This window comes from Streptomyces sp. NPDC104309 (assembly GCF_055584025.1).
In genome coordinates this window covers 9,806-52,494 of the sequence record NZ_JBVJMV010000049.1, presented here as the reverse complement: position 1 = coordinate 52,494, position 42,689 = coordinate 9,806, and the positions used below count along the sequence as shown (strand labels likewise).

Here is a 42,689-nt window from a genome sequence, read left to right as displayed (position 1 = left end):
AGGTCGTGCCCCAGCTCACCGACGAGGTCAAGTCCCGCAAGGGCTGACCCCTCCCCTCAGCGGTTCCCGACGGTCCGGGGCCGTGTGGTGTGTACACACCACACGGCCCCGGACCGCTTTCGATCACCGGAAAGCCTGTCGGCCTACGCAAAACGAACGGTGTCCGAAGGGGCTGGCCGCGCGGGCCGCCAAGGTGCCGGTGCTCGGCATGACGGTGATTCCCGAGGAGAGGCTGCCGGGTTCGGGTGCGGACGCCTGTCCGGAGACGTTCGCCGCTGTCACTGCTGCGGGCGCGGGGGCCCACCACGCTGATCCCGCTCCACGACCTGAGCGCGGCGCCTCGGTGTGCGACCGCCCGCATGTGCTGCACGACGGAGCGCTGGTCGCGTCCGGCACTCCCCTGGAAGTGCTCACTCCGGCTCTGTCGGCGGAGGTGTTCGGTGTGCGGGCGGCATTGGTCAAGCACCCGTTGACCGGTGGTCCACTGATCGCCTTCGCTCATCGGTCGGCGGCCTGACCGTGCCCGCCCCACCGTGAGACGTACCGGCGGCTTGGCCGGAACAGAGCTCTCGTCGGTATCCGATACAGCATCAGCCACTGTCGGGGGCGCGGCCCGTCCAGCGTTCCTCGACCTTCGCGATCCGCCAGTAGGCCAAGGCCGCCGCCCACACCGCCACGAAGAGTCCGACGATGATGTAGCCGACGTTGCCCAGGTCCACGCCGGAGATCCAGCCGGTGACCGAGTCCCGCAGACCAAGCTTGTCGTGGAGTATGGTGACCAGCTCGATCGTGCCGATGAGGAAGGCGACGGCGATCGACAGGCCGGTGATGGCGAGGTTGTAGAAGACCTTGCGCACCGGGTTGGAGAAGGCCCACTGGTAGGCGAAGTTCATGAACGTCCCGTCGAGCGTGTCGAAGAGACTCATCCCGGCGGCGAACAGCAGCGGCAGGCACAGGATCGCGTACCAGGGCAGACCGGCCGCGGCGCCACTGCCCGCCATGACCATCAGCGTGACCTCCGTGGCGGTGTCGAAGCCGAGGCCGAAGAGGAAGCCGAGCGGATACATCTGGCCCGGCCTGGTGATGGACCTGGTGAACCTGCCGAGGATCCGGTTCATGAACCCACGCGAGTCCAGATGCTGCTCCAGCTCGGTCTCGTCGAAACGGCCGGCCCGCATCGCCCGGAACACGCGCAGAATGCCGACGAGGGCGACCAGGTTCAACGCGGCGATGAGATAGAGGAAGGATCCGGAGACGGTCGTACCCACCACACCGAGCACCTGGTGCGTGCCCGAGTTCTCGTTGATCAGCACCCCCGCGAGCCGCGCTCCTCCGGCGACCAGCGCGGCCATGGCGATGACCACGCTGGAGTGTCCGAGCGCGAACCAGAAGCCGACCGACACGGGGCGCTTGCCATCGGCCATCAGTTTGCGGGTCGTGTTGTCGATGGCGGCGATGTGATCGGCGTCGAAGGCGTGCCGCATGCCGAGCGTGTACGCGGTGATCCCGAGCCCGATGCCGAACGCCTTGGAACCGACCTCGTAGTGCTGGGGCAGGACGAGCAGGAACAGCACGCCGAACGCCACCACGTGCAGGGCGGCTATCACCGCGAGCAGCCCCACGGTTCGAACGGTGTCCTCGCGCCGCCACTTGAACACGGCGGATTCGGGCAGGGTCATACGGTCACGCTCCAGCACCTCGTGGATGACTTCGTGAGATGCCGTGGCCGGTCTCCTGGCTGACGGGTTCGCTCGCGCTCGTACCCGCCCCTGCCTTCCCGGCCGCGCTCTGCGGCCCGTGGCGTCGTTGGGACGGATACTCCCCGATCACAGTGGCGAGGGCCGCTCCGGCCTGAGACTCCTCGGAGTCTGTCACCGGTCTTCCCGAACACCACGGCGCACACACTCTAGCGTTACGGCGAGCGGCGCCCCATAGCCGGGCGGGCGGGCCGATGGGTGGATGACGGCCCCGGCTCCGGCAAGGCGTCGGGCTGTGGTCCTCCTTGTTCTCCACGATGCCCGGCGAAATTCCCTCCGGTCAGAGGCTGCCGTCGGCTATGGTCTGTCCCGCAATCCGTGGTGGATCAGCGCGCGGCGTCGGATGCGGTGCATCGCAAGGCGGAGGGACGTCCGCATCCTGGATGTATGCGGACGTTCCGACAACGCGGCGAGGTGCCGTAGCTCGTCGCGCGCCCGCCAGGGATTGCGGGACAGACCTTAGGGTCTTCTGCTTGGTCAGCCCGGCCCGATCCGAACGAGAGGCGCCGGCCTTCGACTCCGAGAGACCCTTGAGGAGCTGGGATGCCCGGTCACCCGAGCGCGCGTTGACCCCGTAGGCCGTAACCGGCCTGTCATCGCGTGCCGCCCTCGATCTGCGGCACGGCGAACCTTCCCTCGCCCGAGTCGGCGCACCTGTTGTGCGCCGCGCGGCGGGCGCCGTTCTCAGCAGCTCAAGGGGGCCCTGTGCCATCCGATTCTCCTGCCGTGCCCGCACACCATCGCACCGTCCGGCGCACACTCGGTCCCGCTTCCGATGGGGCTTTCGATACGGCTCGGTCTTCGGGGCTCCGTGTGGCTCCTGCGCCGAGCAGGCCGGGCGGTCCGCGGGTACGGGGCCCGCGGTGAAGGCGGCCTCCGGTCGACCGGCCCTGCCGAGCCTGTGGCGGGACGGGGACTTCCGCAAGCTCTGGGCGGGACAGACCGCCTCTCAACTCGGGGCGCAGGCCGCTCAGGTGGTCCTGCCGCTCATCGCCGTGGTGACCCTGGACGCCGGCGCCGCCGAACTCGGAGTCATGCGTGCGGTGGAGCAGGCCCCCATCCTGCTGATCTCGCTCTTCGCCGGTGCGTGGGTGGACCGTCGGCGATCCCGCGACGTGATGGTGCTGGCGGACTTCGGCCGCGCTCTGGCACTGGCCGCGATCCCCGCCGCGTACCTGCTGGGCCTGCTCGGCGCTCCGGCGTTGCTCGGCGTCGCCTTCCTCGTCGGCGTTCTCAGTGTGTTCTTCGATGTGGCGTATCAGGCCTTTCTCGTACGGCTCGTGCGTCGTGAACAGTTGACGCAGGGCAACAGCCTGCTCCAGGGCAGCAGATCCGCGGCGCAGATCGGCGGCCCCGCTCTCGGCGGTGTGCTGGTCTCGCTGTTCTCGGCGCCGTTCTCGCTCGTGGCCGCCGCGTTCCTCTTCGTACTGTCCTTTCTGTCGATCCGACGCATCCGCGCGCCCGAGTCCGTTCCTGACCACACCGAACAGCCCCCTCGGATCGGGCGGCGGATCCACGAAGGTCTCCGCCTCGTCATCGCCGATCCCTCGTTGCGGGCGGTGGGACTCGCCTCAGCCGTCTTCCAGTTCGCCTTCGCGGCCCTGATGACCGTCTATCTGCTCTACCTCCCACGGGGGCTGCATCTGTCGGGGGCCGCCGTCGGCGTGACGCTCGCGGCCATGGGCCCTGGTGCGGTCGTGGGATCACTGCTGTCCGCCCGGCTGCCGAGAAGATTCGGCTACGGCATCGTGCTGGTGTCCTCAGCGGTGCTCGCCGACGGCGTGATGCTCTGCGTGCCCCTGCTGCGCGGCTCGACCGCCGCGACGATCCCCTTGCTCATGGCGGTCAACTTCCTTTTCGGCGCCTTCAGTCAGACGGTGGACGTCACCGTCATGACGGTCCGGCAGGCCATCACACCCGTCCGGATGCAGGGCCGAGTCGTCGCGACGATCAATTTCGTCGGCATGGGACTGACACCGCTCGGCTCACTGCTCGGCGGCTGCCTGGCCGATCAGTGGGGGTTGCGCACCGGTCTGCTGCTGACCGCGATCGGCCTGTCGCTGTCCCCGTTGTTCATGGCCCTTTCCCCACTGGCCCGCCTGAGGAAGGAGCTTCCGGAATGCTCAGCGGTCGCGCAGCACCAAGGCGGGGCCGCCTCGCCCCGCTCCAAAACCCCTGAATGAAAAGCGTGTTGGACCACCTCCCCGGACGAGTTCAGGCGGCCGGTGCCTTCTCCACGGCTGCGAGGGGCGTGCGCCCCGGGTGCTGATGTCTCTGTGCCCAGCGGACGGCGAGGGGCGCCGCCAGACCCGTCAGGGCGAAAAGGGCTCCTACGACGTACCACCCGGGGCGGCCCCAGGTGATGCAGAGCGAGATGAGCAGGCCCGGCCCCAGCGCTTCGGCCAGGCCGGCGCCCAGGCCGAACACGCCGAGGTACTGGCCGGTGGCGTGCTCCGGTGCAAGGGCGAATGAGACCTCGAAGCCTGCGCCGGAGTGCCAGAGTTCGCCGATCGTGTGGATCACCATCGCGCACATGAGCAGCGTTGCCGCGGCCCACGCCGGTATGCCCGCGGACAGGGAGATCAGGGAGCACGAGACGAGGAAGGCCACACCCGCTCGACGGTAGGCGACTCCGCCGGCCGCCGGGGAGTCGATGCTGCGGCTGGCGCGTACCTGAAAGGCGATGACGATGAGGGTGCTGGTGAGCATGGTGCCCGAGATGAGCCAGCGCGGGACGGTGGTGGCGGTGACCAGCCAGAGCGGAATGGCCACCGTGAGCACCTTGAACTGGATGGCCATGATCCCGTCGAGTGCGGTGACCAGAAGGTAGGGGCGGTCCCGTAGGGCGATCCAGCGAGGGCCGTCTGCGGTCGGGACGGGCTTGACCGGCGGCAGGAAGACCAGGACTGACGCGGAAGCCACGAAGGCGCTCGCGTTGCCGATGACGAGAAGCTGATAGGCCGTGAGGGTGCCCACCTGGACGACCCACCCTGCCAGCAGGGCACCGAGGGAGATGCCGACGTTGGTCACGGCACGGAGGTAGGCACGGAATTCCTGCGGCCGGCCCCCTCCGTAGTGCCTGATGAGCGGACTGCGTGCGGCAAGTCCGGCCGCCTTGGCCCCGGTGGCCGCGCATGCCGCGAGGACGAACGGCCAGAAGCTGTCCGCCAGCACGAAGCCGGCCGTAGCCAACGCCTGGACGACAAGGGTGGTCGCGTAGACGCCGCGAGCCCCGTATCGGTCCGCGAGATGGCCGACGGCGATGCCCACGGCCAGCGAGACGAAACCGGCGATGCCGAGCCCGAGCCCCACCTGGCTTGCCGGAAGGTGCACCCCCTCGGTGAAGTACAGGACCCCGGCGGTCAGATAGAGGCCGCTGCCGACGGTATAGACGAAGTTCGAGAGGGCGATGACGCGTTGCGGGGCGGAATCCGGCATCAGTGCGGGCATGACGGGGCTCCAGGTCCTGGGCAGGCAGTAAGGACCGATCCAGCTTGGTGAATATTACAGACCGGTGCAAGCCCATTGTGAATACCGCCTGTTGAGAACCGGCGCGGTCGCACCGCGCTGCGGCGCCGTGGCGCGGTACAAGGGCTGCCGCCTGGGCACCGCTACGCCACGGAACGCTCACGGGCCCTGATCCACCAGGGGTTCCGGAGCCGTCCCACCGACGTGGGTGCGCGGTTCAGAGACCGATGTCGCGGCCGTTGATGTCGGCGAGGGATTCGCGGCGGATCAGGAGCCGCGCGCTGCCGTCGTGGACGGCTACCACGGGCGGGCGGCCGACCACGTTGTAACTGGACGCCATGGAGAGGTGGTAGGCGCCGGCGACGGGGATGGCCACCAGGTCGCCCGGACGGATGTCGCCCGGCATGTCCGCATCGGTGGCGAGTACGTCGCCCGCCTCGCAGTGCCGGCCGACGACGGTCGCCGTGCGGGACTCGGCCGACGAGCGGCGGCCGACGAGCCGGGGTGCGTAACGGACCCCGTACAGCGCGGGCCGTGGGTTGTCGCTCATCCCGCCGTCCACCGCAACGAAGAGGCGGTCGCCGGTCTGCTTGACCGCGAGCACCCGGTAGAGCGCCACACCCGCGGGCCCGACCAGCGCGCGGCCGGGCTCGACGGCGAGCCGGGGTACGGGGATGCCGGCCGCGGCACAGCTCGTGGACAGTTCGCGGCGGATGCGGGCGCCGAGGGACGGGATGTCGAGCGCGGTCTCCCCCGGCCGGTAGGCGACCGCGTGACCGCCGCCCATGTCCAGCTCCGGCAGGACGATTCCGTACTGGTGGCGGATCTGGGCCAGGAGCCCGACCATCCGCCGCAGCGTGGTCAGGTAGGGCTTGACGGTGGTGATCTGCGAGCCGATGTGGCAGTGCAGTCCGACCAGTTCGAGCCGCGGCTGGTCGAGTATCCGGGCAATGGCGTGCTCGGCGCTCCCGTCGGTGAGGGAGAGCCCGAACTTCTGGTCGTCCGTGCCCGTGCGGATCGCCGTGTGGCTGCCGGCGCTCACACCCGGAACGACGCGCACCAGGACCTTCTGCCGGGCGCCGTCGGGGACGAGTGCGGACAGCCGGGCGATCTCCCACGCGCTGTCGATGACGATCCGTCCGACGCCGAGGCGCAGCGCGGCACTCAGGTCCTCGGGACTCTTGGCGTTGCCGTGCAGCACCATGCGCTCGGGCGGGAACCCGGTGGTGACGGCGAGCTCCAGCTCGCCCGCGGAACAGACGTCGAGGCCGAGGCCCTCCTCCCGCACCCAGTGCAGCAGGGCACGGCAGAGGAACGCCTTCGCCGCGTAGACGACTTCGGTGTCCGGGAAGGCTCGCAGGTAGGTGCGGCAGCGTTCTCGCACCTCGGCCTCGTCGAGGAGATAGACCGGGGTGCCGAACCGTGACGCCGCCTCGACGAGGGAGACGCCGCCCACCTCGACATCGCCACGGGGGGTGAGTCGTGCCGAGGCGGGCCAGACGGACAGGCCGACGGCGCGGTCCGGCGGCGCGGTCGCCACCGAGGACGGCACCGACGGTCCAGGAAGTGGTGTGGTCATGGAGTTACCCCAGTCGATGGAAGGTCGACGCAGGAGACGGGCTCGCGAGCCGGGTCCTCCTGGAGACGGACACAGCACCCCGGATCGCCGACGGACCGGGACGCACCAGTGACGCTATGCCCGCCCACTCGGGGGCGGGCCTCCCCGTTAGCGGCCTCTTGACCCCGCACGCCCGGCCTTTGATGCCGACTTGACGCCGACCACCCGCCCTCCGCTCCTCACCTGCCCAGCGGGCCTCGCGCGGCGGACTGCCCGTGGCCGCTCGCCACGCCCCTCACCGCTGCGGAACCGGTTCCCTCGCCCGGCCGGCCGGGATCGGACCGAGTCTCCCGGTCCGCGTCAAACCGGCGATCGCGGCGGCGCACATCAGGCCCACGCCGCACAACACCACCCAGGGCAGGCGCGGTTGTTCGGCGGAGGCATCCCACACGGCGCCGGTCGCGAGGTTCCCGACGGTGATCCCGACGCCCGAGATGGTGTTGTACAGGCCGTAGTGGGTGGCGACCAGCCGGTCGCCGGAGAGCGTGACGACCGTGTCCATCTCGAACGGGTACACCAGGGCCGTACCGAGGGCGAGCAGGGCGGCCGCGAGGAACAACGGCACCAGGGCCGCCGCCCGGATCAGCGCTCCCCCTCCCCCGGGCGGCGCCCCGGCCACGATGAGCGGTGCGAAGGCGCCGCCCATCAGCGCCAGGCCGTACACGACGGACCGACCGGGCGACCAACGCGCCCGCGCCCAGGCGGTGATGCGCAACTGCCCGGCCGCGGCGACACCGGCCGACACGGCGAAGAGCGCGGTGGTGACGCCGTCCCCGCTCCCCGGAGCCACCTGCTGCGCCTGCAACGGCAGCGCCAGATAGACCTGGAAGGACAGGACGTACGAGCCGATCATCGCCGCCGAGAAGAGCAGAAAGGGGCGGTTGGACGCCACGGTCCGCCACTCGGCGAGCACTCCCTGACGCCCCTCGCCCGCGTCCGACGGGCGTCCACGGTCGGGCAGGGCCTTGATCTGTACGAGAGTGAGCCCGAGGAAGAGGAGCGCCGCCACCGCGCACACCATCCGGAAGTTCAGCGCGATCAAGGAGAGGCCGATCAACGGACCGACGAACATGCCGACTTGGTAGAAGACGTTGAACAGCGCGAACGCCTCCACGCGTCGTTCCCCCGCCTCCCGTGCGAGGTAGGCCCGCACGGCCGGGTTGAACAGCGCGCCCGCGAAGCCGGTCAGCGCCGACGCGAGGATCAGGGCGGGCAGCGAGTCGACGAGGCCGAGCAGTCCGAAGCCGATGGTCCGCAGCACGCATCCGGCGATGATCATGCTCTTGCACCCGAGCCGGTCGGCGAGGGTTCCGCCGATGAGGAACATGCCCTGCTGGCTGAAGTTTCTTACGCCGAGCACCAGTCCGACCGCCCAGGCGGCCATGCCCAGGCCGCCCGAGAGGTGGATCGCAAGGTACGGCATGAGCATGTAGAACGCCGTGTTGATGGTGAACTGCTGGACCATCAGCAGCCGGACGGCGCCGTCGAAGGAGCGGAACTGCCGGACGAGTCCCCTCATCGCGCGGCCACCTCGTCCGCGTGCGGCGCGGTGATGTTCACACAGCGCGTCCAGCGCTCCACGGCACGCTCGCCGGGACGGCCGATCTCATCGGGGTCGTCCGCGGGCGGGCGTGAGAGGAGGTCGTGCGTACGGCAGTAGTCGTCGCTGTAGACCGTGTCCCAGTAGCGATGGACTCCGTCGGGGAAGATCGCCGCGATACGGGTGCCCGGGGCATGGATGCGGGCGAGCCAGCCGGCCACCAGCGCGACGGCGCCGACGCTCCAGCCGCCGCTCGCGTAGTGGTGCCTGGCCAGCCGTCGGGCCGCCCAGACCGCCTCGTCCGGTGCGACCCAGTGGGCCTCGTCGAAGGCGGCGTGGTCGACGTTGCACGGATGGATGCTGCTGCCCAGGCCGCGCATCAGGCGGTCTCCGGCGGGCTGGCCGAAGATGGCGGAGCGCACCGAGTCGACACCGACCAGCCGCACGCCCGGTGAGATCGCGCGCAGGGCACGGGTGATGCCGGCGGAGTGTCCGCCCGTTCCGACGGCGGCCACCAGCACGTCCACCCGGCCGAGCTGCACGGCGAGTTCGAGGGCGAGGTTCGCGTACGCCGCCGGGTTGTCCGGGTTGTGGTACTGGTCGGGGCACCAGGAGCCGGGAGCCGCGTCGAGCAGGGAGCGGACGCGGTCCCTGCGCGCCTGCTGCCAGCCGCCGACCGGGCTCGGTTCCTCGACGATCTCCACCCGGGCGCCGAGGGCGCGGAGCTGATGAACCATGAGAGGTTCCATGCCGGGGTCGGTGACCAGCGTCACCGGATGGCCGTAGGTGATGCCCGCGAGCGCGAGGCCGAGTCCGAGTGTTCCGCTGGTGGACTCGATGACGGGCGCGCCGGGACGGAGCTCTCCGCGGGCTCGGGCCGCCGCGACCATGTGGAGGGCCGGGCGGTCCTTGATGCCGCCGGGATTGGCGCCCTCCAACTTGGCCCAGAAGCCTCGGCCGACGGGGCTGAAGGGGCTTCCGACCCAGAGGACCGGTGTGTTGCCCACCATTCCGGCGGGGGTACGGCGGGGGGCGCCCGCCGGTTCAGGGAGTTCGTGTGCTGCCACGAAGGCGTGCACATCGTCGGGGGAGATGCTGCGCAGAGCAGTGGTCATGCCGACCTGGTCCTTCCACGGCCACGACTGGTTCGCGGCCGTCGCGTGAGAGCGGTACGGGTGAGGGCGCGGCTCGTGCGGGCGATCGGCGGAGCGACCGGGCGCACGGAGCCGCGTCACGTACGGCTGACGCAGACCAGACGCAGCAGAGAGCATCCCGTGGGGGGCGATGCCCCGTCGGCCGCGAGACCGCGGGGGCGGTGCGCGAGACCCGAAGGGCCCGACTCCATGAGTCCCCACGCGGCCAGGGTGAGTAGCAGCGCCCCCAGGAGAGGCTGTACGGATCGCGTCGACACCTCACCCAGGAACACAGCCGAATCGCAGCACCCGCCGGGAGCCGCTGGGTGGTGCCCGGACTCGGACGCGTCGCAGCCCGCGGATTTCTCCGTGTCCCCCACGTGCTCCATGTCCCGTGCCTCGGGGGCGGTCGCGGACAGTGGACCGCTGATCGGCGTCACATGGTGCCCGTCCTGTGCCTGCACACCACACATCAGCACGTGAGCCACGGCGACGGTCGCCAGGCTCAGAAGAAGAGTGATGACGAGGCGGCGGACTCCCGGCCCCGGGGCAACAGCTGACAGCACGTCGCCGACCGTATCGCCAAATGTGGAGTGATACGCACTTATGAGGACGTACGGGTGAAATCCCTTGTCGGGACAGTGCGAGCTCGGCGTGTCTGCTACGGAACTCGGCCGGTGGGAGCAGCGAGGTACCCCCAACAGCCCTTACCCGCCGACGGAGTTCACCGGCGCACCGACAAACATGCCTGCCCCCGCCCCCACGGAGCGGAGGCGAGGTACACCGCCGAACGCGACCCGGCCGCGCAGGCGTGCGGCGACCCACGGAACCCCGTACGCCACCCGGCGCGCGCCCCGCACACGACCACGTCGGCAGTGAACAGCGGACTGCTCGGCATGCGACTGGCCATCGATACCCCTAGGGGGTATATTCCGATCCACAGATACCCCCCTCCCGTATAGGAGCACTGTGATGACCACTCCGACCGCCTCGGCCGATTCGCGCCGATGGACCGCGCTCGCCTTAATCGCCCTGGCCCAGTTCGTGGTCATCATGGACACGTCGATCATCGGCGTGGCCCTGCCCAAGATGCAGGCCGACCTGGGCTTCTCGCAGGAGAACCTGTCGTGGGTGTTCAACGCCTACGTCGTCGCCTTCGGCGGGCTCCTGCTGCTCGGCGGACGCCTGTCGGACCTGCTCGGCGCCAAGCGCCTCTTCAGTACCGGCTGGATCGTCCTGGCCGCGGGCTCCCTGACCGCCGGCCTCGCCGGTCAGGTCTGGGTGGAGCTGGCCGGAAGAGCCCTGCAAGGCATAGGTGCGGCGCTGATCGCCCCGTCCGCCCTCACCCTTCTCATGACGTTGTTCGGCTCACGGCCCCAGGAGCTGTCCAATGCCTTCGCGCTGTACGGTGCGGCGGCCCCGGCCGGCGGCACCGCCGGCGTCTTTCTCGGCGGGCTCATCACCCAATACGCCAGTTGGCCCTGGGTGTTCTACATCAACATCCCCATCGCCCTGATCGTCCTGGCCGCCGCACCTGCCGTCATGCCGTCGAACACGGGGCGCCGCGGCTCGATCGACCTCTCCGGCGCGGTCACCGTCACGGCAGGGCTTGCCGCCGCCGTCTACGCCATCGTCCGTGCCCCCGAGACCGGTTGGGGCTCCGCGGACACCTGGCTGGTCCTGCTGGCCGGTGCGGCACTGATCGCCGCATTCGTCGCGATCCAGTCCAAGCGGCGCGAACCGCTGATGCGCCTGGGGATCTGGAGGGCACCCAATCTGGCCGGCGCCAACATCGCACAGCTGCTCATGGCCGCCGCGTGGATCCCCATGTGGTTCTTCCTCAACCTGTACCTGCAGCAGGTCCTGGGGCTGGACGCCTTCGCCTCCGGGTCCGCTCTGCTGCCCATGACGGTCGCCATCATGATCATGATGATCGTCCTGGCGCCGCGCCTGATCAGCCGGTTCGGACCCAAACCCCTCATCGTCCTGGGGCTGTTCGCTCTCGCCGCGGGAATGTACTGGCTGTCCCTCGCCCGCCCGGACGGGACTTTCTGGGTCGACGTCCTGCCGGCTTCCCTGCTCTCGGCGGTGGGCATGTCGCTGGCGTTCATCCCGTCGCTCGGCACCGCACTGTCCAGTGCCCGCCCGGAAGAGGGCGGCCTCGCCTCGGGGATCGTCAACACCAGCTACCAGGTCGGCTCCGCCCTCGGCCTTGCCGCTATGACCGCACTCGCCGCCGCCCACGGTGCCCGCGAGCCCGGAGACCCGACGGCCCTCACCAACGGCTTCTCCGCCGCCTTCCTCGGCGCCGCGATTCTCGCCGCGGTCGGCGCTCTCGCCGCCCTGCTGACCCTGCGCACCCCACCCTCCACCGACGAAGCCGACAGCGGCGGACAGCCGGAAGAGGCAACAGTCTGAAAGGGACTGCTGCCTTCCGGTGCCGGTCACCGACCGCGTCATCGGCGGTCGGACAGCCGGCCGGGCACGGACGACACGTCCGCCGTCCGGCCGGCTGTCGGGGTTCGGCCTGGCACGTGGGCCGGGACGGTCACCGGCTGATCCGGTACGGGAGCATGCAGACGACGACGTCGGTGTGTGCCATGAGCGTGGCGGCCAGCAGGATGCCGCGCTGGTTCTGCAGGATCTGGTAGCGGCGGTGGAGCGGCTCGACCTCCGGGATGAGGACGGCGATCTGCCGTCCTTCCTCCGCCGCCCGCTGGACGTACTCGACGATCGGCTGCACCAGAGAGCGCTGCGGGCTGTCGATGATGTCCAGGCGTACACCAGGATTCCAGCGTTCCCACGTGTCGCTCAGTTCCTGAGCCTTGGCCGGGTCGGAGTGGACGGCGACCGCGACGACGTCGTGGCCGAGGGCGCCGGCGGCCGACAGGGCGTGCTGGGCGAGCTTGCTGACCTCTCCGACCGGGACGATGACCAGGGACTCGGCGGGCCGCAGCGCCGGGGGGATCTCTCCAAGGCCGAGTTCTTTTCCGACCGCCGTGTAGTAGCGCTCGACACGGGCGAACAGCAGCATCAGCAGGGGCACGGTGACGACCACCACCCAGGCGCCTTCGAGGAACTTGGTGGCCAACAGGACCAGTCCGGCCACGGCGGTCAGCGCCGCACCCGAGCCATTGAGCGCGGCGCGCCGCAGCCAGCCCGGCGGTCGCTGCCCCGCCCAGTGCCGTACCAGCCCGATCTGGCTGATGGTGAAGCCGATGAACACGCCGATCGCGAACAGCGGGATCATCCGGTGCGTGTCGCCGTTCACGGCGATCAGCAGCAGCGCCGCGAGCAGTGCCAGCGTCAGCACGCCCCAGCGGTAGACGGGACGTTCCCTGCGCAGCCCGAACAGGTGGGGCAGGCGGTGGTCACGGGCCAGCAGGCTCATCAGGACGGGCAGGCCGCCGAAGCTGGTGTTCGCCGCGAAGGCGAGGGCCAAGGTGACGATGAGGTTGGTCGCGTAGTAGGGCCATCCCGTTCCGTACGCGCCGGCGGTCAGTTGGGCGAGGACGGTCACGCCGCCGCGTGGGGCCACGTGGTCGCGGCGGATCAGCACCGCGAGGCCGATCAGCATCAGTCCGAGCAACGCGCCAAGCATCAGCTCGGTGCGCTGCGCCCGCTTGACACGGGGCTCGCGAAACACGGGCACTCCATTGGCGATCGCCTCCACTCCGGTCAGCGCGGAGCAACCGGACGAGAACGCCTTCAGGAGCAGCAGCAGGCCCAATGCCTCGGTGACGTGGACAGGTTGAGCGCTTCCGACGACGGCCGCGGGATGGCCGCGCAGCAGCCCCAGGGCGATGATGCCGAAGATGCTCACGATGAAGAGCACGGTGGGCAGCATCAGCACCCGGGCGCTGTCGGCCACGCCCCGCAGGTTCACCGCGGTGAGCAGGACGAGTCCGATGAGACAGACGGCGAGCACGTGCGAGCCGAGTGCGGGGAACGCGGAGGCGAGGCTGGCGGCGCCGGCGGCAAGGCTCACCGTCACGGTCAGCACGTAGTCGACGACCAGGCTGGCCGCTGCGAGCAGACTGATCCTCGGCCCGAGGTCCTTCTTCGCCACCGCGTAGGCGCCACCGCCGTCAGGGTGCACGGCGATCACCTGACCGTACGAGATCACCAGGACCGCCAGCAGCGCGGCGATGACCAGCGTCACCGGCAGCGTGGCGGTCAGCGCCCCGGTCCCGGCCGCGATCAGGACGAGCACGATCGCCTCAGGTCCGTACGCGACCGAACTCAGCGCGTCCAACGACAGCGCGGCAAGCCCCTCAAGGCTGGTCAAGTGGTACTTGCCACCCTCCCCGTGCCTGAGCGGAACTCTCGGCCGCAGTTCGCGGCGGGCCAGACCGTACGCCATGGTGACCTCGCGGTGCAGGGTGCGGGGGGGCTGTCCGAGGACAGTGTGACCGGACCACCGCGGTGTGGGGCTTCAAGGACGCGCCAGGCTTCGCCCAGGTGCCTCAGAGAACCGTCAGCACGTGGTCGGGCGGTTCGGCGCCCCCGCCCTTCGGTCACACCAGCCCGGCCAGATCGTGGTTGAGCTCCACGACGTTGACGCGTTCCTGGCCCAGGAAGCCCAGAACACGTCCCTGGACGTGCTGGGAGACCAGAGTGGTGACCTCGGCGGGGGCGAGGTGGCGGGCCTTCGCGACGCGGGCGACCTGTTCATAGGCGTACGCCGGGGAGATCTCCGGGTCGAGCCCGGAGCCACTGGCGGTGACGGCGTCCGCGGGGACGGACGCGGGCGGGACCCCGTCGAAGGCGGCGACGGCGGCACGACGGTCCTTGACGGTCTTGATCAGGTCGGTGTTGTTCGGGCCGAGGTTGGAGGCACCGGAGTTCGTGGGATCGTACCCACCGGTGGACGGGCGGGGCTGGAACCATCGGGGGTCGGGGCGCAGCGGCTCCTGGGCGTCATGGGGATTCTTCTTCGGCAGGGCGAAGTTCTGGCCGATCAGGCTGGAGGCCACCGGCCTGCCGTTCGTCGTCAGCAGGGAGCCGTTGGCCTGGTGGGAGAGACCTGCCTGGGCGATGCCGGTGACGAGCAGGGGGTACGCGATGCCGGTGATCACGGTGAACGCCAGCAACATCCGCAGGGCCACCAGATGGTGCTGGAGTACGGGGGGAAGGAGGGTGCGCACGGTGGGATCGCCGTCTTCTTTCGTCGGACCGTCTGTCAGCGCAGGCCGGGGATGAACTGGATGCAGAGGTCGAGCAGCTTGATGCCCAGGAAGGGCAGTACCAGCCCGCCGAGTCCGTACATCCAGATGTTGCGGCTGAGCAGTTTGGCCGCGGAGGACGGCCGGTAGCGCACGCCACGCAGCGCGATCGGGATCAGCGCGATGATGATCAGCGCGTTGAAGACGATCGCCGAGGAGATCGCCGAGGTCGGGCTGTGCAGGCGCATGATGTTCAGCTTGTCCAGGCCGGGGTAGACGCTCGCGAACATCGCGGGAATGATCGCGAAGTACTTCGCCACGTCGTTGGCGATCGAGAACGTCGTCAGCGCGCCGCGCGTGATGAGGAGTTGCTTGCCGATCTCGACGATCTCGATCAGCTTCGTCGGGTTGGAGTCGAGGTCCACCATGTTCCCGGCCTCCTTGGCGGCCGAGGTGCCGGTGTTCATGGCCACACCGACGTCCGCCTGCGCGAGGGCCGGGGCGTCGTTCGTACCGTCCCCCGTCATCGCGACCAGCTTGCCGCCCGCCTGCTCCCGCTTGATGAGCGCCATCTTGTCCTCGGGCGTGGCCTCCGCGAGGAAGTCGTCCACCCCCGCCTCCTGCGCGATGGCGCGCGCGGTCAGCGGGTTGTCGCCGGTGATCATGACGGTACGGATGCCCATCCGGCGCAGTTCGTCGAACCGCTCCTTCATGCCCGCCTTGACCACGTCCTTGAGGTGGATGACACCCAGGACCCGGGCAGTCCGCGTATCGCCGGTCCGGGACACCTCACCGACGACCAGCGGGGTGCCTCCGCTCGCCGAGATGCCGTCGACGATGCCGCCGACCTCCGCTGTGGGGTGACCGCCGTTGTCACGGACCCAGCGCATCACCGCCGTCGCCGCACCCTTGCGCAGGGACCGGTTCTCCTGAGGATCGTCGAGGTCGACACCGCTCATTCTGCTCTGCGCGGTGAAGGGTACGAACTGCGCCCGGTCCAGTTCTCCTTCGCCACGGCCGCGCAGCGCGTACTGCTGTTTGGCGAGGACGACGATCGAGCGGCCCTCGGGCGTCTCGTCGGCGATGGACGAAAGCTGGGAGGCGTCCGCGAGTTCCTCGATGCCCACCCCGTCCACCGGCAGGAATTCGGCGGCCTGGCGGTTTCCGAGGGTGATGGTGCCGGTCTTGTCGAGCAGCAGCGTGTTGACGTCACCCGCGGCCTCCACCGCGCGCCCGGACATCGCCAGCACGTTGCGCTGCACGAGCCGGTCCATACCCGCGATGCCGATCGCCGACAGCAGCGCGCCGATCGTCGTCGGGATCAAGGCCACGACGAGGGCGACCAGGATGACGATGGGCTGCTCGGCCCCGGCGAAGACGGCGAAGGGCTGCAGGGTCGCCACCGCGATCAGGAAGATGATCGTGAGCGATGCGAGCAGGATGTTGAGCGCGATCTCGTTCGGCGTCTTCTGCCGCGCGGCCCCCTCCACGAGGGCGATCATCCGGTCGATGAAGGTCTCCCCCGGCTTCGAGGTGATCTTCACGACGATCCGGTCCGAAAGCACCTTGGTGCCGCCCGTGACCGCCGACCGGTCGCCGCCCGACTCGCGGATCACCGGCGCCGACTCTCCCGTGATGGCCGATTCGTCGACGCTCGCGATCCCCTCGACCACATCGCCGTCGCCGGGGATGATCTGCCCGGCCTCGACGACGACATGATCGCCGAGACGGAGGCCGACGCCCGGGACCTCCTCCTCTTCGGCATCGCTCGCGCCCGGCCGCCAGCCGATGAGGCGGCGGGCCGTCGCCATGGTCTTGGCGCGGCGAAGAGTCTCCGCCTGGGCCTTGCCGCGCCCCTCGGCCACGGCTTCGGCGAGGTTGGCGAAGACGGACGTCAGCCAGAGCCACGCCGTGATCACCCAGGCGAAGACGCCGGGCGCCCTGATGGCCGACAGCGTGGTCAGGACCGCCCCGACCTCCACCACGAACATGACGGGGTTGTGGAACATCAGGCGCGGGTCCAGCTTGCGCAGGGCATCGGGGAAGGACGTCAGAAGCTGCTTGGGATCAAGCAGTCCCCCCGAGACGCGGTACCGCTGATTCCCGCCGCCGGGCGGAGTGGGAGCGGGGGTGGCGGTCGTGGACATCAGCGCAGACCCTCCGCAAGGGGTCCCAGCGCGAGCGCGGGGAAGTACGTCAGACCGACGACGATGAGGATCACCCCGGTCAGCAGTCCGACGAACTGCGGCCGGTGCGTCGGCAGGGTGCCCGCGGTGACCGGAACCGGCTGCTGCGCGGCGAGCGAGCCGGCGAGTGCCAGGACGAACACCATCGGCAGGAACCGGCTGACGAGCATGACCACGCCGAGCACGGTGTTGTACCAGACGGTATTCGCGCTCAGCCCGGCGAACGTCGAGCCGTTGTTGTTCGCAGCCGACGCGAAGGCGTAAAGGACCTCGGAGAATCCGTGCGGTCCGGAGTTGAGCATCGCGGCCCTCTCGCCCGGGAACGCCATCGCCAGCCCCGCACCGATCAGCACGACCGCGGGCGTGGTCAGGATGTAGAGGGAGGCGAACTTCATCTCCCGGCCCCGGAGTTTCTTGCCCAGGTATTCGGGTGTACGGCCGACCATCAGGCCGGCCACGAAGACCGCGACGACCGCCAGGACCAGGATCCCGTAGAGCCCTGAGCCGGTGCCGCCGGGCGCGATCTCCCCCAGCATCATGTTGAAGATCGTCATTCCGCCGCCGCCCGGCGTGTACGAGTCGTGGAAGGAGTCGACCGCTCCGCACGACGTGAGGGTGGTGGACACGGCGAACAGGGCCGAGGCCCAGATTCCGAACCGTGCCTCCTTGCCCTCCATCATTCCGCCGGCGGCGTGCCCGGCGGCGCTGCTGACGCTGTGCAGTTCGTTCGCGGTCACGATGGCGACCGACGCCCCCCAGATCAATGCCATCACGGCGACGATCGCGTAGCCCTGACGGTTGTCGCCGACCATCGTCCCGAAGGTCCGCGGCAGTGAGAACGGGATGACCAGCATCAGGTAGATCTCGATCAGGTTGGTGAAGGCGTTGGGGTTCTCGAAGGGATGCGCGGAGTTCGCGTTGTAGAAACCACCGCCATTGGTGCCCAGTTCCTTGATGGCCTCCTGGGAGGCGACCGCACCCCCGGTCAGGCGTTGATGCCCGCCCGCGATGGTGGTGATGTCGTGGATGCCGTGGAAGTTCTGAACGGTGCCGGAGGCCACCAGAACGATCGCGAAGACGAACGCGAGGGGCAGCAGAACGCGAAGCACGATCCGCGTCAGGTCCACCCAGAAGTTTCCGACGCGATCGGTCTTCTTCCTGGTGAAGCCGCGGATCAGTGCGGCAACCACGGCAACGCCCACGGCCGCGGAGACGAAGTTCTGCACGGCGAGGCCCGCCATCTGGACCAGATGGCCCATGGTCGACTCGCCGGAATAGGACTGCCAGTTGGTATTGGTGACGAAGGATGCCGCGGTGTTGAACGACTGGTCCGCGGTGACCGGCTTCATTCCCAGGGACAGCAGGAGGTGGTCCTGCAGGCGCAGGAACGCGTACAGGAAGAGCACCGACACCGCGGAGAAGGCGAGGATGCTGCGCAGATACACCGACCACTTCTGGTCGGCGTCGCCGTTCACTCCGCCTGCCCGGTAGATCAGGCGTTCCACCCGCCCGTGGTGACCGGTGGTCAGGACGCGCGCCATGTAGCCGCCCAGCGGGCGGAACGTGAGGCACAGCGCGATCACCAGCGCGAGTACCTGGAGCCAGCCCGCGAGGGTCTCGTTCATCCGGGCCCGCTCCTAGAACTTCTCGGGGAAGATCAGGCAGACGATGAGGTAGATCACGAGGCACACGGCGACGATCAGGCCGACGACGTTCTCCACGTTCACAGGCGTCCGACCCCCTTGGCGGCCAGGCCGATGAGGGCGAACACCACGACCGTGAGGCCGATGAACGAGACGTCCGACATGCGCGGGGCACCTCGCAGTGCATCGGAGGCGGGACTGTTCGCCTCGACCGGAACATGGTGTGATCATTCGCTTCTGACGCTATATCAGCTGAGTCCGGGATCGCCCCGAAGCTCCACGGGCCGATCGGGTGGTGAGGGGGCGCGGGGATTCACCGGGCGCGGCCGGACGCCGCACTGCCGCCGGGCGCGGCGCTCGGCAGGGTGAGCGTCGCCGAGAAGGCCGCCCCGGCCTCCTCAGCGGTCGTCTCCAGGACCCCGTCCATGGCTTCGGCCAGGTCGCGCGACAGCCGCAGAGCCAGGCTGCCGGCCCCGGCACCCGGTGCCCGGGAGACCGTTGTGCGCGGTTCCGGGCCCCGGTCGGGCATCCCGTCCTGCACGCGGATCTCCAGGCGGTCGCCCCGGACTTCGGCGGTGAAGACGGGGGGCCGGTCCGGCGGGCTGTGACGCAGCGCGTGGGCCCCGAGGGCGGTCAGGGCGCGGGTGAGGAGGGCTGCGTCGGCGATCACGTCGGGCAGCTGTTCCGGCAGGCGCACATCGATGGAGTGGCCGCCGGGCCCGAGGTCGTCCAGAACGACGCCCAGCACCTCGTTGAGGTCGACCGGGCGCAGGTAGAGATCGAGTGCACCGGCGTGCAAACGGCTCACGTCATGGAGATCGGTGACCAACTGCGCCGCGCGGTGTACGGCCGCGCGGGCCACCTCCAACAGTTGCGCCTCTTCCGCGGCGGGCTCGTCGGCGCGTCGATGCCGCAGCCGCACGAGAGCCTCTTCGGCGGTGTGCAGCGGAGCAGGCAGATCGCGGCCCGCCGCGAGGAGCAGGGACGCCCGGGTGCGTTCGGCGGCGGCGAGGGTGTCCGTGCCACCGGAACCCCCGGCGCTCCGCCCCCGGGCATGGGCCAGCCCCAGTTCGGCGGCGCACGCGGCGAGGACGCGCTGGTCCTGCGTACTCAGTCCGGCGCCGCGACCGACCAGGGTGAGATCGTCATCGACCGGGCTTTCCACATCCGCCTCATAGGGCTTCTCCGGCGGCCGCTCCCCGGCGCTGGCCACCACGTACCAACGGGGCACGGGAGAGGCTTCCGGATCCCTTTCGAGCAGGCTGATCGCGGCCAGTCCGAAGTACTCCCGGATCTGTTCGACGAGTGCCGGCAGATCCTGCCCGCGCATCATGGCGGCGGCCAGGCGGCTCAACGCCCTCGCCTCCGATGTCGCACGCACAGCCTGGTGCGTACGCTGCGCAGCCGCTCCCGCGGCCGTGCCGACGAGAGCTGCCGTGGCGACGAAGACCACGAGCGCGGCGATCTCGTCGGGGCGCTCCGTGACCAGCGAGTGCACCGGTGCCGTGAAGTAGTAATCAGCGAGCAGCGCCGCGGCGAGGGCGGCGAACAGAGCGGGGTAGAGACCTCCGACCAGGGCGATCGCGACGACAGCGAGCAGATAGATCACCAAGTCGCTGGAGAGGCCGAGCCGGCCGCGCAGCGCCGTCGACGTCAGCAGGAGAGTCAGTGCGGGCAGCAGCACCACGGCACCGGCCAACGCGGACCAGTACCGTCTCGGGCCCATGCCACGGCTCGGATGCGGCAGCCTCAGCGCGGCAGGGCCGACTGCCTCCTCGTGCGAGACGATGTGCACGTCGACGGGACCGGACCCCTTGATCGTCCGCTCCCCCACTCCTGCTCTCAGAAAGGAGGCGAGCCGGCCGTGCCGGCTCGCGCCCAGCACGATCTGAGTGACGTTCTCCGCCTCGGCGAACTGGAGCAGGGCATCGACGACGTCCTCGCCCGTGGTCTGGTGGTAGCTGCCGCCGAGTGATTCCAGGAGGGCGTGCTGGGCGTCCAGTACAGCCGGGTCGACCCCGGTGAGCCCGTCCTCCGGAACCACGTGGAGTGCCAGCAGCTCGGTGCCGGGGGTACGGGCGCTGATCCGCGCGGCTCGGCGGATGAGGGTCTCGCCCTCCGGGCCACCGCTGAGGGCCACCAGGATCCGCTCCCGGGTCTCCCAGGGGGCGGAGATGCCGTGTTCGGCCCGGTAGCGCTGCAGCCCCTCCTCCACCCGGTCGGCGAGCCACAGCAGGGCGAGTTCGCGCAGTGCCGTGAGGTTGCCGACCCGGAAGTAGTGGGTGAGCGCGGACTCGATGCGGTCCGGTGGGTAGATGTCGCCGTGCACCATGCGGCGGCGCAGGACCTCGGGCGGCAGATCGACCAGTTCGATCTGGTCGGCGCGACGGGCCACCTCGTCGGGCAGGGTTTCGCGCTGTCTGACCCCGGTGATCTGCCGGACCACGTCGTTGAGGGATTCCAGGTGCTGGACGTTGAGCGTGGTGACGACATCGATGCCCGCGTCCAGCAGCTCCTCGACGTCCTGCCATCGCTTGGCGTTGCGGGCCCCCGGAACATTGGAGTGAGCCAGCTCGTCGACCAGCGCGACCTGGGGACGGCGGGCCAGTACCGCGTCGAGATCCATCTCGGTGAAGGCCACACCGCGATGGGCCAGGGTGCGCCTGGCGATCGTCCTCAGACCGTCGGCCATGGCCGCGGTGGGCCGGCGCCCGTGCGGCTCCACGAAGCCCACGACGACATCCGCGCCCAGTGAACGCAGCCGCTGTCCCTCCGCGAGCATGGCGTACGTCTTGCCGACCCCGGGGGCCGCCCCGAGGTAGATCCGCAACCGTCCACGTGCCACCGGCGGACTCCTGCCAGGTCATCCCCGTGTCGTGCTCGCGCCCTTCCATGGTGCTCTTCTCCGGTCCGCTCCACTCGCCGACACCGGCCTCGGACCCGCGAGAGCGATCTCGCGGGTCCGCCGGGAACGCGTCCCCACGGCGAGCACAGTGGTCCCGGACGGCAGGCGGTCGCTGTGAGGCGAACGGACTAAACCGTATGGTGGCGGTGTTGTGCCTGATCAGAGTGATTCATGGCAGAGTCGGGCGGACGTGGAGGCAGGGCTGTGCACGGTGAGTACAAGGTCCCGGGCGGCAAGCTCGTCGTCGTGGACCTGGATGTCCGGGGCGGGGCGCTGCGCGACGTCCGGGTGGCCGGGGACTTCTTCCTCGAACCGGACGAGGCGATCCTCGCGATCGATGCGGCGCTCGAAGGCGCTCCGGCCAACACCGACACCGCCGGGCTCACCGCCCGGATCGACGCGGCTCTCCCCGCCTCGACCGTGATGCTGGGCCTCACCTCCGAGGGTGTGGCCGTCGCCGTACGCCGGGCCCTCGCGCAGGCCACCGAGTGGAGCGACTAAGACTGGCAGCTCATCCACGAGGCGCCGCAGTCCCCCGCGCTCCACATGGCGCTCGACGAGGTCATCACCGCGGAGGTCGCCGCGGGCCGGCGCCCGCCGACGCTCCGGGTCTGGGAGTGGGTCTCGCCCGTCGTGATCACCGGCAGCTTCCAGTCGCTGCGCAACGAGGTCGACCCGGTGGGCGCCGAACGCCACGGCATCACGGTCGTGCGCCGCGTATCCGGCGGCGGTGCCATGTTCGTCGCAACGCTCCGGCACTACAAACTCGCCGCCTAGCCAATCTGCGACACCCAATGGCCACAAAGCGCGGCAATCGCGACAAAGGTCGGCCGGAAAAGCGACCTGCTCTGCGCGATTGTGAGCACCATCGTGACAACCGCACCAATCCGGCTACGCCCCGCCGAAGAGCAGCCCGCCACCGCCGGCCGCCGCAAGCGGGGCCTGATGTCCCGGAGCAGGAGGCGCACGCCAGCAGTGCCGCCGTGGCAGCGACGGTTGCCAGGGTCGGGTGCCCTCGCATGCGGCCCACGGTAGAGAGGCTGGTGCGCAGGATGAGCCATCCAGGCTGGTCTGCCCTCGGTGGCGCGTACGTACGACAGTCCCCGATGCATGTCGAGGACCGGTCTCACTCGACTCCTCGCGATGGGGGCTGCTGCGCGTCGCGGATGGCACGGGCGGCGTTGATGAGTCCGATGTGGCTGAAGGCTTGGGGGTAGTTGCCGAGCGCTTCTCCCGTGGCGGGGTCCGTCTCCTCGGCAAGCAGGCCAACGTCGTTGGCGTGTGCGAGAGCGGCCTGGAACACCTGCCGTGCACGGACGACATGACCGGTCAGGGCGAGAGCGTGGGCGAACCAGAAGGTGCATAGCAGGAAGGCTCCTTCCGCTTCCTCGATCTCGTCGCCGAGGTAGCGGCGGACCAGGCCGTTGCGGTCGGTGAGCCGGGTGGCGACGGCGAGCACGGTGGATTGGACGCGAGGGTCCTGCGGAGGCAGGAAGCCGACGATGGGCAGCATCAGCGCCGAGGCGTCCAGTTCGTCACTGCCGAACGCCTGGGTGAAGGCGCCCGAACGGGGGCTCCATCCGCGCTCTTCGATGGCTTGGCGGACGTTGTCTCGCTCGTGGCGCCAGTGGGGTACGCGTTCGTGGGCCTGGAGGACGGGGGCCATGGAGATGGCGCGGTCCAGCGCGACCCAGCACATCAGTTTCGAGTGCAGGAAGTGTCTGCTCGGGCCGCGTCTCTCCCAGATGCCCTGGTCGGGCTCGGTCCAGCGACGGGCGGCTGTGTCGGCCGCTTGGACCAGGAAGGCGCGGGTGGGCGGGTCCAGGCGCTCCCCGGGTGGGAGGCACTCGTGGGCGGCGTCGAGGAGTTCGCCGTATACGTCGAGTTGGCGTTGGCGCCAGGCGTCGTTGCCGATCCGAACGGGGCCGCTGTTGCGCCAGCCGGTCAGGTGAGGCAGGAGCCGCTCGCTCAGATCACGTTCTCCGCCGATGCCGTACATGATCTGCAGGTCGACGTCGCGGTCGAGTTGGGTTGCCGCGGCGCGGGCGAGGAAGCCGAAGAACCGGTTCTTCTCCTTCTCGCAGGCGGCCGTGGCGAGCGCTTGCAGGGTGAAGCTCGCATCGCGGACCCAGGTGTAGCGGTAGTCCCAGTTGCGCATCCCGCCCGCTTTCTCGGGCAGGGAGGTGGTGGCCGCGGCGACGATGGCCCCGGTGGGAGCGAAGGTCAGGGCTCGCAGCACGCGTCCGCTGTGGCCGACCTCGTCCTGCCAGGGGCCGACGTAGCCGCGGTGGAGCTTCGACCAGGAACTCCAGCCTTTGATGGTGTCGGACATGCGGTGCCGGATCCGCCCTGCCCGCCAGCCCACCGACTCCCTTTCCCACGCCGGCACGACGTGCAGGGCGAACCCGAGGCGGTGCCCCGCCGAGAGTGGGATTCGACTGTGTGCTGTGGAGCCGCTCAACCGCAGGTCGACTGGGCTCGACAGCAGCAGAACATGGGCGCCCCCGTACGCGGCGAGCCCGCCTCGCACGGCTGAGAGGAGTGGATGGACGAGTCCGAACTCCGGGCGCGGCGCGTAGGCGATCTCGATGTTCACGCGCCCTTCGGTGCAGGTGATCTGCCGCAGGAGCGTCCCGGGGGACGCGGTGCCGAGCGCGTGCCCGCGTTCGCGCCGCCCCAGGGCAAGGGCATCGTGCAGGACCGCCGTACCCGCTGTCGTGCGGAAGGTCGTCTCCAGAACAAGGGTGTCTTTGACGTAGCGGCGGCTGATGTCGACCGGGCCGGCAGGGCGGATGGACCAGTGGCCGGCGTCCTCGTCGAGGAGCCGGGCGAAGATCGCCGGGCTGTCGAACCGGGGCAGGCACAGCCAGTCCACCGAGCCGTCGGAGGTGACCAGCGCGGCCGAGCGGCAGTCGGACAGCAGCGCGTAGTCACCGATCGGTCGCGTACTCATGCGTCGCAGCCCGTCCGCCTTGGGCCGAACGCGGCCCGGCCGGGACGACGTGAGCAGTCGCCCGCGCCGCAGGATTCTCCGGGTGCCTGACGAGTGTCATTGATCCCAGCCTCCCTGCACAGCGGATTCACCCCCACCCAATCAGCACGATCGGTGGATCGCACGTGCTGGCCGTCGGCGGTTGCCCCGACTGGGTGGCACGGCCTGTTGCCGCGCCCCGCGCTCGGCGTCCGGTCGGCGTAGGTCGTGTCTCCTCGCCACCGCGTGGTCAGCCCCGCCTCAGCAACGACGTCCCGAGGCTGAGTCCTGGCGGCCGAGGGCGAGGAAGCATCGGTGGCCGCATCTCCACTGGTCGGTGACGCTGAGGGCTAGGTCCTCGGCGATCCTGTGGAGCGCCGGTGTTCCCAGACGTGCCCAGGGAAACGGCGGGCCCCCGTGGCCATGGATGTCTTCGAACCGGGCGGTGCAGCGCTCCTCGACATCGTCGGGGTCGACCTCGACGAGGAGTAGGCCCGTCGGGGCGGTGAGCTGGATGCAGCGGTACAGCAGGGCATGCGGATCGCCGTCGATGCCGATGTTGCCGTCGGTGAGCAGGACGGTCTGCCAGCCTCCCTCGGCCGGAAGCGGATCGAACACCGATCGGCACAGTGCGATTCCGCCGAGGGCGGTGGTATGGGCGACCGCACGGGGGGTTACGTCGACACCGAGCGCGAAGACTCCGCGGCCCAGGAGCGCTCGGCACAGCCGGCCCGGTCCGCAGCCGACGTCGAGGACGGGGCCGACGCATCGGTTGAGCACGGATCTGTCGGCCACGGTGGGCTGCGCGTACCAGCGATGCACCGGCATCCGGATCCGGCGCCCGTCCCCCAGGCGTAGATACACCGGTTCGTTGCCGCTGCGCAGGGCCAGTGCGTAGGGGTCCGCGCCGGCGCCGGACGACCGGTCCTCGCCGGACGTCATGGCGCGGCGTCGTGACCCGGTGGGGGTCGTTCCTCGTCGGTCCGGGCGGCCCGCCGGACGCGCCCCAGCTTGAGAGCGAAGGCCAGGGCGGAGGCGCCGAAGAGCACGGCGGTGATGGCCAGCCATCGGCCGAGGTAGACGCCTTCGGACAGTCGTGCGGCATCGGGGTAGGGGATCGACAGGTCGAAGATGAGGGGGAACCAGACGAGCAGGAGCACGCCGGAGAGGAAGGTGGGCACGCGCAGGTAGTTGATCCACGGCAGTTGTGGCATGCGGGTGGCGCGATGCCGCAGGACAGCCTGTGCCGAGAGATCGGCGAGTGAGTACAGGGGCAGCAGGATCAGGTCGTGGACGATCGCCGCGCCGACGAACCAGATCGCGACCTCGAGGGGGCGGACGGCGAACAGGCGCACCAGGGCGTAACCGGTGAGGGCGAACGAGGCGATCAGGACGAGAAGATGGAGGGGGCCGGAGCCGTACCAACGGGCGAAGCGTGCCATGGTCATGTCCTGAAGGTGAGCCGGTGCACCCACTTGGTGTTGTTCACGCCGGGGTTGGCCGGGACGATGACGCGGGCTGGGTGACCGTGGTCGAGCGAGAGGTCCGCGCCGTTGACTCGCAGGGCGAGCAGCGATCGGAGGTCGTGAATCTGGTTGCCCCGCAGTACCACGGAGCTGTAGGGGCCGGGGGGTTGGACGGACTCGACCAGGACGCTACCGGCTTCGGGGAGGCCCGCCAGGGCGGCGAGATCGGTCAGCCGAAGGCCACTCCAGTGCTGGTCCTCAGTGGACCATCCCTCCACGCAGGCGATCGGTAGTGCGGCGGCATGCTGGGGCATCGCGAGGAGTTGTGCGCGGGTGAAGACGAGCGTCGGCCCGTGGCCGCGGACCTCCAGCCGCCAATCCGGCCCGACATGGGCAGGGGTGACGCCGACGGAAGCGGCCGTCTTGTTGACTTGGAAGTCCTTCGGGCCGCCACCCGGGTCACGGTTGTGCGGCGCGAGAAGGGCGGTCCTTCGCAGCCGGCCGCCGATGCTCTGTCCCGCGGTGACCACCAGGAGGAGCAGCGACCCACCCCCCACCATGGCGAGTGCGCCGCGCCGGGACATGGTGGGCGCCACGGGCTCGAGCGCGACCAGGCCGTCCGGGTCGGGTGGCTCCGGCCGGGTGCCGGTGAGACCGGTGCGCAGCTCCGTCAGCAGGTTGCGGGAGCGCAGGGAGCGGGTCATCCGGCCGAGTTTGAGGCACACATGGACGACGAACGCGGCGATGAACACCCAGGCGCCGTAGAAGTGCAGGGTGTAGAAGGAGCCGGGAAAGACGTAGTAGAGCTGGATGTTGAGGATCCCGGTGACGAACTCGAAGACGACTCCGCCCACCAGTACCAGCAGCGACAGCCGCTCCAGCGCATGGGCGGCGCTGCGGACCGGCAGCCACTCGAACAGCTTCGGGATCACCGACCACAGTTTGGCCAGCACCACCGGCACCAGGACCACGCCGAGCGTCACGTGCACGCCCTGGGTGAGCCGGTACAGCCAGTAGGGATGCGTAGGCCAGTCGAACAGGTAGAAGCCCAGCAAGCCCTTGTCCGGGGTCTGGTCGTTCAGTTCGCCGAGGCTGGGATTGTAGGCGGCGTAGGACAGCGCGCCGGTCACGAAGAGCAGCGGGATGCCGATCAGCAGCACCAGGCCGAAGACGGACGTCAGCCAGGGCCCGCGGAGGGGACTGCGCCAGAAGCCGGGACGGAACGGCCCCGGGGGCGGAGGGGTTTGCTCGACCCGCCGTACGAGGGCCCGGGTACGAGCGGCCCCCTTGGATACCCGCGCCGCCGCGGCAGCGCGAACGCACTCAAGACGCCCCTGCGCATGACCCTCGTCCGATCTCGGGCGTTGTGGCCCGCCGGAGCCCGGGGCCGGTGGCTGTCCGTCACTGCCCATCGGCCGCCTCCTCTGTCCCGGGCCGGCTCTCAAAGGGGTGGATCGAACCCACCGCGCCGTCGGTGCCTGTCAAGTCGTCAGTTACAAACTGGCACAGGTCGGGTCGAATCTCCGTGTCTCGCGTGCATGCGGGTGTCCGTCGCGAGCCGAATGGTGGAACCGGTGCTCGGACGGCTCGACGGGGCGCACGGTGGCCTCATGATGGTGGGGTGCGACGCCTCAGCGCACGGCGCAGTGCCTCCAACCGGCCCGGCGGCACCGCGCTGACCAGGGAAGTGTTCTGGTTCGTCGTGATCGGCGTCGCCTCCACGGTGGCCCAGGCCTTGCTGTACTGGGTTCTACGCCACTGGTCGCCGCCCATCCTGGCCAATTTCGCCTCCCTTCTTGTCGTCACCGTCCTCAACACGGAGGCCAACCGCCGGCTGGCCTTTCGCGGGTCCGCGGTCCGGGTCCTCCGGGCGCATCTGGCCGCCGGTGGCCTGTTCGTCCTGGCGTATCTGGTCACCTCGGGCGCTGTCCTGCTCTTCCGCCACTACCGGCCCACCGCCTCGCCTGCGGCGGAGACCCTGGTGCTCGCACCGAGCTTCGCGCTGGTGACCGTGGTGCGCTTCACCGTCCTGCGACTGGTTGTCTTCAGACGCCGCCACCGATGACCCCCTCGCGCGCGATGTGGCCGACGCGCCTGCTCTCACGCACCGTCCCGCGGCCTGTCTCCGCCGCCACGCGCCCGCGCCCGAACGAGTGCACCAGCGAGCACCGTCATGGCTGCCATCCCGTACGCAGAGGCCTGAGCTCCGTGCCACTGCAGTGCGTCCGCGACATACAGCACGGTGCCCGCGGCAGCGACGGCGAGCCACTCCCATCGGCCACCCATGGCCACGAGGGCCACGACGAGCAGCGCATACCAGTAGTACGCCGGCGAGGCGAGCAGCAGCGCAGTGCCCGTGACCAGCAGCGCCCCGTGCCACGGCCGCTCTGGATCGCCGCGCCGCAGGACGTACCAGGCGCTGAGCGCCACCAGTGCGACGGCGGCCGGACCGGCCCACGTGTCCGGCAACACCAGCCGCAGCAGCGCGAACCGGCCGACGTCACCTGGCTCGTATCCTTCCTCCCGCAGATAGCCGGGGAGATAGCCCAGGACCGCGGAACCGGACGCCAGTAGGTACGGGAGATAGGCGAGCGCCACGACACCAACGGCGGCGAGCAGCACGCTTGCCGTCTCCCGCAGCCGGGCACGCGGGCCACGGCCGGGGGCCAGCACCCCCGACAGCGCACCGGGGAGGGTGAGCACGGGCAGCAGCTTGGCGGCGATCGCCGTTCCGAGCAGCGCTCCACGGCGTGCTCCCGCGGCCGTGCCGAGCGCGGCCACCGTGAGCAGCACTCCGAGAGTGTCCACATGGGCGTCGTTGACCGCGGCGAACGGCACCGCCGGGCACCATGCCCACAGCGCCACCCGCCGCGTGTCAGCACACGTACGCCGCCGCACCAGCAGTAGCGCCACCGTCGTGGCGACGGCGAGCACCGCACCGGCGAGTTGAAGGGGCTTATGCCGCCCGCCCGCCGGGGAGACGGCGTGCACCAGCAGGAACCACCCCTCGGCCACGGGCGGATAGATCGTGGGTTCGGACGGCCTGTTGATGTGCGTGCACACACCCGCCACTGAGTGGAGGTCCCACCCACGGCACGTGGCCGGGGCGGGGAAGAGCCACGGATCACGCAACCGGGCAAGCTGTGGCGCGTCCGGCGGGTAGGCGTACGGGGAGATCCCTGCTGCCTGTACGCGACCGTCCCACGCGTAGCGGTACATGTCGTCGCTGGTGCGCGGCGGAGCCGAGAGCGCCGCCACGCACAGGGCGATCCCCCCGGCCAGGATCAGCGCCACGGCAGTGCGCACCGGCACGCGCCGCACGGTCCACGCCGCTCCGGCGAACAACACCCACGCGGCGGCATACCAGTACAGCAGCGCAGCCGGATGGCCGAGATCACCGCCTGAGCGGACCGTCGCGGCGACGACGGCAACGAGGGCGGCGAGCAGCGCCGTGGCGCAGAGCGTGCGGACTCCCACACCCGCCACAGTGGCAGACGCGAACGCGCCGAACGGCCTCGTGCTGCCGCGTGTCCGGATCCAGCCGTAGCCTCGAAGGCATGCTCGTTCTTGTCACAGGAGGGGCCGGATTCATCGGCTCCCACGTCGTCCGGGCTCTCGTCGAGGCCAGGCACGGGGTGCGCGTGCTGGACGTGCGTCCCCCCGAGCCGCCGCAGTTCCCGCCCGGCGTCGCGTTCGTGCGCGGCGACGTGCGGGACCGGGCGGTGGTCGAGGAGGCGCTGCGCGGGGTGGACGCGGTCTGTCACCAGGCGGCGATGGTCGGCCTGGGCCGGGACTTCGACGACGCGCCCGCCTACGTGGGGTGCAACGACCTGGGCACCGCCGTCCTGCTCACGGCCTTGGCCCGGCTAAGGGTGAGCGAACTCGTCCTGGCCGGCTCGATGGTGTACTACGGCGAGGGCCGCTACGAATGCGCCCGCCACGGGACCGTCCGGCCCGGCCCGCGCCGGGTCGCCGACCTGGATGCCGGGCAGTTCGAGCCCGTATGCCCGCGCTGCGGCGTTCCGCTCACCCCCGGCCTGGTGCCGGAGGACGCACCACCCGACCCGCGCAACGTCTACGCGGCGACGAAAGTCGCCCAGGAGCACCTGACCGCTGCCTGGGCGCGGGCCACCGGCGGCCGGGCGGTCGCCCTGCGCTACCACAACGTCTACGGGCCGGGCATGCCGCGCGACACCCCCTACGCCGGGGTGGCCTCGCTCTTCCGCTCCGCACTCGCGCGCGGCGAGCCGCCCCGGGTCTTCGAGGACGGCGGTCAGCGCCGGGACTTCGTCCACGTCGCCGACGTGGCCGCCGCCAACCTGGCGGCGCTCGACGCGGTCGGCTCCGCGATCCCGGCAGACACGCTGCGCGCCTACAACGTCGGCAGCGGGAGCCCGCACACCGTGGGGGAGATGGCCACCGCGCTCGCGGGCGCCTGCGGCGGGCCCGAGCCGGTGGTGACCGGCGAGTACCGGCTGGGCGACGTCCGCCACATCACCGCCTCCTCGTCACGGCTGCGCAAGGAACTCGGCTGGCTGCCCCAGACACCGTTCGCCGACGGCGTGCGGGAGTTTGCGAAGGCCCCCCTACGCGGCCAGGCATCGGCGCCTCGGTAAAGGCGCGTGCGGGAGATGGACCTCGAACCCCCGGCCGCCGGATACCGGATGGAAGCGCCCGGCGCTCGAACCGCGTCGGCCTGCATCGAAGACGGTGCGGCGGCGCACATCGAGTGAAGTCCGGGCGCGCCATCCCCTTTCTCTCCGTACGCTGAAAGACGTGACCGACAGGCATCGGCCCCTTGCGGACGTCGTACTCCCGTGCCTCGACGAAGCAGCCGCCCTGCCCTGGGTGCTGGAGCGGATCCCGCCCGGCTGGCGAGCCGTTGTCGTCGACAACGGCTCGACCGACGGCTCCGCCGAGCTCGCCACGTCGCTGGGCGCGTACGTCGTGGGCGAACCGGCGCGCGGCTTCGGCGCCGCCTGCGTGGCCGGGCTGCGCGCCGCCACCGCGCCCGTGGTCTGCTTCTGCGACTGCGATGCCTCCCTCGACCCGGGGCTGCTGCCGTCCCTCGCCCAGCCCGTCCTGGACGGTGAGGCGGACCTGGTGCTCGGGCGGCGCAGGCCGACGATGCGCGGCGCCTGGCCGGTGCACGCCCGGCTCGCCAACCGCGAGCTGGCCCGGCTGATCCGCCGCCGCACCGGCCTGCGCCTGCACGACCTCGGCCCCATGCGGGTGGTCCGCCGGGAGGCCCTGCTTGATCTGGACCTGACCGATCGCAGGTCGGGCTACCCGTTGCAGATGGTCGTCCGCGCCGCCGACGCCGGATGGCGGGTGCGCGAGGTCGACGTGCCGTACTACCCGCGCGCCGGCCGTTCCAAGGTCACGGGTACCTGGCGTGGGACCTGGTGCGCGGTGCGCGACATGCGTGCGGTGCTCAGCGAGCCGCCGCGGCGTCCGGCGGGAGCACTGCGGTGAGCGGCCCGGTCGGGCTGACGCCCGAGAGCGCGGTCGGGCCGACCGCGCTGCTGGTGATAGCCAAGGAGCCGCAGCCTGGGCACGTCAAGACGCGGCTCACCCCGCCGTTCACCCCTGCCCAGGCGGCTGCCCTCGCGGAGGCGGCGCTCGCCGACACCCTCGAGACCGCGCTGCGCTGCCCGGCCCGCCGCCGGGTGCTCTTCCTGGACGGCGCGCCCGGACGCTGGCTGCCGCCTGGCATAGAGGTGATCCCGCAGGCGTCCGGCGGCCTGGACGAGCGGCTGGCCGCAGCCTTCGCCGTAATGACGGACGGCCCCGCCCTACTGGTCGGCATGGATACCCCACAGCTCACCCCGAACCTCCTCGCCCCCGTACTGGATCCCGGCGCGTGGCGGGAGTGCGACGCGTGGTTCGGCCCGGCGGAGGACGGAGGGTTCTGGGCGCTCGGCCTGGCTGCACCCGACCCGGCGCTGCTGCTGGGCATCCCGATGTCCACCGCATACACCGGCGCCGCCCAGCGCCACCGCCTCACCGAGGCGGGCCTTCGGGTGCGCGACCTGCCACTCCTGCGCGACGCAGACACAGCACCTGACGCAGCCGAGGTGGCGGCCGCGGCGCCGGGATCGAGGTTCGCCACCCTCTTGAAGCGCTACTCTCGCGGCCTGGTCTCCTGAGCCGGAGATTCGTCGTTGGTCTCGCTGCCGCGCAGCCCCGGTGATCAGGCCACCGGTGCCGGTGGAGGGGAGAGGGGTCAGTCGGCCGTGCGGACCTCGGCCAACAGCGCCGTCACCCCGCGGCGCGTACGCGGCCATCGCCCTTCACTCGCCCGACAGACCACGCAATACCCAGCCCCGGACCGGTCGTCTGTGCGGACCTGAGCACGGGTCCGCACAGACGGCCCTCCAACGGGGCCCCTCCGGCTCGCAGGCGGCACGGTCGGCCGTAGATGACCGTGCCACGAAGCCCGAACCGGAGGGGCGCGGCGCAGCTCAGCGCCCCGGCTGACACCGACTCGCGACGGTGTCAGCCGGCCCGAACCCGCGTCCGTACCGATCAGAAGCCTCCACCGCAGAAAGGCTGTCATGCGTAGCCATACGCCTCGGTGTCCCACCGCGGGCTCCCCAGACCGGGAGGCCGCCCGTGCAATCGCTCCCCATCACGAGCAGAGCTGGTCTGTTACTAGGCCCTGTCCGGCCGATCTTCGCGGGCCCGGGGCGTCTGGTGCGGCACCTCGCCGCGTTGTCGGTGTCGCCCAAGTACGTCCAGTACGAGGACGAACCTCCGCCTTGCGATGCACCGCACCAGACGCCCCGGGCTGATCCACGAAGATCGGCAGGACAGGACCTAACAGGTGCCGGGGTTGCCGGCCACCCACCAGTCCATCTCCCGCTGGGTGACTTCAGCGAGCGCGAGGCCGTGGTCGTTCATCGTTGTGAGGAAGGCGACGGCAAGGTTGATGCGCGTGTACGCCCAGCGGACACGGTGCTTGAAGCCGCCCGGCCTTCGGCCGGCCCGGGGTCGGCGGACTGCCCCTCCGCTCACTGCTGCACGCGCCGCTGGACGCCGAGGCGGAGGACGATACCCACCGAGCGATCAGGTGTGGCCGACCGGGACGTAGGGCCGCTGGATGTCCTCCGGGTGGGCCGTGCACAGCACGGCCTCCTCGTAGGCGATGGTGCCTGCCGCGACGAGGGCGTTGATGCTGGTCTCGAGGGTCTGCATGCCGTCACGGTGGCCGGTCGAGACCATGTTGCGGATCTGGCGGGTCTTGCCCTCGCGGATCAGGTTGCGGATCGCCGGCGTGCCCACCAGCACCTCGAAGGCGGCAACCCGGCCCCCGCCGATCCGGGGGATGAGCGTCTGGTTGAGGATGCCGACCAGAGTGTGCGCCAATTGCAGCCGGATCTGGGGCTGTTGCTCGGCCGGGAACACGTCGACGATGCGGTCCAGCGTCTGCGACGTGTCGTTGGTGTGCAGGGTGGCGAACACCAGGTGCCCGGTCTCGGCGATGGTCAGGGCCGCGGAGATGCTCTCCGGGTCGCGCATCTCGCCGAGGAGCAGGACGTCGGGATCCTCGCGCAGGGCCGAGCGCAGCGCGGCGGGGAACGAGTCGGTGTCGGTGCCGACCTCGCGCTGGTTGACCGCCGCGCGCTTGTGCTGGTGCAGGTACTCGATCGGGTCCTCGATGGTGAGGATGTGCACCGGCCGGTGGGTGTTGACGAAATCGAGGAGTGCCGCCAGGCTTGTCGACTTCCCCGACCCGGTCGGCCCCGTGACCAGCACGAACCCGCGCGGCATGCCCGCCCACCCGACGACGACCGGGGGGAGCCCGAGCTGCTCGGACGACGGCACGTCGAACGGGATGATCCGCAGCGCCAGCGCCGACGCGCCGCGCTGCACGAAGGCGTTCCCGCGCAACCGGGCCCTCTCCCCCCAGCTGAACGCGAAATCGACCTGCTTCTCCCGGCGGAACCGCTCCGTGAGTTCCTTGCCCAGCACCCCGGCCACCAGGCGATCGACCTCCGGCTCGGTCAGCGCGGCCCCCTCGACCGGTCGCAGGGCGCCGTCGACGCGGAGGAACGGCGCCGATCCGGCGGTGAGCAGCAGGTCGCTGCCGCCCCGCTCCCACAGCGCACCCACCAGCTGGTCGATGATTGCGGCGCTCGGCCCGGACATGGTGGCCTCCAAAGGGGCGTGCTTGCTCATGGCAGGACCGTCCACTGCTTGACGGTGCTGGTGTGGCCGTCGAAGGACACGGCGGCCCGGACGAGCGGGCCGGACAGCAGGTCGATCCGGGTGCCGCCGAGGTGCTCGGTCGCGCCGCCGCTCCCGGCGGTGACGGTGTAGGTCACGGCCAGCCCGGCCAACTGGGAGGCCGTGGTCAGGCCGCACGGTGCCAGGTCGACTTGGTCGGTCACCGGGCTCGCGCCGAGACGGACCGGCACGTCCAGTGAGTCGACGCCGGTGCAGGTGCTGCCGGTGAAGTCCACCGACACCTTCACCGACTCCACGTCGCCGGCCTCGTGGTGCGCCACCTGCAGGACGGCATGGTCGAGCGGTCCGGTCGTCGTCGATGTCGGCCGGGCGTAGCCGCCGAACGTGAGGGACGCCTGGCCACCGCCGGGGACGGTGGCGTCCGTGACGTCGACGGGCGCGCCGGGAGCCGGGGTCGTGAACCCGGTGATCGCTGTGACCGACGCCGGTTTCGCGATCACGGCCGGATAGGTCGTGAACAGCACCGGCTCCGGTGGGATCCCGATCACCGGGCGGAGGTATCCGGTGGTCGGGCTGATGCCGAGAGCGATGGTCCGGGCGATGATGCCGCGGGTGACGACCTGCGAGCTGACCCGGCTCATCGACAGGTCGACGGCAGCGGTCGGCGCGTAGACGGTGCCGTTGATCACCAGGCGGCTGTGGTCGGTGGTCGTGTCGGCGTCGTCGGTCGACTTCAGCACCGCGCAGCGGCTGCCCGCGGTGAGGCAGCCGGACAGGGCCCTGATGGACGGGGCTCGGAACACGATGTCGAGCTCGACGCCGTCGAGCTGGTCGACGGCGCCGGCACTGCCCGTGCCCAGCCTCACCGCGTAGTCGACAGCGAGCCCGGACAACTGGTCGCCCGTCGTGATCCCGCAGGCGCCAAGGTCGACCACGTCGACGCCGAGTGCCTCTTCATGGGCGGTCAGGGCGTGGTTCGCGTCGCAGGCGGTGCCGGTGCCGGAGATGGTCAGCGCGGCCGTGGGTGGCTCCGCCGGCGAGGGCGGTGCCGGGGTGGTGTCGTCGTCCTGGTGAGATACGCGCAGCCCGACCCTGTCGATCACCGCCCCCGCCGGCAGCGGCGACATCCCGAACTCGCCGAGCCGGATCGACGCCGACGGGGTGGCCGTGGCAAGCGTCACGGTCGACGTGGCGGTGTCGATCGCCTGTGCGTTCTTCGGGTCGAGGAACGCCGCGGCGGTGGGCGTCGCGGTGCTGATCGCCTGGGTGGGCCGTACCGAGAGTGGGGGCCGGTGGGCCAGCTCCAGGGTGACGCCGTCGAGCTGATCGGTGGCGCTGGTGCTGCCGGCGCCGAGAGTGGCGGTGTAGGTCACGACCAGGCCGGTCAGCTGGGCGGGGTCGGTCAGCCCGCAGGCAGCGACCAGGTCCAGGGTGTCGGTGCCCAGGGCACCCTGGCGCGTGGCGAGCTTCTGCGCGGTGGTGCAGGAGCGGGGTATGCCGGGCCCGGTCAGGGTGACCGTGACCGTCGGCGGCGGTCCTCCGGTCGCCCCGGGATCGTCGCGATGCGCGACGTGCAGCAGGGCCCCGTCCAGGACCGAGCCGGGCGCCACCGCGGGGGTGTCGTAACCGCCGAGGTCGATGGTGGCGGTCGGCGTCGTGACCGAGTCGAGTGTGGCGTGGGCCGTGTTGGCGCCGTCGACCGCCTTGGCGTTGGTCGCGGGAATGAACGTCGTCGACTCCGCGCTCGTCGCCGGCCGGGGCGGCGGCCGGTCGTAGACGATTTCGAGCCACATGCCATCCAGGGAATGGGCGCCCGCGGTGCCGTCCGCGTCCAGTCCGGCGGTGTAGGTCGCGGTCAGGCCGGTCAGCTGTGCGGGGTCGGTGATGCCGCATGCCTTCAGGTCGACGCGGTCGTCGCCCAGGCCGGCCCGCGCGGTGAGCGGCAGTTTGGTACAACTGCCACCGCCGCCCGCGGGGGTGACCTTGATTCTGGGCGCCGCCGCGTCGCCGGTCTCCTGATGGGCCACCCGCAGCACGGCAGAGTCGATCGTCGACCCCGGCGGCAAGGGCGGCTGACCGAACCCGGCCAGGGTGATCGACGCGGACGGGGCCGCCGTGGTCAGTTCGGCGCCGGCCACCGACGACGTCGGCTGCTCGCCGATCTCCAGGGCGTTGCGGGGATCGGTGCCGGTGGCGGTGAATCCGGTCGACGCGGTCACGGCGGTCGGCTTGAACGTGGTCGGCGTGCGGTAGGAGACCTCCAGCCAGATGCCGTCCAGACGTTCCGTGGCGGTGGTGCCGTCGGTGTCCAGGGTGGCGGCGTAAGTCACCGTCAGGCTGGTGAGCCGGGCCGGGTCGATGAGCCCGCACGCGCCCAGCAGGTCGATCGGAGGATCCGTGGCGAGTGCCGTGTGCCGGGGCAGGTCGTCGGTGCGGCAGGTGTCTCCGCCGACGGTGGTGGTGACCTTCACCGCGCCGGGAGCGGTCAGGTCACCGTCGTCCTCGTGCCTGACACGCAGCGTCGCGCTGGTGATGACCGAGCCGGGCGGCACCTGCGGGGCGAAGCCGGTGAGCTGCATCGAGGCCGAACGGCGTTCGTTCGGATCGAGGACGGCGTCGGCCGTGCAGCTCGCGGTGCCCGTTGGCTGCGAACACCCGGGCAGGGTCGGCTGTTCGCCACTGGTCAGGGCATGGCCCGGGTTGGCGAAGCCGGTGTTCGTGACCACCGCTGTCGGCTTCAGTGTGTGTGACGGCTTCGGCGGCTGGACCCCGTACACCGCCACCTGCTGCGCGTCCGGGGTCACCGGGGCGCACAGTTCGACGTGTCCACGGTCGACCTGGAATCGGCTGCCGCCGCCCATCATGACCTCGACGCCTTCGGGCCGCGTTCTGTCGCAACCACCCGGGTTGGGGATGGTCGGGCGGGTGAGGGCCCCGGGATCCCAGCCTGCCTGCGTGCCGCCGACCACGCTGACCGTGGGGTCGTCGACCGTCCAGACCGCGGTGCCGCCGGTGAAGGTGAAGTCGAAGTAGTAGATACCCGGCTGTAGCCACACGACGACGTCGGGGCAATCGCCACCGGTGAGGCGGGTGAGGGCGCGGGCGTCGTCGTAGTAGCCGGGCCGCAACCGCACCAGCCAGGAACCGGGGTCGGGGCACGCGGGCACCGTCTGCCGGACCGGGACGGCCGTGGCGGGCGGGGTGTAGTCCGGGTCGGCGCCCACGACCTCGTCGGCGGGAGCCGACGGGGTGTCGTTGGCGCAGTTGCGCACGTACGGCGCCTGGGTCGAGGGCAGCTGGGTCTGTGACACGGCACTGGAGCAGTCGCCGACGGCGGACAGGTCGCCCGACACCACCATCGAGGCGCCGGCGCCGGTGGTGACGTTCGAGTTGGAGAACACGCTGCCCTGCACGCGCAGGCCGTGCGTGGTCACGTTGATGCCGTCCTTCGCCGTCTGGCCCAGGCTGCGCAGCGCGTCCTGCGGTTGGGTCGCGCGCGTGGTCGCGGGAGACGCGTTGAGAGGGTCGCAGTGGACGATCATCTGCTGGCCGTTGATCGGCGGGGCGGTGTAGTCGGCGCACGGGTTGCCCTGCGAGAAGTTCTTGATCGCGAGCTGCGTGGCACCGTCCGCGCTGTAGCTCCGCTTGCCCTGGTCGACGTACACGCTCGCGGCTTTCAGTCCCGTGCCGGCGAAGGACAGGACCGACACGGTGACCAGGCTGAAGACGACGACGAAGGCCAGCGCGAGGATCAGTGTCGCGCCCTGTTCGTCGTCGCGCAGGCGGCGCGGATTCAGGCGGCCGGTCATGACGAGCTCGATCGTCGGACGGCGGTGAGGGCCGTCGGGGGCGCGGCGGGGTCGCTCTGCACGGTCAGCGTTACCTCCATGGGCGAGGTGCACGAGGTCTCGGCACCGCAGCTCAGAGTCACCGGATGGGTCGATGTGGCGTTGTCGAACCGGCCCAGCAACGTGGTGACGACGTCTCCGTCGGTGCACTTCACCCGGTTGAGGGCGCCGGTCGGCCGGTCGTAGGTGTAGACGACGTCGGTGCCGGTCCAGCTCAGGTGGACGATCACGCCGGCAACGCCGCATGCGGGGTCGGTCGTGACGTTGTCCGCGCTGTGCACGTCGCCGTAGAAGTAGCGGTTGAGCGTGCCCACCGCGCTGGTGGCGGCCACCCGCTTCTCGGTGCCCGCTGTGAACCGCAGTCCGAGGATGATCGCCTTGGGCAGCAGTATCCCGATGATGCCCAAGATGACGATCGTGACCAGCAACTCGGTCAGGGTGAACCCCGACTCCGAGCGCCCAGTTGGCTGTTGCGTCGTCATGACAGCATCGACTCCCGCTTGACCACCTCGAGCGTCGCGTCCCTGACGGGGTGTGGGCCGGTCGAGTGCACGGTGAGCGTTACCTTCTGCACTCCGGTATCGGCCTTCGGGCAGAGCTGGCCGAACGCACCCACCCCGTCCCAGTACTCGATCTTGACGGTCACGGTGTACCCGGCCGGCGGCGTCGGAGTCTCATAACTACTGGCGCAGGACACGTACGGGTCGCTGACGACCTTCTCGGCGGCGCTGCGGATGACCGAGTCGGCGCTGGTCACCTTCTGCTGCGTAACCGAGCTGATGATCGCGGTGCCCATGCCCCCGAGGATGGTCACGAAGGCAACGCCCATGAGCACCACGGCGACGAGGACCTCGACCAGGGTCTCGCCCTCTTCGCCGCGACGGCGCCGCAGGCGGTGTGCCAGGCCGGTCATTGGACGTTGACCTGGTTGTAGACACCGTAGATCGCCGAGACGAGGGCAACGGCCACGAACCCCACGATGACCCCGACCATGATCACCACGGTCGGCTCGAACAGGCTGGTCAGCCGCTTGAGTTTGTGCTGCAGTTCCTTCTCGTAGAAGTCCGACACGTTCTCAAGCTGGTCGTCGAGGGTCCCGGTCTCCTCCCCCACGCGCATCATCTGGGTGACCGACCCGGGGAACAGCTTGGTGCGGGCGATCGGCCCGGAGATGCCGCCGCCTTCGAGCATCTCCACCTGGGCCGTCCCGATGGACCGCTCGTACACCAGGTTGTTGGTGCCCGAGCCGGCCAGGCTGAGTGCCTCCGGGATGGGCACGCCGGCCTTGACCATCGAGGTCAGGATGCGGCAGAACCGTTCGATGACCATGAAGCGGACCACGTCGCCGACCACCGGCATCGCCAGCAGGAAACGGTCGCGCAGTACCCGTCCCCGCTCGGTCCGCAAACCGGCGATCAGTGCCAGGACGAGCGCGACGACCACGCCGACGATGACCGGATACCAGGCCGTGACGAAGTCGGTGAAGCCCAGCAGAATCCGGGTCGGCCGCGGCAGTTCCGCGTGGAAGGACTCGAAGAACAGCTTGAAACGGGGCAGCACGAAGATGACGAGGACGAGGATGACGGCGACGGCCAGACCCATCACCAGGCTCGGATAGGTCAGGGCGGAGCGGATGCTGCGCCGGCCTTCGACGTCGCGCTCGATGTAGCGGCCCAACTGGGCCATCACCACGTCGAGCTCACCGGTCGCCTCTGCCGAGCGGAGGACGGAGATGTAGAACGGCGGGAGCGCCTTGGTGTGGGCGGCCATCGCAACGGCGAAGCTTTCGCCGAATCGCAGCGAGTCCATGACGTCAACGAGCACCTTGCCCAGCTTCTTGTCCTTGGTCTCGGCGCGGATGATCTCCAGGGCGTCCAGGATGGGCACTCCAGCCTTGATGAAGGCGGCCATCTGGCGGGAGAAGTTGCTCAGCTCCACCTGGTCGATCTTTTCCGCGGTGAGTTCGAGCTGCAGCAGGTTGCGGCCCGCGGCCTTGACCGACTGCACGTCGTAGCCCTGCCGGGTCAGGCTGTCGGTCACGCCGTCGACGCTGGAGCCCGTGAGCACGCCGGTGGCCCGCTTGCCGTCCGGGCCGACCGCGACGTACTTGAAGGTGGCCATGCCGATGCTCTCCTGGTATCCAGTGTCAGAGGTTGGCGTCGTCAGTGTTTGGGTGCGGCATCCGGCGAGCCGGGCACTAGACCACGTACACGCTGGACATGATCTCGGCGATGGTCGTGATCCCCTCCTCCACCAGACGGACGCCTCCGTCCAGGAGGCTGTCCATGTGCTGCTCGCGGGCGGCCTTGCGCAGGCTGTCGATCGGCGCTTTCTCGACGAGCAGCTGCTTGACCGCATCGCTCATCACGAGCAGTTCGAAGACGCCGATCCGCTCCTGGTAGCCGGTCCGGGAGCAGAAGTTGCAGCCCCGGCCCTGCCAGAACCCGTTGTCGGTCGACCCGCCGGCCTTTGCGAAGAAGGCCAGTTCGTCCACGCCCGGCCGGTAGGGCTCGCGGCACTGATCGCAGATCCTCCGCACCAGTCGCTGGCTGACCACCCCGGCGACCGTGGAGGTGATCAGGAACGGCTCGATGCCCATGTCGACGAACCGGTGCAGCGCGGAGCAGGCGTCGGCGGCGTGGATGGACGACAGCACGAAGTGGCCGGTGAGAGCGGACTCGACCGCGATCCGCGCTGTCTCGGCGTCTCGGATCTCGCCGACCAGGATCACGTCGGGGTCCTGCCGGAGGATCGAACGCAGCCCGGTCGCGAACGAGATGCCCGCCTGGTCGTTGATCTGGATCTGGTTGATCGACGGGAACACGTACTCCACCGGGTCTTCGATGGTGGTGATGTTCCGCTCGCTCTGGTTCAGCTCACCGAGCGTGGCGTACAGGGTGGTCGTCTTGCCGCTGCCGGTCGGTCCGCCGCAAGCGACCATGCCGTGTGGCGAGCGCAACAGGGACGAGAACCGTTCGTAGGTCGCGGCGGGCATGCCGAGCTCGCCCAGCCGGAACAGTGTGCGGTTGCTGTCGAGCAGCCGCAGCACCGCCTTCTCGCCCCAGATGGTGGGGCTGGTCGCGACCCGGATGTCGACCGACCTGCCGTCGATCTCGGTGGCGATCTGCCCGTCCTGCGGGCGCCGCCGGTCGACGATGTTCATGTTGGCCATGATCTTGATTCGGCTGACCAGAGACGGGCCCATGTTCTCCGGCAGGCTCAGCACGTCATGCAGCGCGCCGTCGATGCGGTACCGGACCCGGACCCGGTCGGCGTGCGGTTCGACGTGGATGTCCGAGGCCCGGTCGCGCAGGCCCTGGGTCAGCATGAGGTTGACCAGGTGCACGACCGGCGCGTCCTCGCTCACCACCCTGGCCCCGGAGTTGGCGTTGCGGACGGTCTCGGTCGCCTCGAAGGCCTCGACCAGGCTGCTGACGCCGGCCAACGCCCGGTAGGTGCTGTCGATCGAGCGCCGGATGTCCGAGGGAGCCGCGATCGCCAACTGCACCCGATCCGGCGCGACGGCCCGGCCGACCTCGTCGAGCACGCGCGGGTCACCCGGGTCGCCCGCCGCGATCAGCAGCGTGCCCTCGGCCCGCCGTACCGCGACGACGCCCAGCGAGCGGGCCAGCGCCTCCGGCACCCGGGCGGCCGCCTCGGGATCGGGTTCGCTCTGGCTCAGGTCGGCGACCGGGACGCCGAGTTGAACCGACAGCGCCTCGATCAGTGACCGCTCCTCGACCATGCCGAGTTCGACCATCAGGGCGCCGAGTCGCTTGCCCGACGCCGACTGCTGCAGGAGCGCCTCGTCCACCTGTGCCGGGGTGAGCAGCCCGTGTTGCACCAGCAGTTCCCCGATGCGCGGCCGCTTCTGCCCGGCGGGCGGCGACTGCGCGGCGCCGGACGTGGCCCCCCGGGCCGGTTCGCCCACAGGGACCGGAGACGGCGCCGGGCCCCGCGCTCCATCGGGCAGGGTGGTGTCGTCCTCGCCCGCAGGGCCTGTCGTCGCCGCGCGGCGCCGGAGAAGCCGGCGATTCGCCAAGGAACCCACCCCATTTCGCGCATCGGAACAGCGGCCGATCGTTCGCCGAGAGCAACCCGCCAGAACTGTCAGTCGCTGATTAGCCAGCCGGATACTACTGCATGCCGCCGCACCGCCACCTACCCCCGGGGTGGGTGGCGCTTGCTGGAGTCACCCCTTGTGGGCCCACCGCCCACTAAGTAGTCTGCGGCTGATTACTCAACTGGTTACTATCGCTCGATGTGCTTGCGCCGTCGCCGTAGATGGAGAGAGATGTTCACGTACCTGCAAGGCAAGTCGCGCCGGCGAATGCGCGCACCGAACGAGACGGCGGAAGCCGGCTTCACGCTGATCGAGCTCCTCGTGGTCATCGTGATCCTCGGCGTCCTGTCCGCCATCGTCGTCTTCTCCGTTCGCGGCATCAACGACAAGGGTCAGGGCTCGGCGTGCAAGACCGACAAGTCCACGATCCAGACCGCGGAGGAGGCGTACTTCGCCAGCGATAACCGCGGCCGGTACGGCACCATGGCCCAACTGGTGGACGGTGGGTTCCTGTCCAGCACTTCCGTCTGGTACGACGTCGATCCGAGCGGCGCCTCGTACGAGATCAAGCCGAAGGCCGAACTCCCGGGCGGCCAGCCGAACCCCTGCAACACCTGATACGAGGGAGTCCTCACCGGACGTCGGCGGTCGGCGGTCGGCGGTCGGCGGTCGGCGGTCGGCGGTCGGCGGTCGGCGGTCGGCGGTCGGCGGTCGGCGGTCGGCGGTCGGCGGTCGG

32 protein-coding genes, 2 pseudogenes and 1 riboswitch are annotated in these 42,689 nt (G+C 70.3%); of the genes and pseudogenes, 10 read left to right on the top strand and 24 right to left on the bottom strand.

All coding sequences use genetic code 11. The features are described from left to right. Nucleotides 1-275: 275 nt before the first annotated feature. Nucleotides 276-517: pseudogene (locus tag ACZ68L_RS39515) on the top strand (ABC transporter ATP-binding protein); the annotation flags it as partial. 73 nt (nt 518-590) lie between these two features. On the opposite strand, the gene nicT reads toward ACZ68L_RS39515, so the two are convergent. After that, entirely contained in the window at nt 591-1,679 is a 1,089-nt protein-coding gene (nicT, locus tag ACZ68L_RS39510; RefSeq protein ID WP_469587678.1) for a Nickel transporter NicT, read from the bottom strand. A gap of 28 nt (nt 1,680-1,707) precedes the next feature. Then, nucleotides 1,708-1,910: riboswitch (cobalamin riboswitch) on the bottom strand. Between the two features lie 710 nt (nt 1,911-2,620). Here nicT and ACZ68L_RS39505 point away from each other — a divergent pair. After that, a complete protein-coding gene (locus ACZ68L_RS39505; RefSeq protein WP_469587675.1) occupies nt 2,621-3,940 on the top strand; it encodes an MFS transporter in 1,320 nt (439 codons plus the stop codon). Between the two features lie 31 nt (nt 3,941-3,971). On the opposite strand, the gene ACZ68L_RS39500 is transcribed toward ACZ68L_RS39505, so the two are convergent. The 5 genes from ACZ68L_RS39500 to ACZ68L_RS39480 form a co-directional block, all read right to left on the bottom strand. Continuing rightward, entirely contained in the window at nt 3,972-5,207 is a 1,236-nt protein-coding gene (locus ACZ68L_RS39500; RefSeq protein WP_469587672.1) for an MFS transporter, read from the bottom strand. A gap of 235 nt (nt 5,208-5,442) precedes the next feature. Then, nucleotides 5,443-6,804 (bottom strand): diaminopimelate decarboxylase, encoded by a 1,362-nt coding sequence (gene lysA, locus ACZ68L_RS39495; RefSeq protein WP_469587668.1) that lies wholly within the window; start codon nt 6,802-6,804, stop codon nt 5,443-5,445. Nucleotides 6,805-7,078: 274 nt separating this feature from the next. Further along, a complete protein-coding gene (locus ACZ68L_RS39490; protein WP_469587666.1) occupies nt 7,079-8,362 on the bottom strand; it encodes an MFS transporter in 1,284 nt (427 codons plus the stop codon). After that, the gene (locus tag ACZ68L_RS39485) at nt 8,359-9,498 is read right to left on the bottom strand and encodes a PLP-dependent cysteine synthase family protein (protein WP_469587663.1); all 1,140 of its coding nucleotides are present in this window, start codon (nt 9,496-9,498) and stop codon (nt 8,359-8,361) included. The genes ACZ68L_RS39490 and ACZ68L_RS39485 overlap by 4 nt, the downstream gene beginning before the upstream one ends. Before the next feature lie 116 nt (nt 9,499-9,614). Continuing rightward, the gene (locus ACZ68L_RS39480; RefSeq protein WP_469587660.1) at nt 9,615-10,082 is read right to left on the bottom strand and encodes a hypothetical protein; all 468 of its coding nucleotides are present in this window, start codon (nt 10,080-10,082) and stop codon (nt 9,615-9,617) included. 406 nt (nt 10,083-10,488) lie between these two features. On the opposite strand from ACZ68L_RS39480, the gene ACZ68L_RS39475 reads away from it, so the two are divergent. Further along, nucleotides 10,489-11,934 (top strand): MFS transporter, encoded by a 1,446-nt coding sequence (locus ACZ68L_RS39475; protein WP_469587658.1) that lies wholly within the window; start codon nt 10,489-10,491, stop codon nt 11,932-11,934. A gap of 130 nt (nt 11,935-12,064) precedes the next feature. Here ACZ68L_RS39475 and ACZ68L_RS39470 read toward each other — a convergent pair whose 3' ends face one another. The 6 genes from ACZ68L_RS39470 to ACZ68L_RS39445 form a co-directional block, all read right to left on the bottom strand. Next, nucleotides 12,065-13,804, bottom strand: a complete 1,740-nt coding sequence (locus tag ACZ68L_RS39470; protein WP_469587655.1) for an APC family permease — start codon at nt 13,802-13,804, stop codon at nt 12,065-12,067. Between the two features lie 229 nt (nt 13,805-14,033). Further along, nucleotides 14,034-14,663: a potassium-transporting ATPase subunit KdpC gene (kdpC, locus tag ACZ68L_RS39465; RefSeq protein ID WP_469587653.1), complete on the bottom strand. Its 630-nt coding sequence runs from the start codon at nt 14,661-14,663 to the stop codon at nt 14,034-14,036. Between the two features lie 35 nt (nt 14,664-14,698). Continuing rightward, complete coding sequence (gene kdpB, locus ACZ68L_RS39460; protein ID WP_469587650.1) at nt 14,699-16,828, bottom strand: potassium-transporting ATPase subunit KdpB; 2,130 nt, start codon at nt 16,826-16,828, stop codon at nt 14,699-14,701. Continuing rightward, on the bottom strand, nt 16,828-18,492 hold the full coding sequence (kdpA, locus tag ACZ68L_RS39455) for a potassium-transporting ATPase subunit KdpA (RefSeq protein ID WP_469587646.1): 1,665 nt from the start codon (nt 18,490-18,492) through the stop codon (nt 16,828-16,830). The genes kdpB and kdpA overlap by 1 nt, the downstream gene beginning before the upstream one ends. 12 nt (nt 18,493-18,504) lie before the next feature. After that, nucleotides 18,505-18,594 carry a K(+)-transporting ATPase subunit F gene (gene kdpF, locus ACZ68L_RS39450; protein ID WP_469587643.1) on the bottom strand — a complete coding sequence of 30 codons (90 nt, stop codon included), beginning with the start codon at nt 18,592-18,594 and terminating at the stop codon, nt 18,505-18,507. Between the two features lie 229 nt (nt 18,595-18,823). Then, nucleotides 18,824-21,355 (bottom strand): sensor histidine kinase, encoded by a 2,532-nt coding sequence (locus ACZ68L_RS39445; protein ID WP_469587641.1) that lies wholly within the window; start codon nt 21,353-21,355, stop codon nt 18,824-18,826. 264 nt (nt 21,356-21,619) lie between these two features. On the opposite strand from ACZ68L_RS39445, the pseudogene ACZ68L_RS39440 reads away from it, so the two are divergent. After that, a pseudogene (locus tag ACZ68L_RS39440) lies at nt 21,620-22,159 on the top strand (lipoate--protein ligase family protein); the annotation flags it as partial. A 382-nt stretch (nt 22,160-22,541) separates the two neighbouring features. Here ACZ68L_RS39440 and ACZ68L_RS39435 read toward each other — a convergent pair. The 4 genes from ACZ68L_RS39435 to ACZ68L_RS39420 all read right to left on the bottom strand — a co-directional run bounded on the left by ACZ68L_RS39435 (nt 22,542) and on the right by ACZ68L_RS39420 (nt 27,012). After that, nucleotides 22,542-24,368, bottom strand: a complete 1,827-nt coding sequence (locus tag ACZ68L_RS39435; protein WP_469587636.1) for a glycoside hydrolase family 15 protein — start codon at nt 24,366-24,368, stop codon at nt 22,542-22,544. A gap of 279 nt (nt 24,369-24,647) precedes the next feature. Further along, complete coding sequence (locus tag ACZ68L_RS39430) at nt 24,648-25,328, bottom strand: class I SAM-dependent methyltransferase (protein ID WP_469587633.1); 681 nt, start codon at nt 25,326-25,328, stop codon at nt 24,648-24,650. Next, entirely contained in the window at nt 25,325-25,834 is a 510-nt protein-coding gene (locus ACZ68L_RS39425) for a hypothetical protein (protein WP_469587630.1), read from the bottom strand. Before ACZ68L_RS39425 ends, ACZ68L_RS39430 begins: the two co-directional genes overlap by 4 nt. Continuing rightward, nucleotides 25,831-27,012: a molybdopterin-dependent oxidoreductase gene (locus ACZ68L_RS39420; protein ID WP_469587627.1), complete on the bottom strand. Its 1,182-nt coding sequence runs from the start codon at nt 27,010-27,012 to the stop codon at nt 25,831-25,833. Before ACZ68L_RS39420 ends, ACZ68L_RS39425 begins: the two co-directional genes overlap by 4 nt. Before the next feature lie 461 nt (nt 27,013-27,473). Here ACZ68L_RS39420 and ACZ68L_RS39415 point away from each other — a divergent pair, with 461 nt between their 5' ends. Next, nucleotides 27,474-27,917 carry a GtrA family protein gene (locus ACZ68L_RS39415; RefSeq protein WP_469587624.1) on the top strand — a complete coding sequence of 148 codons (444 nt, stop codon included), beginning with the start codon at nt 27,474-27,476 and terminating at the stop codon, nt 27,915-27,917. Between the two features lie 35 nt (nt 27,918-27,952). On the opposite strand, the gene ACZ68L_RS39410 is transcribed toward ACZ68L_RS39415, so the two are convergent. Continuing rightward, nucleotides 27,953-29,329 carry a glycosyltransferase 87 family protein gene (locus tag ACZ68L_RS39410; RefSeq protein WP_469587621.1) on the bottom strand — a complete coding sequence of 459 codons (1,377 nt, stop codon included), beginning with the start codon at nt 29,327-29,329 and terminating at the stop codon, nt 27,953-27,955. An 80-nt stretch (nt 29,330-29,409) separates the two neighbouring features. Here ACZ68L_RS39410 and ACZ68L_RS39405 point away from each other — a divergent pair, with 80 nt between their 5' ends. The 4 genes from ACZ68L_RS39405 (at nt 29,410) to ACZ68L_RS39390 (ending at nt 32,646) form a co-directional block, all read left to right on the top strand. Further along, nucleotides 29,410-30,468: an NAD-dependent epimerase/dehydratase family protein gene (locus ACZ68L_RS39405; protein WP_469587617.1), complete on the top strand. Its 1,059-nt coding sequence runs from the start codon at nt 29,410-29,412 to the stop codon at nt 30,466-30,468. 160 nt (nt 30,469-30,628) lie between these two features. Beyond that, on the top strand, nt 30,629-31,327 hold the full coding sequence (locus ACZ68L_RS39400; protein ID WP_469587614.1) for a glycosyltransferase family 2 protein: 699 nt from the start codon (nt 30,629-30,631) through the stop codon (nt 31,325-31,327). Next, a complete protein-coding gene (locus tag ACZ68L_RS39395) occupies nt 31,324-32,001 on the top strand; it encodes a TIGR04282 family arsenosugar biosynthesis glycosyltransferase (protein ID WP_469587611.1) in 678 nt (225 codons plus the stop codon). The genes ACZ68L_RS39400 and ACZ68L_RS39395 overlap by 4 nt, the downstream gene beginning before the upstream one ends. 408 nt (nt 32,002-32,409) lie before the next feature. Continuing rightward, nucleotides 32,410-32,646: a DUF5999 family protein gene (locus tag ACZ68L_RS39390; RefSeq protein WP_469587608.1), complete on the top strand. Its 237-nt coding sequence runs from the start codon at nt 32,410-32,412 to the stop codon at nt 32,644-32,646. A 25-nt stretch (nt 32,647-32,671) separates the two neighbouring features. Here the strand turns inward: ACZ68L_RS39390 and ACZ68L_RS39385 are convergent, their stop codons facing one another. From ACZ68L_RS39385 to ACZ68L_RS39355, 7 genes are all read right to left on the bottom strand, one after another. Continuing rightward, entirely contained in the window at nt 32,672-32,869 is a 198-nt protein-coding gene (locus ACZ68L_RS39385) for a hypothetical protein (protein ID WP_469587606.1), read from the bottom strand. A 51-nt stretch (nt 32,870-32,920) separates the two neighbouring features. Further along, the gene (locus tag ACZ68L_RS39380; protein ID WP_469587605.1) at nt 32,921-34,033 is read right to left on the bottom strand and encodes a type IV pilus twitching motility protein PilT; all 1,113 of its coding nucleotides are present in this window, start codon (nt 34,031-34,033) and stop codon (nt 32,921-32,923) included. Next, the gene (locus tag ACZ68L_RS39375) at nt 34,030-37,851 is read right to left on the bottom strand and encodes a hypothetical protein (protein ID WP_469587601.1); all 3,822 of its coding nucleotides are present in this window, start codon (nt 37,849-37,851) and stop codon (nt 34,030-34,032) included. The genes ACZ68L_RS39380 and ACZ68L_RS39375 overlap by 4 nt, the downstream gene beginning before the upstream one ends. Continuing rightward, nucleotides 37,848-38,372 carry a prepilin-type N-terminal cleavage/methylation domain-containing protein gene (locus ACZ68L_RS39370; protein ID WP_469587598.1) on the bottom strand — a complete coding sequence of 175 codons (525 nt, stop codon included), beginning with the start codon at nt 38,370-38,372 and terminating at the stop codon, nt 37,848-37,850. Before ACZ68L_RS39370 ends, ACZ68L_RS39375 begins: the two co-directional genes overlap by 4 nt. Then, on the bottom strand, nt 38,369-38,803 hold the full coding sequence (locus tag ACZ68L_RS39365) for a type II secretion system protein (protein ID WP_469587596.1): 435 nt from the start codon (nt 38,801-38,803) through the stop codon (nt 38,369-38,371). Before ACZ68L_RS39365 ends, ACZ68L_RS39370 begins: the two co-directional genes overlap by 4 nt. Beyond that, nucleotides 38,800-40,011, bottom strand: a complete 1,212-nt coding sequence (locus ACZ68L_RS39360) for a type II secretion system F family protein (RefSeq protein ID WP_469587593.1) — start codon at nt 40,009-40,011, stop codon at nt 38,800-38,802. The genes ACZ68L_RS39365 and ACZ68L_RS39360 overlap by 4 nt, the downstream gene beginning before the upstream one ends. Before the next feature lie 76 nt (nt 40,012-40,087). Beyond that, entirely contained in the window at nt 40,088-41,821 is a 1,734-nt protein-coding gene (locus ACZ68L_RS39355) for a GspE/PulE family protein (protein ID WP_469587590.1), read from the bottom strand. 363 nt (nt 41,822-42,184) lie between these two features. On the opposite strand from ACZ68L_RS39355, the gene ACZ68L_RS39350 reads away from it, so the two are divergent. Next, on the top strand, nt 42,185-42,571 hold the full coding sequence (locus tag ACZ68L_RS39350; RefSeq protein WP_469587587.1) for a competence type IV pilus major pilin ComGC: 387 nt from the start codon (nt 42,185-42,187) through the stop codon (nt 42,569-42,571). The last annotated feature ends 118 nt before the right edge of the window (nt 42,572-42,689 follow it).

Bases quoted from the DNA above. Each gene is read 5' to 3' on its own strand.
- ACZ68L_RS39475 (WP_469587658.1), top strand. From the start codon at position 10,489: ATGACCACTCCGACCGCCTCGGCCGATTCGCGCCGATGGACCGCGCTC.
- lysA (WP_469587668.1), bottom strand. From the start codon at position 6,804: ATGACCACACCACTTCCTGGACCGTCGGTGCCGTCCTCGGTGGCGACC.
- ACZ68L_RS39350 (WP_469587587.1), top strand. From the start codon at position 42,185: ATGTTCACGTACCTGCAAGGCAAGTCGCGCCGGCGAATGCGCGCACCG.
- ACZ68L_RS39405 (WP_469587617.1), top strand. From the start codon at position 29,410: ATGCTCGTTCTTGTCACAGGAGGGGCCGGATTCATCGGCTCCCACGTC.
- ACZ68L_RS39435 (WP_469587636.1), bottom strand. From the start codon at position 24,368: ATGAGTACGCGACCGATCGGTGACTACGCGCTGCTGTCCGACTGCCGC.
- kdpB (WP_469587650.1), bottom strand. From the start codon at position 16,828: ATGTCCACGACCGCCACCCCCGCTCCCACTCCGCCCGGCGGCGGGAAT.
- ACZ68L_RS39425 (WP_469587630.1), bottom strand. From the start codon at position 25,834: ATGACCATGGCACGCTTCGCCCGTTGGTACGGCTCCGGCCCCCTCCAT.
- ACZ68L_RS39380 (WP_469587605.1), bottom strand. From the start codon at position 34,033: ATGAGCAAGCACGCCCCTTTGGAGGCCACCATGTCCGGGCCGAGCGCC.
- ACZ68L_RS39500 (WP_469587672.1), bottom strand. From the start codon at position 5,207: ATGCCCGCACTGATGCCGGATTCCGCCCCGCAACGCGTCATCGCCCTC.
- nicT (WP_469587678.1), bottom strand. From the start codon at position 1,679: ATGACCCTGCCCGAATCCGCCGTGTTCAAGTGGCGGCGCGAGGACACC.
- ACZ68L_RS39485 (WP_469587663.1), bottom strand. From the start codon at position 9,498: ATGACCACTGCTCTGCGCAGCATCTCCCCCGACGATGTGCACGCCTTC.
- ACZ68L_RS39490 (WP_469587666.1), bottom strand. From the start codon at position 8,362: ATGAGGGGACTCGTCCGGCAGTTCCGCTCCTTCGACGGCGCCGTCCGG.
- ACZ68L_RS39390 (WP_469587608.1), top strand. From the start codon at position 32,410: ATGCGTAGCCATACGCCTCGGTGTCCCACCGCGGGCTCCCCAGACCGG.
- ACZ68L_RS39370 (WP_469587598.1), bottom strand. From the start codon at position 38,372: ATGACGACGCAACAGCCAACTGGGCGCTCGGAGTCGGGGTTCACCCTG.
- ACZ68L_RS39365 (WP_469587596.1), bottom strand. From the start codon at position 38,803: ATGACCGGCCTGGCACACCGCCTGCGGCGCCGTCGCGGCGAAGAGGGC.
- ACZ68L_RS39430 (WP_469587633.1), bottom strand. From the start codon at position 25,328: ATGACGTCCGGCGAGGACCGGTCGTCCGGCGCCGGCGCGGACCCCTAC.
- ACZ68L_RS39375 (WP_469587601.1), bottom strand. From the start codon at position 37,851: ATGACCGGCCGCCTGAATCCGCGCCGCCTGCGCGACGACGAACAGGGC.
- kdpA (WP_469587646.1), bottom strand. From the start codon at position 18,492: ATGAACGAGACCCTCGCGGGCTGGCTCCAGGTACTCGCGCTGGTGATC.
- ACZ68L_RS39360 (WP_469587593.1), bottom strand. From the start codon at position 40,011: ATGGCCACCTTCAAGTACGTCGCGGTCGGCCCGGACGGCAAGCGGGCC.